We start from the raw sequence: 57,082 nt of genomic DNA, 5'->3' as shown, positions 1-57,082 counted from the left end.
GCCGGAGGAGGCCGAGGTCGTGACGCGCATCATGCGGCTCCCGGCGCAGATCGGCGGCGTGCTGCCGACGCTCAGCGACAACGCGATGCTCTGGTGCACGCGCGACAGCCACCAGTTCGTGATGACGCAGCCGACCGACGCGGAGACGAATCTGCTCGGCGGCGCGCGGCGCATGGACTGACGGAACGGTACGTACGGGCGCGGTACGCACAGCGCGTCACGTACGGCGCGGGCCTTCGCGGACACCTCTCGGGGGGGGCGCGGGCCCGCGCGGGTGCGGTCACGGGCGCGCCCACGGGTGCGCCGCCGGGTGCCAAGACGAGACGCCGTCGACTGCCGTTCGTGGCCGACTGTTGATTAGGCTGTGTCGTGAGCCGCAGGAGCACACCGACGGCTGCCGATACGGGGATGGAGACAGTTAGTGTTGGCGCTACCCGGGGTGGTGTGGTCCGACGTCCGCTACATCCGATCGATCCGCCTGTATCCGGTCCTGCCGTTCAGGTGCGTTGCAGTACACCAGGAGGCACAGTGAGGGAGCAGGAGGCTTTCCGTCCGGACGGGAACGATCCTGACGACGACCAGTCCGAGTTCGATCTGACGGGTGAATTCAAGATCGATTTTGCGGCTCCGGCCTGGTACGCCAGCAACGACACCAGCGGCGGCGGTACGGCCGCGGCCGCACCGGCCACACCTCCCGCCGCCACGTCCTCCACACCGCCCACCGGTGCGCCGCCGAGCGGGCCGGCCCAGCCGGGCCCCGGCCGGACCGGTCCGCAGGCCGCTCCCGCCCACGGTGCCCCGCAGAGCGAGGCGATGCCGCCTGCCGCCCCTCCCGGGTTCCCGACGCTCCGTCCCGACGCGGGCGCTCCCGACGCCGCTCCGGCGCCCGCGCCCACCGCGCCGCCGGTCGCACCGGCGCCCGTCGCCCCCGCCCCGGCCTCCGTCACGCCCGCGCCGCCCGCACCGGAGCCGACGGCTCCCGTGCCGCCTCCCGCGCCCGTGGCCGAGACCGCGCCGGAACCGCCCGCCGAGGCAGCGGAGTCCGACGCGACGGCAGCGGCGTCCGCGTCCGGGACCGTACGCGCCGGCAGCGGTGTCGACCCGTCGGCGTCCCTGTGGGGCGACGACCCGGAGCCCGAACCGGTCCCCGCGCCCGCCCCGGTGGAGGCCGAACCGGCCGCCGACGAGCAGCGGGCCGACGAAGCGGACCGGCCCGGCGACCCCGCCACGGCCGAGGCCCCCGCCCCCGCTCCCCCGGCGCAGCCCGCCCCGGAGGCCGAAGCGCCCGTCGCGGCGCCGCAACCGCCCGTGCAGCAGCAGCCGGAGGCAGTCCAGCAGGAAGCTCCGCAGCAGGCCACGGTGCAGGAAGCTCCGCAGCAGGGCGCTCCCCAGGAGTTGCCCCAGCAGCAGATTCCGCAGGAGCTGCCGCCTCAGCAGCAGGCAGCACCGCAGCAGATGCAGCAGCAGGTACCGCAGCAGCACGGCACTCCCCCGCAGGGCGCGCCTTGGGGCGCTGCCGCCGGGCAGCAGGCAGGTGCGCCTGCGAACCTCCCGCCGCTGCCTCCTGAGTACCAGCCTGCGGATCCGCAGACGGCCCAGGCGCAGGCGCAAGCTCAGGCTCAACAGCCGTACCAGCAGCAGGCGCAGCCCCAGGCTCAGCCCGATCAGCAGCCGCCGTACGCACAGCAGCAGCCGCAGCAGCAGCCGTACCCTCAGCAGTCCGGCTATCCGCAGCAGTACCCCCAGCAGGCTCAGCAGGCCCACCCCCAGCAGCCGGCTCCTCCGCAGGCCCAGCCGCAGGCCGCTTACGGCTACCCGCAGCCCGCTTACGGGTATCCGCACCAGCATCCCCAGCAGGGCGCCCCGACCCCGCAGCAGGCACCGGTCGACCCCAACGCCGCTGCGGCGCAGGGCGGTTACGGGTATCCGCAGCAGGCCCAGCCTCAGCAGCAGACGCCGCAGCAGGCCCAGCAGCAAGCGCAGCAACAGGCCGCTTACGGCTATCCGCAGCAGCAGGGTGGCTACGGCTACCCGCAGGCCCCCCAGGGCTACCCGCAGCAGGCCGCACCCGCGCAGCAACAGCAGCAGTACCCCGGGTACGGCCAGCAGCAGGTCCCGCCGCAGCCCCAGCTCCAGCAGCCGCAGCACCCGCAGGCTCAACAGCCCCCGCAGGCGCAGCCGCAGGCCCCGCAGCAGCCGCAGGCCCCCACCCCGGTCCAAGGCGCCGACCCGAACGCCGCCGCCAACTACGCGCAGTACTCGCAGCCGGGTCAGCAGCAGCAACAGCAGCGGGCCGCCCCCGGCGCGCCCCTGGGCTACAGCGCCGCCGTCGAGCTGACCTCCGACCGGCTGCTCCGCAACCAGCCCAAGAAGAAGAAGCCGGGCGCGAACGCGCAGCCCTCACGTTTCAAGCTGGGTGCGAAGAAGGAGGAGCAGGAGCGTCAGCGCAAGCTGGAGCTGATCCGTACGCCGGTGATGTCCTGCTACCGGATCGCGGTCATCAGCCTCAAGGGCGGCGTCGGCAAGACCACGACGACGACCGCGCTGGGTGCCACGCTCGCCTCCGAGCGGCAGGACAAGATCCTGGCGATCGACGCGAACCCGGACGCCGGCACGCTCGGCCGCCGGGTGCGCCGCGAGACCGGCGCCACCATCCGTGACCTGGTGCAGGCGATTCCGCAGCTGCACAGCTACATGGACATCCGCCGGTTCACCTCGCAGGCGCCGTCCGGTCTGGAGATCCTCGCCAACGACGTGGACCCGGCCGTCTCGACGACGTTCAACGACGACGACTACCGGCGCGCGATCGACGTGCTCGGCAAGCAGTACCCGATCATCCTCACCGACTCGGGCACGGGCCTGCTCTACAGCGCGATGCGCGGTGTGCTGGACCTCGCCGACCAGTTGATCATCATCTCCACGCCGTCGGTGGACGGTGCGTCCAGCGCCAGCACCACGCTGGACTGGCTGTCCGCGCACGGCTACGCCGACCTCGTGCAGCGCGGTATCACGGTGATCTCCGGGGTCCGCGAGACCGGCAAGATGATCAAGATCGACGACATCGTGTCGCACTTCGAGACGCGGTGCCGCGGTGTGGTCGTGGTCCCGTTCGACGAGCATCTGGCCGCCGGTGCCGAGGTCGACCTGGACATGATGCGGCCCAAGACCCGCGAGGCGTACTTCAACCTGTCCGCGCTGGTGGCCGAGGACTTCTCCCGGACCCAGCAGGCGCAGGGCGCTTGGCAGGACCCCGCCCAGCAGCAGATGCAGCCGGGCGACCCGAACGCCCAGCAGCAGTACGGGCAGCAGCAGTACGGCCAGCAGGCGTACCCGCAGCAGCCGGGCCAGGAGGCCCCGGGCCAGCAGCCCGCCGGGTACCCGCCGCAACAGGGCGGCTGGACCCAGCAGCCCCAGCAGCAGGGGCAGCCGCCCCAGGGCTGGCAGCAGCCCCCGGACGCCCCGCAGGCGCCCGGACAGCCCGGCCTCCAGCCGGGGTGGACGCAGCAGCCCCCGCCGCAGTAGCACCACGGCGCGCGCAGGAGCACCACGGCACACGACAGGGCCCGGCACTCGGAAGAGTGCCGGGCCCTGTCCCGTTGTCGCGGGGCCCGCGAGCGGGCCCTCGTGATCCGCCGTCAGCTCCCGGCCTGATCCTCGGCCTCGGCCGCCCCGATCAGCTCGCGTGTCTCCTTCACGTCGACCGCCATCCGCTCCAGCAGCCCGTCGAGCGTCTCGAACTTCTCCATGCCGCGCAGGTACGCGTAGAAGTCCACCGCGACGTGCAGGCCGTACAGTTCCAGGCCGACGCGGTCGATGGCGTGGGCCTCGACGGTCCGCGCGGTGCCGTCGAACTGCGGGTTGGTGCCGACCGAGATCGCCGCCGGCATCTTCTCGCCGTCCGCGTGCAGCCAGCCCGCGTACACCCCGTCCGCCGGGATGGCGGTGTGCGGCAGCGTCTCCACGTTCGCCGTCGGGAAGCCCAGCTCCCGGCCGCGCTGGGCGCCGCGCACCACGACGCCCTCGACCCGGTGCGGCCGCCCCAGGACCTCCCGCGCGCCCGCGACGTCTCCCTCGGCGACCAGCCGCCGGGTCAGGGTCGAGGAGAACGGCTCGCCGCCGCCCGCCGTCCCGCGCTCGAACAGGTCGACGACCTCGACCGCGTAGTCGTAGGTGCCGCCCAGCTCGGTGAGCGTCTCGACGGTGCCCGCGGCCTTGTGCCCGAAGCGGAAGTTCGGCCCCTCGACGACCAGCTGCGCGTGCAGCTTGTCGACCAGGACCTTGACCACGAAGTCGGCCGGGGCCAGCTTCGAGAACCCGGTGGTGAACGGCAGGATCAGCACGGCGTCCACACCGAGGCCCGCCATCAGCTCCGCGCGCCGCTCGTGCGGCGCCAGCAGCGGCGGGTGGGTGCCGGGCCGTACGACCTCGCTGGGATGCGGGTCGAAGGTGACCACCACGGCCGGTACACCCAGCTCCCGGGCGCGCGCCACCGTCTTCCCGATGATCAGCTGGTGCCCGCGGTGCACGCCGTCGTAGGAGCCGATGGTGACGACGCTGCGTCCCCAGCCCTCGGGGATGTCCTCCAAGCCACGCCAGCGCTGCACTGTGCCCGCTCCTCGCCAGAACTCTCGTCCGTCACTGCGCCGGGAAGAACCCGGTCGGATCCGGGCACCCTCGGCCTTACGCAGGTCTAAGACTGCCATGCCTCGCGCATCGCTTCGCGGGAAGGGTCACCTCGCTTCTGTGGAGTGCGGCACCCCCGGTTGTGTGTTCCGCCGTACCGGCCCGCGCGTGTCACCCGTACGCCGGAGCACGCCGCCGCCGTCCGCGCCCCGACGGCCGCCGGAGCCACAGGGCCGCCGGGCGCGGCGGGTACGTACGGCGACGGGCGGCGCCGTCAGCACGGCACCGCCCGTCCTCCTGCTCCGCAGCCCCGGGCCTCGGCCCCGAGCCGCGGACCGCGTCACTCCGCGAAGACCGCCAGGCTCTTCGCCCGGCCGCCCTGGTTCTCCAGCAGCGCCAGGAACGTCCCGTCCGGCGCGAACGCCGCCGCGGGCCGTGCCGGTCCGTCGCCCTCCTCGTCGAACCGCGGCATCGGGATGCGCACCCCGTTGGTGAGCAGCCGCGCCTGGTCGAGGGTGACGTCCCAGCGCGGGAAGGCCGCGGCCGCCGCCTCGCCGATCGGCATGACCGGCAGACCGCCGCCCGCCTCGTCGTCCACGGCCGTCTGGAGCTGCTCCAGCGTGCGGGCCCGGTCGAGCTTGTACGGGCCCACCCGGGTGCGCCGCAGCGCGGTCAGGTGACCGCCGACGCCGAGGGCCTCCCCCAGGTCGCGGGCGAGCGCCCGGATGTACGTACCGGAGGAGCACTCCACCGAGACCAGCAGGTCGGTGACGGGCGTGCCGTCCGCCGCCTCGGCCTCCTCGACGGAGTAGACGACGAAGGAGGAGACGGTCACCGGACGGGCCGGTATCTCCACGTCCTCGCCCTTGCGCACCCGTGCGTAGGACCGCTTGCCGTCGATCTTGATGGCGCTGACCTTGGACGGCACCTGCATGATCGCGCCGGTCAGCTCCGCCACGCCCGCGTCGATCGCCGCCCGGTCCAGGCCGTGCGCGGCCTTGGACGCGGTGATCTCGCCCTCCGCGTCGTCGGTGACCGACGTCTGGCCCAACCGGATCGTGCCGACGTACTCCTTCTCGGTCAGCGCGAGGTGCCCGAGCAGCTTCGTGGCGCGCTCGATGCCCAGCACGAGCACGCCCGTCGCCATCGGGTCCAGCGTGCCGGCGTGCCCGACGCGGCGGGTGCGGGCCATGCCGCGCATCTTGGCCACCACGTCGTGCGAGGTGAAGCCGGCCGGCTTGTCCACGATGACCAGGCCGTCCGGCGCCCCCTGCTTGGCGCGGGTGCGCTCGACACGCTTCGCGCCGGTGTTCTCGCGCTTCATTACTGCGGGGTGTCCTCGTCCTCGTCGCCCGGCTTGCGGTACGGGTCGGCCTCGCCCGCGTACGCGGCGCCCGAGGACGCCTCGCGCACCTTGGCGTCCGAGGCCCGTGCCTTGTCGAGCAGGTCCTCGATCGTCTTGGCGGTCTCCGGCAGCGCGTCCGCGACGAAGGTCAGGGTCGGCGTGAACTTCACGCCCGCCGCCTTGCCGACCTCGGAACGCAGGATGCCCTTGGCGCTCTCCAGCCCGGCGGCCGCGCCGGCCCGCTCCTCGTCGTCGCCGTAGACCGTGTAGAAGACCGTGGCCTCCCGCAGGTCGCCGGTGACCCGGGTGTCCGTGATGGTCACGTGGCTGCCGAGCCGCGGGTCCTTGATACCGCGCTGCAGCTTCTGGGCGACCACCTCCCGGATGAGGTCCGCCAGCTTCTTCGCCCGCGCATTGTCGGCCACTGGTCCGTCTCCTTCTGTGTCTTTCACCATGGTGCGTGTGGCGCCGACGACCCGCTCAGTCGTCATGGTCGCCGTGGACCCGCCGCCGTACCGACAGCAGCTCCACTTCGGGCCGTGCGGCGACCAGGCGCTCGCAGCGGTCCAGTACGTCTGTGAGGTGCCCCGTGTCCCCGGACACCACCGCGAGTCCGATGGTGGCTCTGCGGTGGAGATCCTGCTCGCCGACCTCCGCCACGCTGACCGCGTACTTGCGGTGCAGTTCGGCGACGATCGGGCGGACGACGGAGCGCTTCTCCTTCAGCGACCGTACGTCGCCGAGGAGGAGGTCGAAGGACAGCGTCCCTACGTACATGCGGTGCGGGTAAGGCCACCCGTGGGGCACTAGATGCCAGATGTACGAACTGTTCGAACCGTACAGGCAACGGCCGGGGCCGATCGACGGAATTTTCCTTCCGCCGACCGGCCCCGGGGGTGAGAACGCGATCAGCCGCGCGGCTTCTCCCGCATCTCGTACGTCGCGATGACGTCGTCGACCTTGATGTCGTTGAAGTTGCCGAGGTTGATACCGCCCTCGAAGCCTTCGCGGATCTCGGTGACGTCGTCCTTGAAGCGGCGCAGACCCTCGATGTTGAGGTTCTCCGCGATGACCTTGCCGTCGCGGACCAGGCGGGCCTTGGTGTTGCGCTTGACCTCGCCGGAACGGATGAGAACACCCGCGATGTTGCCCAGCTTGGACGACTTGAAGACCTCGCGGATCTCCGCCGTGCCGAGCTCGACCTCTTCGTACTCCGGCTTGAGCATGCCCTTGAGGGCCGCCTCGATCTCCTCGATCGCCTGGTAGATGACCGAGTAGTAGCGCACGTCCACGCCCTCGCGCTCGGCCATCTGCGTCGCGCGGCCTTCGGCGCGGACGTTGAAGCCGATCACGATCGCGTCGGAGCCGGACGCCAGGTTGATGTCGGACTCCGTGACCGCACCGACGCCGCGGTGCAGGACCCGGATGTCGACCTCTTCGCCGACGTCGAGCTGGAGCAGCGAGGACTCCAGGGCCTCGACCGAACCGGACGCGTCGCCCTTGATGATGAGGTTGAGCTGCTGGACCTCGCCGGCCTTGAGCACCTTGTCCAGGTCCTCCAGCGACACCCGGCGGGTGCGCTTGGCGAACGCGGCGTTGCGCTCACGGGCGGCGCGCTTCTCGGCGATCTGGCGGGCCGTGCGGTCCTCGTCGACGACCAGGAAGTTGTCGCCGGCACCCGGGACGTTGGTCAGACCCAGCACCAGGACGGGGGTCGAGGGACCCGCTTCCTGCACGTTCTGGCCCTTGTCGTCGAGCATCGCCCGGACCCGGCCGTACGCGTCGCCGGCCACCATCGTGTCACCGACGCGCAGCGTGCCGCGCTGGACCAGGACGGTCGCCACGGCGCCGCGGCCACGGTCGAGGTGGGCCTCGATCGCGATGCCCTGCGCGTCCTGCTCGGCGTTGGCCCGCAGGTCGAGCGAGGCGTCCGCGGTCAGGACCACGGCCTCCAGCAGCTCCTCGATGTTCAGGCCCTGGCGCGCGGAGATGTCGACGAACATCGTGTCGCCGCCGTACTCCTCTGCCACCAGGCCGTACTCGGTGAGCTGGCCGCGCACCTTGGTCGGGTCCGCGCCCTCGACGTCGATCTTGTTGACCGCGACCACGATCGGCACGTCGGCCGCCTTGGCGTGGTTCAGGGCCTCGATCGTCTGCGGCATCACACCGTCGTTGGCCGCCACCACGAGGATCGCGATGTCGGTCGACTTGGCACCACGGGCACGCATGGCGGTGAACGCCTCGTGACCCGGGGTGTCGATGAAGGTGATCCGACGCTCTTCGTCGTTGACCTCGGTCGCGACCTGGTAGGCACCGATGTGCTGGGTGATGCCGCCGGCCTCGCCCGCGATGACGTTCGTCTTGCGGATCGCGTCCAGCAGTCGCGTCTTACCGTGGTCGACGTGACCCATGACGGTCACCACCGGCGGACGCGCGACGAGCATCTCCTCGCCGCCCTCGTTCTCGCCGAAGTCGATGTCGAACGACTCCAGGAGCTCGCGGTCCTCCTCCTCCGGGGAGACGATCTCTACGACGTAGTTCATCTCCTCGCCGAGGAGGTGCAGCGTCTCGTCGGAGACGGACTGCGTCGCGGTGACCATCTCACCCAGGTTCAGCATGACCTGGACGAGCGACGCCGGGTTGGCGTTGATCTTCTCGGCGAAGTCGGTCAGCGAGGCACCGCGCGACAGGCGGACCGTCGCACCGTTGCCGCGGGGCAGCATGACGCCGCCCACCGACGGGGCCTGCATGGCCTCGTACTCCTGACGCCTCTGCCGCTTCGACTTGCGACCGCGGCGCGCGGGACCGCCGGGACGGCCGAAGGCGCCCTGCGTGCCACCACGGCCACCGGGACCGCCCGGACGTCCGCCGAAGCCGGGACGACCGCCGAAGCCGCCGCCGCCACCGGGGCCGCCGCCACCGGGACGACCGGCGAAACCGCCGCCGCCACCCGGACGACCGCCACCGCCGCCACCGGGACGGCCGGCGAAGCCGCCGCCACCGGGACGACCGCCGCCGCCGGGACGACCGGCGCCACCGGGACCGCGACCGCCGCCGCCACCGGGACCCGGACGCGGGCCGGCGGCCGGGCTCTTCGGCATCATGCCGGGGTTGGGACGGTTACCGCCGCCGGGACGCGGGCCGCCCTGGCCCGCACCCTGCGGACGGGGCATGCCGCCCGGGGTCGGACGGTTGCCGCCGGGAGCCTGCGGACGGGGACCGCCCTGGCCACCCTGGCCGCCGCCCTGCGGACGCGGGCCGCCGGGGGCACCCTGGCCGCCGGGGCGCGGCGCGCCACCGGGACGGGGGGCCTGCGGACGGGCCATGCCGGTGGAGCCACCGGACGTGAAGGGGTTGTTGCCCGGACGCGGGCCGGACGGACGGTTGCCGCCGGGACGCGGGGCGCCGCCCTGGCGGTCGCCGCCGGGACGGGGCGCGTTGCCGCGGCCCTGACCACCGTCACGACCACCCTGGCCGCCCTGCTGCGGGCGGGCCGGACGCGGGCCGGGGGTGGCGCCCGGCTTGGGAGCCGGAGCCGACGGCGGGGCCTGGAACTCGGGCTGCGCGGGGGCGGCCGGAGCGGGCTTGGGCGCCGGGGCCTTGGGGCCCGGCGTGGGACGCGGACCCGGGGCCGGGGCCGACTTCGGAGCCTCGGCGGGAGCCGCCGGGGCCTGGGACTGGGGTGCCTCGGGGGCGGCCGGCGCCTCGGGGGCGGCCGGCGCCGGAGCCGCGGGGCCCGGCTTGGGGGCGCCCGGCTTCGGGGCGGCAGGACGGCCCGCCTGCGCCGGGGACGGCGCGGACGGCTTTGCAGGCGCGCTCTTGCGCGGCGCCGCGGGCTTGCCGGCGGAACGGCCGTTGCCGTTGCCCGCCTGGAAAGCGTCGGTCAGCTTTCGAACAACCGGCGCCTCGATCGTCGAGGACGCCGAACGGACGAATTCACCAAGTTCTTGGAGCTTGGCCATGACGGCCTTGCTCTCAACGCCGAACTCCTTGGCGAGTTCGTATACCCGGACCTTAGCCACTTCGCTCCTTCTAGGTCCGGGTGTCGACCGGACCGTCGCTACTTCATGGGCGTACTCATCGCGTACTCATCGAGTGCTCATCGCAATCTCGACCTACTTCCGACTCGCGAGGTACCTGACCGCACGGTTTTCCGTGCGCTGTGCTTTCTTACGGTGTTGCCTGATCAACCGGTGTAGCTTGATCAACATGCGTCCGTTCGACGAACCGGCGCAAGGCCGTCACGTCGAACGGTCCCCGGCCCCGGAAGGCCCGGGGGAAGACCCGGCGGCGGACCGCCTGGTCGAGACAGACCCGGGTCCGGTGCAGGTAAGCACCCCGGCCGGGCAGCGTACCGCGAGGATCGGGGACACACTCACCCTCGATCGCCACGATCCGCAACAGATCGTCCTTGGCCGCTCGCTCCCGGCACCCCACACAGGTGCGCTCAGGGCATACGCGGGCATGCGTCCGGCCAGACACTGCTTAAGTCTACCTCCCCGCGCCGACCTCACCCCTACGGGGTAATGCCCGAACGGTCGCTCAAAATTCCGGTGGACCGCCACCGATTTTCCGGCTGCGGCCGCACCCCGGTCCGTCCCGGGCCGTCGCCGGGCGCGGGGAGGACCCGCGTCCGGCGGCGGCTCGGGATCATTCCTGGCCCGCGCCCTGGTCGGTGTCCGGGCGGATGTCGATGCGCCAGCCGGTGAGCCGGGCGGCGAGCCGGGCGTTCTGCCCTTCCTTGCCGATGGCCAGCGAGAGCTGGTAGTCGGGCACCGTCACCCGGGCGGAGCGGGCCGCGAGGTCGACGACCTCGACCTTGCTGACCCGGGCGGGCGACAGGGCGTGCGCCACCAGCTCGGCCGGGTCGTCCGACCAGTCGACGATGTCGATCTTCTCGCCGTGCAGCTCGGCCATGACCGCGCGCACCCGGCCGCCCATCGGGCCGATGCAGGCGCCCTTGGCGTTCAGCCCGGAGCGGGTGGACCGTACGGCGATCTTGGTGCGGTGCCCCGCCTCACGGGCGATGGCGGAGATCTCCACCGAACCGTCGGCGATCTCCGGCACCTCCATGGCGAAGAGCTTCTTCACCAGGTTGGGGTGGGTGCGCGAGAGCGTCACGGACGGGCCGCGCACCCCCTTGACCACCCGGACGACGTACGAGCGCAGCCGGGTGCCGTGCGCGTACTCCTCGCCGGGGACCTGCTCCTGCGCCGGCAGGATGGCCTCCAGCTTGCCGATGTCGACCAGGACGTTCTTCGGGTCCCGGCCCTGCTGGACGACGCCCATCACGACGTCGCCCTCCCGTCCGGCGTACTCGCCGAAGGTGATCTCCTCCTCGGCGTCCCGCAGCCGCTGGAGGATGACCTGCTTGGCGGTGGTCGCCGCGATCCGGCCGAAGCCGGACGGGGTGTCGTCGAACTCACGCGGCTCGGCGCCCTCTTCGAGGTCGGCCGGGTCCTCCTTGGCCCACACCGTCACATGTCCGGTGTTGCGGTCCAGCTCCACCCGCGCGTGGCGGCGGCTTCCCTCGGTGCGGTGGTACGCGATGAGGAGGGCCGACTCGATGGCCGCGACCAGCAGGTCGAACGAGATCTCCTTCTCCCGTACCAAACCCCGCAGGGCACTCATGTCGATGTCCACGGCTACGCCTCCTCCTGGCTCTCGTCGTTCTGCTCGGCGCGGTCCGCGCGCCCCTGGTCCTGCTTGCGGTTGAACTCGATCTCCACGCGCGCCTTGGCGATCTCGGCGAAGGCGACCCGGCGGGCGGTGGGCTTGCGCCCCTTCACACCCGGCACTTCCAGGTCCAGGCCCTCGTCGTCCATGGCGGTGATGCGCGCCACCAGTTCGCCGCCCTCGTGGAGTTGGGCCCGGACGAGGCGGCCGACGGCGCGGCGGTAGTGCCGCGGCTCGGTCAGCGGGCGGTCGGCTCCGGGGGAGGTGACCTCCAGCGTGTACGGGGCGCCGCCCATCACGTCGGAGTCGTCGAGCGCCTGCGACGCCTCGCGGCTCAGCTCGGCACACTCGTCGAGCTGCACGCCGTCGTCGGAGTCGACCACGATCCTCAGCACACGCCGCTTTCCGGCCGGTGTCACCTCGATCTCTTCCAGATCCAGGTCTCGCGCGGCGACGAGCGGTTCAAGCAGTCCGCGCAGCCTCTCGCTCTGGGTGGTGCTCATCCGGGTGACTCCTCGGCCGCGTGTGCTGTTGTGGGAAGGTCGCGTGTCGGGTCAAAGCCTAGCTGTTCCGGCGGGGTACTGACGATTCGGTGGCCGGTCACGGATACGCTCGCCTGCGGTGATCACTACGGCCGCCCCCACCGAAGACCCCGGGAAGTCACACGTGCACAACGTCGCGCTCACGCGCAGGAGGACCCTGCTGGCCGGTTCCGTGCTCGGCGGGACGGCCCTGCTGCTCACCGGCTGCTCGGACGGTTCCGGGCCTGGCGGCGGCCGGCAGGACGCGGACGCGGCGGCGGACGAGCGGCTGCGCGCGCAGGCCGCGCGGGACAGCTCCGCGCTGCTCGCCCGGTACGACGCGACGCTCGCCGCCCACCCCGGGCTCGGCGAACGGCTGCGGCCGCTGCGCGCCGAAGTGGCGCGGCACGCGGCGGCGTTCGGGGTCTCCCCCGCGCCCGGCGCGCCCGGCGCCCCGTCCGCCCGGCCCGGTACGGGCGCCTCGCCCGCCGCATCCTCCCCCGGGCCGTCCGCGCCCGCCGTCCCGCCCGACGAGAAGCAGGCGCGTACGGACCTCGCGGCGGCGGAGCGCCGTACCGCGGACGCCCGCGCCACGGCCCTGGTGAGCGCGGCGCCGGAGCTGGCCAGGCTGCTGGCGTCGGTCGCGGCGGCGGGCGCGGCGCACGCGTACCTGCTCACGCTCGCGGAGGACGGCGCGTGAGGAACGCCGCAGCGACGGCCGCACGCACGACGGGACAGCGGCCGGGCCGGGGCCCGGCCACGGAAGGGGCACAGCGATGCTGACATCCAGGGCGGCGCGTACGGACGCGGCGGAGGGCGACGCGCGCGGCGCCGAGCTGCGGGCACTCCAGGCCGCGCTGGCGGCCGAGCACGCGGCCGTCTACGGCTACGGCGTGGTCGGCGGCCGGATCGGCGACGACCGGCGCAAGGAGGCGCGCGAGGGCTACGACGCGCACCGCGCGCGCCGGGACGAGCTGCGGCGCGGCGTACGGGACCTGGGCGGCACCCCGCGGGCCGCCGCGGCCGCCTACGAGCTGCCGTTCCCGGTGCCGGACGCGGCGGCCGCCGTCCGGCTGGCCGCCGAGCTGGAGGACCGGGTCGCGGCCGTGTACGCGGATCTCGTACGGGACGGCGCCGGGCCGCGGCGCCGGGACGCGGCCGGGGCGCTGCGGGAGGCCGCGGTGCGTGCGGTGCGCTGGCGCGGCAGCGGCGTAGCCTTCCCTGGGCTCGCGGAACGGACCGGGAGCGCCGGCACCCCGTCCGGCGCGGCACCCGGCGCCGCCGCGGACCGGCACTGACGACCGCCCGCACCGGGAGGTCACCGAACGTCCACCGAAAGGGACAGCACAGGCATGGCTACGGCACCCATCGAACCGCCGCGACGGCTGGTGAGCGCGCTCGGCGGCGATCCGGACGGCCCGGCCGGTGCCTGGCTGGAGGCGCTGCCCGCCCTGGTGCGACAGCGCCTGGACGCCTGGGAGTTGACGCCGGAGCGGGTGCACGAGCCGGGTGGCCGCAGCAGCCTGCTCGTGTACGTGCGGCAGGCCGACGGCACCCCGGCCGCGCTGAAGTTCCCGGCCCCCGGCCGTGCGCCGGCGCACCAGGGCGCGGCGCTGGCGCAGTGGGACGGCTGGGGCGCGGCACAACTGCTGCGCGCCGATGCGGACACCGGTGCGCTGCTCCTGGAGCGTTTGCAGGGCGCGGTGTCCCTGCGCTCGCTGCCGGAGGCGAAGGCGCTGCTGGAGGCGGCCGGCACGGTACGGCGGCTGTGGGTGTCCCCGGCCGACGGCCACCCCTTCGCGTCCCTGGCGGGCCGTACGGAGGAGGCCGTCGCCGAGCTGCGCGCCCTCGGGGCGTCGACCCCGGCCGCGGGGCCGCTGCTGGACGAGAGCCTGGAGCTGCGCCGCGCGCTGCCGGCCGAGGCCCCCGAGAGCGTCCTGCTGCACGGCGCGTTCCGGCAGGGCAAGGTGCTGGCCGGGGAACGGGCGCCGTGGCTGGCGGTCGGCCCGTCGCCGGTGGTCGGCGAGCGGGCGTACGACCTGGCCTGGCTGGTGCTGGACCGCTTCGAGGACCTGGCGGCCGGCTCCGGGGCGGCCTCGGCGGCCCGGCGCCGGGTGGCCAAGCTGGCGGACTCCCTGGACGTGGACCGCGACCGGCTGCGCAGTTGGACGCTGTACCGGGCGGTGGACTCGGGAATCCGTGAGATGACGACGACGGGCGGCGACGTGCAGCGCGGTGAGCTGCTGCTGGAGTTCGCCACCTGGCTGTAGGGGCGGCACTGCTGTGGAGACGGGCCAGGGGCCGTGCGGAACCGGCTCCCCGGTCCCGCACGGCCCCTGGCGCCGCTCCGCGTCAGGCGCTCAGCCGGGCCACGGCCTCCTCGACCGTCAGCTCCTCGCGCTCGCCCGTACGGCGGTCCTTCAGCTCGACCACGCCCTCGCCGGCGCGGCGGCCCGCGACCAGGATCTTCGGGACACCCAGCAGCTCGGCGTCGGTGAACTTCACGCCCGGCGAGACGCCCGCCCGGTCGTCCACCAGGACGCGCAGGCCCGCGGCGCCCAGCTTGTCGCCGACCTCCAGGGCCAGCTCGGTCTGCTTGGCCTTGCCCGCGGCGACCACGTGCACGTCGGCCGGGGCGATCTCGCGCGGCCAGCACAGGCCGGACTCGTCGCAGGTCTGCTCGGCGAGGGCCGCGACGGCGCGCGAGACGCCGATGCCGTACGAGCCCATCGTGACGCGCGCGGGCTTGCCGTTCTGGCCGAGCACGTCCAGCTGGAAGGCGTCCGCGTACTTGCGGCCGAGCTGGAAGATGTGGCCGATCTCGATCGCGCGGTCGATGCGCAGGCCCGCGCCGCACTGGGGGCAGGGGTCGCCCGGCTCGACCACGACGACGTCCAGGTACCGGTCCACCTCGAAGTCACGGCCCGCGACGACGTTGCGGGCGTGCTTGCCGTCCTTGTTGGCGCCGGTGATCCAGGCGGTGCCGGGGGCGACCCGCGGGTCGGCGAGGTACGTGAAGGACTTCCCGGCCAGGCCCTGCGGGCCGACGTAGCCGCGCACCAGGTCCTCGCGGCCGGTGAAGTCCTCGGCGGTGACCAGCTCGACCGTGGCCGGGGCCAGGTGCTCGCCCAGCTTGCCGAGGTCGACCTCGCGGTCGCCGGGCACGCCCACCGCGACGATCTCGCCGTCCACCTTGACCAGCAGGTTCTTCAGCGTGGCGGAGGCCGGTACGCCCAGGTGCTCGGCCAGCGTCTCGATGGTCGGGGTGTCGGGGGTGTCCAGCTCCTCGACAGGGCCGTGCCCGGTGCCGTCCACCGCCGGGACGGTGACCGTGACGGCCTCGGTGTTGGCCGCGTAGTCGCAGGCCGGGCAGTCGACGAAGGTGTCCTCGCCGGCCGCGGCGGGGGCCAGGAACTCCTCGGAGGCGGAGCCGCCCATGGCGCCGGAGACGGCGGAGACGATGCGGTAGTCCAGGCCCAGCCGCTGGAAGATCTTCTGGTACGCCTCGCGGTGCAGGCGGTACGACTCCTCCAGGCCCTCGTCGGTGGTGTCGAAGCTGTACGAGTCCTTCATCTGGAACTCGCGGCCGCGCAGCACGCCGGAGCGCGGGCGGGCCTCGTCGCGGTACTTGGTCTGGATCTGGTACAGCATCACCGGCAGGTCCTTGTAGGACGTGCACTGGTCCTTGACCATGAGGGTGAAGATCTCCTCATGGGTCGGCCCGAGGAGGTAGTCGGCGCCCTTGCGGTCCTTGAGCCGGAACAGCTGGTCGCCGTACTCCTCCCAGCGGCCGGTGGCCTCGTACGGCTCCTTGGGCAGCAGGGCGGGCAGCAGCACCTCCTGCGCGCCGATCGCGTCCATCTCCTCGCGGATGACGCGCGACACGTTCTCCAGCACCTTCTTGCCCAGCGGCAGCCAGGTCCAGATGCCGGCGGCGGTGCGGCGGACGTAGCCGGCGCGCACGAGCAGCTTGTGGCTGGCGGTCTCGGCGTCGGCCGGGTCGTCGCGCAGCGTCTTGATCATCAACCGGGACATGCGCTGGACCTGGGCCATGGTGATTCTCCTGCGTAAGAAAGGTGACTTCCGCGAGGTTATCCGGAGGGACGCGCCCCACGGAAATGGGATCCGCCCCTCGCCCGGTCCCGTCCGGTCAGCGTTTGAGGGGCAGGGGCGCGCCCATCACCGCGTACGGCAGCGGGGCGCTCGGGAAGAGCACGCGGCGGGCCAGGTCGTGGTAGCCCAGGGAGCGGTACAGGCCGCGGGCGGGGCTGTCGGTGTCGATGGCGGACAGGATGCTGCGGGGTTCGGCCGCGTCGTCGGTGATGCGGGTGATCAGTTCGCGGCCGATGCGCCGGTTCTGGAAGGCGGGCAGCACATGCAGCTCGGTGATCACGAAGGAGTCGTCGAGCCAGTGGTCCCGGTCCTGGTGGCGCAGGTACGGCTCGACGACCGTGGACCACCAGTGCGTACGGCTGTTGGGCATCCCGTAGACGAAGCCGACCAGGCGCCCGGCGGGCGTGGTGGCGCCGAGGGCGCGGGCCCCGGGGCTGGTCAGGTGCCGCAGGACGATGTGGCGGCGGACGCCGATCTCGTCGTCGGTCAGTCCGAACGCCAGTGCCTGCACGGCGAGCGCGTCGTCCACACGGACGGCGAGATCCAGGGGGCCGACCGCGACGTCATCCATGGTCGGGAGCGTACAAGGCACCGGGCCGTAAGACGATCGGCCGACGGGCCCGGCGCGGGCGGCGGGACGCCGGTGGCTAGAACAGCACGCTCATGAAGGCGCCGGTCTCCTCGAAGCCCACCCGCCGGTACGCGGCCCGCGCCGCCGTGTTGAAGTCGTTCACGTACAGCGAGGCGATGGGCGCGATCTCGGTGAGCGCGTGGCGCAGCACGGCCGCCATGCCGGTCTCCGAGAGGCCCTTGCCGCGGTACTCGGGGGCGACCCAGACACCCTGGATCTGGCAGGCCCGCTGGGTGGCGGCGCCGATCTCGGCCTTGAAGACCACCTTGCCGTCGTCGACGCGGGCGAAGGACCGCCCGGCGCCGACCAGCTCGGCGACGCGCGCCTGGTAGAGCAGCCCGCCGTCGCCGGCCAGCGGCGAGATGCCGACCTCCTCGGTGAACATCGCCACGCACGCGGGCATGATCAGGTCCATCTCGTGCTTGCCGATGCGCCGTACGTACGGGTCGGGCTCGACCTCGGTGGCGAAGGCGGACGTGACCATCAGCGGCTGGTTCGCGCGGATCTCGCGGGCCGGGCCCCAGGCGGGCTCCAGCAGGGACCACAGCTCGGCGGTGGGCCCGGCCGGGCCGACGATGGAGGAGCAGCGCCGTCCCTGACGGCGGGCCCGCTCGGCGAAGCCGCGTACCGCTTCGGGGGTGGCGCAGACGGGGACGAGGTTGGCGCCCGCGTAGCACAGCGACTCCAGGCGGCCGTCCGCGTACCAGCCCCACATCTCGCCGCCGAGCCGCCAGGGGTCCAGCCCGGCGACCTGGACACGGGCCGCGACGAAGGCGTTGGCGACGGGGTCGCGGTCCAGTACCGCCAGTGCGGCGTCGAGCTCCCCGGGCTCCAGAACCTTGGTGGTCGTGGTCGTCAGCACGTGTCGGAAAGCCTCACCTTTACGGGCCTGGGAGGCCAGGCAACTGCAGGTCCTGGAACTTTACCTCCCCGGCGGCCGGGCAGCGGATCCGCTCCGGGTACCGCTCCTGGCGCGGTTCACGCCCGAGCCCCGCCACCGGTGTGGTCCGGCGGCGGGGCTCGGGCGCGCGCTGGGCGCCAAGGGCTGTACGGGAGCGCCAGGAGCGGTGGCGGCGCTCAGCCGGCGACGGCGATGGTGGGTTCGCCGGAGGCCACGCCGTCCTTCTCCATCTGCTCGGCGATCTTCATGGCCTCTTCGATGAGAGTCTCGACGATCTTCGACTCGGGCACCGTCTTGATGACCTCGCCCTTGACGAAGATCTGGCCCTTGCCGTTGCCGGACGCCACCCCGAGGTCGGCCTCGCGGGCCTCACCGGGACCGTTGACGACGCAGCCCATGACCGCGACGCGCAGCGGCACCTCCATGCCCTCCAGGCCCGCGGTGACCTCGTCGGCGAGCTTGTAGACGTCCACCTGGGCACGGCCGCAGGACGGGCAGGAGACGATCTCCAGACGGCGCGGGCGCAGGTTCAGCGACTCCAGGATCTGCAGACCGACCTTGACCTCCTCGGCCGGCGGCGCCGACAGGGAGACGCGGATCGTGTCGCCGATGCCCTCGCTCAGCAGCGCGCCGAAGGCCACCGCCGACTTGATGGTGCCCTGGAACGCCGGACCGGCCTCCGTCACCCCCAGGTGCAGCGGGTAGTCGCACTGCGCCGCCAGCAGCCGGTACGCGTTGACCATGACGACCGGGTCGTTGTGCTTCACCGAGATCTTGATGTCACGGAAACCGTGCTCCTCGAACAGCGAGCACTCCCACAGCGCCGACTCCACCAGCGCCTCGGGCGTCGCCTTCCCGTACTTCTGGAGCAGGCGGCGGTCGAGGGAGCCCGCGTTCACACCGATCCGGATCGGGGTGCCCGCGTCGGAGGCCGCCTTGGCGATCTCCTTGACCTTGTCGTCGAACTGCTTGATGTTGCCGGGGTTGACCCGGACCGCGGCGCAGCCGGCGTCGATCGCGGCGAACACGTACTTCGGCTGGAAGTGGATGTCGGCGATGACCGGGATCTGCGACTTGCGGGCGATGACCGGCAGCGCGTCGGCGTCGTCCTGGGTCGGGCAGGCGACCCGGACGATCTGGCAGCCGGACGCGGTCAGCTCGGCGATCTGCTGGAGCGTGGCGCCGATGTCGGAGGTGCGTGTGGTCGTCATCGACTGCACCGAGACCGGTGCGTCCCCGCCCACGGCGACCGGTCCGACCTGGATCTTGCGGCTGACCCGGCGGTCGGCCAGCTTGGTCGGTACGTCCGGCATTCCCAGTGAAATGGCAGTCATCTGGCGAGCAACCCCAAGGTGTGGATCTAGGTCCCGAGATCGGCGGGCTCCGGCCTTCGAGATTACGGCACGAGGGTTGCCGTGGGCACATCGATCCCCTCCTGCCCCCCGTTGGGGGGCGGAGGAGCACCCATGTGCGCGGTTTGGGCGCCCGGGGCGCGGGTCACCGGTATGTCGCCGGCCTGGCGTCCGCTCGCCCTCGATCGCCGGACGGGCTCCTTCTTGCCCGGTGCCCCCGCGGCGCCCAGGTACCTACGTCAGCTTCACCGGATTCACCACGTCCGCCACCAGCACCAGCAGCGTGAAGCAGATGAAGATCCCGGCGACCACGTAGGCCACCGGCATGAGCTTGGCCACGTCGAACGGGCCCGGGTCGGGGCGGCGGAAGACGCGGGCGAAGGCCCGGCGGACCGACTCCCACAGGGCGCCCGCGATGTGTCCGCCGTCCAGGGGCAGCAGCGGGAGCATGTTGAACAGGAAGAGCGACAGGTTGAATCCGGCGACCAGGAAGAGCATGGTCGCCACCCGCTGCTCCGGCGGGATGTCCAGCGAGAACACCTCGCCGCCGACCCGGGCCGCGCCGACCACGCCCATCGGGGAGTCCTGCTTGCGCTCACCGCCGTTGAAGGCGGCGTCCCACAGGTCGGGGACCTTGGCGGGCAGGTGGACCAGCGACTGGACGCCCTGTTCGACCATGCTGCCCATGCGGTCCACGGACTGGCCGAAGGACTGCGGGACGATGCCGGTGGCCGGGGTGAAGCCGAGGAAGCCCGCGGTGACGTACTCGCCCGGCACGTACGCGCCGTTGCCGTCGGTCTTGGCGACCTTGTTCTCGATCAGGTTCGCGTGCAGCTGCTGCCGCTTGCCGTCCCGCTCGACGGTGATGGTCGCCGGGCCCGTGGTGTCCCGGATGCTCTGCTGGAGGGTGGCCCAGTCCGGTACCGGCTTGCCGTCGAAGTCGACGATCTTGTCACCCGCGCGCAGGCCCGCGGCCTTGGCCGGGGAGTCCTTGGCGCCCGCGGTGCACTTGTCGGTCTTGGCGGAGGCCGCTATCACACAGTCCGAGACCGAGCCGACCTGGGTGGTCTGGGTGTTGATCCCGAAGCCCATCAGCACGCTCATGAAGATCACGACGGCGAGGATCAGGTTCATGAACGGCCCGGCGAACATCACGATGACGCGCTTCCAGGGCTTGCGCGTGTAGAACAGCCGCTTCTCGTCGCCCGGCTGCAGCTCCTCGAAGGCCGCCGACCTGGCGTCCTCGATCATGCCGCGCCAGGGCGAGGTGGACCGGGCGCTTATGGCGCCGTCCTCCCCCGGCGGGAACATCCCGATCATGCGGATGTAGCCGCCGAGCGGTATGGCCTTGATGCCGTACTCGGTGTCGCCCTTGCGGCGCGAGAAGAGCGTCGGCCCGAAGCCCACCATGTACTGCGGCACCCGGATGCCGAACATCTTGGCCGTGGACAGGTGTCCGAGCTCGTGCCAGGCGATCGAGAAGAGCAGGCCGACGACGAAGACGACTATGCCCAGAACGGTCATCCATGTCGTCATGCGCGAGCCTCCGATGTCGTACGGGCCGCTCGGGCGGCCAGCTCACGGGCGCGGGCGCGCGCCCAGGTTTCCGCCTGCAAGACGTCCGCGACCGTCAGGGAGGTTCCCCTGGCCGGCGTACCGTGCTCCGCGACCACCTCGGCGACCGTATCGACAATTCCTGTGAACGGCAGCCCGCCCTGCAAGAACGCGTCGACGCATTCCTCGTTGGCGGCGTTGAAGACGGCGGGCGCGGTGCCGCCCAGATCGCCGACGTGGCAGGCCAGCGGCACGGACGGGAAGGCCTCGGTGTCCAGCGGCAGGAAGTCCCACCGGTGGGCCCTGGTCCAGTCGATGCCGGGAGCGGCGTCCGGCACCCGGTCCGGCCAGCCGATGCCGAGCGCGATCGGCATCCGCATGTCGGGCGGGCTGGCCTGGGCCAGGGTGGAGCCGTCGGTGAACTCCACCATCGAGTGGATGTAGGACTGCGGATGGACGACGACCTCGATCCGGTCGAACGGCACGTCGTACAGCAGGTGCGCCTCGATGACCTCCAGCCCCTTGTTGACCAGGGTCGCGGAGTTGATCGTGATGACCGGGCCCATCGCCCAGGTGGGGTGGGCGAGCGCCTGCTCCGGCGTGACGGACGCCAGCTCCTGCTTCGTACGGCCCCGGAAGGGCCCGCCGGAGGCGGTGACGACCAGCTTGCGCACCTCCTTGCGGGGGCCGCCCAGCAGGCCCTGGAAGAGGGCGGAGTGCTCGGAGTCGACGGGCACGATCTGGCCGGGGCGCGCCGCGGCCTTGACCAGCGGGCCGCCGACGATCAGCGACTCCTTGTTGGCGAGCGCCAGCGCGCGGCCCGCCTCCAGGGCGGCAAGGGTGGGCGCGAGGCCGATGGAGCCGGTGATGCCGTTGAGCACGGTGTGGCAGGGGGACGCGGCCAGCTCGGTGGCCGCGTCGGGCCCGGCGACGATCTCCGGCAGCGGCTCCCCCGCCCCGTACCGCTCGGACAGCGCCTCGCGCAGGGCCGGCACCACGTCCTCGCGGGACACCGCCACCGTACGGACCCGCAGCAGATGCGCCTGCTCGGCCAGCAGCGCCACCCGGCCGCCGGCCGCGGACAACGCGGTCACCCGGAAGCGGTCGGGGTTGCGCAGCACCAGGTCGACGGCCTGGGTGCCGATCGAACCGGTCGAACCGAGGATCACGATGTCACGCGGCCCGTCGCCGCCGCCGGTGAGCGGGGCGGGGGTGAAGCGCAGATGCGGGTCAGCGAGGGTGTCCGTCATGGGGACCATTGTCGCCGGTCCGGGCGGTGCGGTGAGCCGCAGGGGACCGTCGGCGGCGCGTGCGACCGTACGGACACGGCACGGACGACGCCCCCGGCGGCGTACCGGCCACCGGACAGCGGCCCGCCGAGGCGGCGGAGCGCTGGGCGGCGCTGCTCCGTCCGGCGGTACGCCTGGCGCGGACGGGTCGTCGTGCGGACGGACGCGGCACGTGTCGACCTGGGCTTTCCCTGGGGGCCTGGGGGTTCCTGGGGTTTTCCCCACCCCGGACGGGCCACCTGGCCGAACCCCGGACAGGCCCGCTGACCGGATGGACCGGTTCCGCTCGACGGCGGAGGCTGAACAGGCCGCAAACGCTCGTCCGATCGGAGAACCAGTGTTCAGCCTGAAGTCCTCGCGCCGTACGGTGGCGCGCGCCACCGCGGTGGCCCTGACGGGCGCGGCGTGCGCCGCCATGCTGTCCGGCAGCGCCGAAGCCGTCGTCAACGGCAGGGACGCGACGCAGCGTTACCCGTTCATGGTGTCGGTCCCGGTGACGGGTGTGGACGACCCCACCTTCAAGGGTGTCTGCGGAGGGTCGTTGATCGACTCGAAGTGGGTGCTCACCGCGGCGCACTGCGTGGACCCGACGCTCGTCACCCTGGACGGCACCGTCCGGATCGGCAGTGGAGGGAAGAAGTCCGGGGGCACGGTCCGGTCCGTCGCGAAGACGGTGTCCCACCCGGGCTACGAGAACGGCGAGAACGTCGTCGCCAACCGCGACGACATCGCTCTGATCCGTCTGGACCGCCCGGTCTCCGAGAAGCCCGTCCGCATCGCCGGCAAGCCGGGGCGGCCCGGCACGCCGACCCGGATTCTGGGCTTCGGCACCGTCGACGACACCGCCTCCGACCCCGCCAAGGGCGTCTTCCCCGACCGGCTCCAGGAGCTCGACACGCGCAGGGGAGCCGTCTCCGAGTGCGCACCGGGCTACGCGGGCAGCACCCGCCTGTGCACGATCAGCCGGCTGCCGAAGGCCATGGCGTGCCACGGCGACTCGGGCGGCCCCCAGCTCCGGCGGGACCGGAAGGGACGCTGGGAACTCATCGGTGTCACCTCGGGCCCGGGCGCCCCGGGCGTGCGGTGCAGCGAGGGCCCGGGGCTCTACACCAGCGCGCCCGCCTACGCGGGCTGGATCCGCCAGGCGATGCACCGCAACGGCTGACCGCGGCCCACGTCCCGCCCCGGGATCGGCCGCGCGGAACGTCGCGGCGGCGCGCTTCACCTGGAGGTTCCTCCCGTTCCTCCGGGAGCCCGGGTGAAGCGCGCCCCGCCCGGGTCAGCGGATCGGCCGGTGCACGTTCTCCTTCGTCGTCGGTCCGGGGGTCGCGTCGGCGATCCACGGGCCGTCGCCGCTCGGGTCCACGACGCCTTCCTCCAGCCAGGCGTAGGTGCCGGTCAGTACGCCGGAGACGACCTTGCGGTCCAGGTCGTCGGTGTTGGTCCACAGCCGGCCGAAGAGTTCGTCGACGCGGATGCGGGCCTGCCGGCAGAACGCGTCGGCGAGCTGGCGCGCCTCGCGGCCGTGGTCGTCGGTGGCGCGCAGGTGCTCGGCCCGTACGACGGCGGCGCTCATGGCGAAGAGTTCGGCGCCGATGTCGACGATCCGCCCGAGGAAGCCCTGCTTGGTCTCCATCCGGCCCTGCCAGCGGGACATGGCGTAGAAGGTGGACCTGGCCAGCTTGCGGGAGGCGCGTTCCACGTACCGCAGATGCCCGGCGAGGTCGCCGAACTCGGCGTAGGTACGCGGCAGTTGGCCGGGGCCCGCGACCAGCTTGGGCAGCCAGCGGGCGTAGAACGTGCCGGCCTTGGCCGCGGCCCTGCCCTTGTCGCCCAGGGACTTGTCGGGGTCGATGAGGTCACCGGCCACGGACAGGTGCGCGTCCACCGCCTCGCGCGCGATCAGCAGGTGCATGATCTCGGTGGAGCCCTCGAAGATCCGGTTGATGCGCAGATCGCGCAGGATCTGCTCGGCGGGCACGGCGCGCTCCCCGCGGGCGGCGAGCGAGGCGGCGGTCTCGAAGCCGCGGCCGCCGCGGATCTGGACGAGTTCGTCGGCCATCAGACAGCCCATCTCGGAGCCGTACAGCTTGGCCAGCGCGGCCTCGATGCGGATGTCGTTGCGGTCCTCGTCGGCCATCTGGGAGGCGAGGTCGACGACGGCCTCCAGGGCGAAGGTGGTGGCCGCGATGAAGGAGATCTTGGAGCCGACCGCTTCGTGCCTCGCGATCGGCTTGCCCCACTGCTCGCGGGCGGCCGACCACTCGCGGGCGATCTTCAGACACCACTTGCCGGCGCCCACGCACATGGCGGGCAGCGAGAGGCGGCCGGTGTTGAGCGTGGTCAGCGCGATCTTCAGGCCGGCGCCCTCGGGCCCTATGCGGTTCGCGGCGGGCACCCGTACGCGGTGGAAGCGGGTGACGCCGTTCTCGATGCCGCGCAGACCCATGAAGGCGTTGCGGTGCTCGACCGTGACGCCCTCGGCGGCGGCCTCGACGACGAAGGCGGTGATGCCGCCCTTGTGGCCCTCGCTCTTCGGGACGCGCGCCATGACGACCAGGAGGTCGGCGACGACGCCGTTGGTGGTCCACAGCTTCACGCCGTCCAGGACGTAGTCTCCCCCCTCGTCCGGCACGGCGGTGGTCGCCAGCCGGGCCGGGTCGGAGCCCACGTCCGGCTCGGTGAGCAGGAACGCCGTGATGTCCGTACGGGCGCAGCGCGGCAGGAAGACATCCTTCTGCTCCTGGGTGCCGAACTGTTTCAGCGGCTGCGGTACGCCGATCGACTGGTGCGCGGAGAGCAGCGCGCCGATGGCCGGGCTGGCGGAGCCGACGAGGGCGAGCGCCTTGTTGTAGTAGACCTGGGTGAGGCCCAGGCCGCCGTACTTCGTGTCGATCTTCATGCCGAGCGCGCCGATCTCCTTGAGACCGTCGATGGTCTCGTCCGGGATCTGCGCCTCGCGTTCGATCCGGGCGCCGTCGATCTTCGTCTCGCAGAAGTCGCGGAGCTTGGCGAGGAACTCCTCACCGCGCTGGGCGTCCTCGTCGGCGGGGGTGGGGTGCGGATGGATGAGGTCGAGCCGGAAGCGGCCCAGGAACAGTTCCTTGGCGAAGCTGGGCTTGCGCCAGTCCTGCTCCCGGGCGGCCTCGGCGACCTGCCGGGCCTCGCGCTCGGACACATTGCGGGTGGATGGAGCGGTCATGAGGGGCTCACCTCGCCGCGGAGTCGGGTCTCGGAGTGGGTCGGCGGTCCGCCGGGGACCGTGCGGTCGGCCGGCACGGAATCCGGCGTTCCGTACGGTGCCGCGCCGTGCGGGCAGGCGTACGGTGTCCCGCGGCCGTCCGGCTACCGGTCAGTGCTACTTGTGAGTCTGTACCCGTTCCGTTCGACTTGCACCAGGGTTCGCGGCACCGACGGGGGCGGACGGGTGAGCGCCGCCGTCCGGATTGCGCCCCTCCGGGGGCAGGCGGGGCGGGAGAGGGCCGGTGTCCGCGGTGTCCGCGGTGTCCCGGTCTTCAGCGGGTGCCCGGCGTGACCAGCCCCGTCTCGTACGCCAGCACCACCGCCTGGGCCCGGCTGCAGAGCCCCAGCTTGGCCATCGTCCGGTTCAGATGGGTCTTCACGGTGGCCTCGCTGATCACCAGCCGGGCCGCGATCTCCGGGTTGGACAGGCCCTTGGCGGTGTGCCGCAGCACCTCCCGTTCACGGGCGGTGAGCGCCTGGAGGGACTCCGGCCCGTCGGCGGCCTCCGGGGTGGGCTCGTCCAGCCGCTGGGCGTACGCCTCGACCAGCCTGCGGGTCACGCTCGGCGCGAAGAGCATGTCGCCGCCCGCGACGGTGGCGATGGCCGAGAGCAGCCGCTGCGGCGGCGTGTCCTTGAGGAGGAAGCCGCTGGCTCCGGCGCGCAGCGCGGCGTAGACGTACTCGTCCAGGTCGAAGGTGGTGAGCACCACGACGCGCGGGGCCGGCCCGCCGGACTCGGCCGCGGCCCGCAGGATGCGTTCGGTGGCCGTGATGCCGCTGACCCCGGGCATCCGGATGTCCATGAGGATCACGTCGGGACGGTGGTCGGCGGCCAGCCGGACCGCCTCCTCGCCGTCCGACGCCTCGCCGACCACCTCGACGTCGGGCGCGGCCCGCAGCAGGGCGGCGACACCGGCCCGGATGAGGACCTGGTCATCGGCCACCAGCACCCTGATCATGCTCTGTCGTCCCTTTCCGCGGCGGCGCCGGGCCCGCCGCGGGATGGACGGGCAGGGTGAGCAGCACCTGGAAGCCGCCGCCCGGAACAGGACCGGCGCGCAGACTGCCGCCGTAAATCCTGGCCCGCTCGCGCATCCCTATCAACCCGTGCCCGGTGGAGAGATGGCCGGATGCCGACGGTGCCGGTGGTGGGGCCGCGGCTCCGCTCGGCGGGACGTGCGGCACAGGAGAGCCGGAAGCGCCGGGTGTGCTGCCGTCGTCGCGCACCTCGACCGTGAGGCGGTCGGCACCGTGGTCGATCCGCACGTCGACACGGGCGGCCCCGGCGTGCTTGAGGGCGTTGGTCAGAGCCTCCTGGACGACGCGGTAGGCGCACTGTTCCAGCCCCGGCGGGTACGGCCGCCGCTCCCCCGTCGTGCGCAGGGCGACCGGCAGTCCGGCGGCCCGCACCCGGGCGACGACCGCGCCGATCCGGTCGAGGCCGGGCGCCGGTTCGTAGGCGTCGGCCGGCTCGCCTCCGCCCGTCTCCCGGCGGTCCGCGGCGGCCGGCCCGCCCGCCATCTCCCGCGGGTCCACCCGGAGTACGGCGAGCAGCCGCCGCATCTCCTCCAGGGCCTCGCCGCTCGTCCCGGCGATGGTGCCCAGGGCGCGGCGGGCGGTGTCCGGGTCGGAGGTGAAGACGTACCCGGCCAGTCCGGCCTGCACGGAGATCACGGACATGTGGTGGGCGACCACGTCGTGCAGTTCGCGGGCGATGCGCACCCGTTCCTCGGCGACCGCGCGCCGGGCGTTCTCCTCCTGCTCGCGGCGGAGCTGTCCGGCCATCTCGGCGAGGCGGACGTTGCGTTCGGCGGAGGTGCGGGCGACGTTGCCGAACCAGCACAGGATCACCGGGTACAGGACGCTCTGGCCGAGCGTGGTGGCCCACGAGCTCTCCTCGCCCGTCAGGCCGGCGAAGTTCCAGAGCACGGCCAGCAGGACCGAGCAGCCGGCCGCGACGCGCGGCGGGCGGTGGGCGGCGACGGTGTAGAGGGCCATCAGGCCGGCGAGGCTGTTGACGACCGGCCAGTAGTCCAGCGCGATGTAGCCGGCCCACAGCAGGAAGACGGTCAGGCACACGGTGGCGGGGGCCTGCCTGCGGGCCACGACCAGCAGGTTGATCAGGCAGGTCAGCGCGGAGCCGAGGCCGTCCAGGCGCTCCCAGCCGGCGGGCACGTTGTCGTGGCCGAGCAGCAGCGAGACGGTCGCGAAGCCCGCCGCGATGCCCGCGTCGAGGGTCAGCGGCGGCACCCTCCGTACCCGCCGTCGCACCTCCCCGGCCACCCCGCGCATGCGCACGCCCGCAGCGTAACCCGGCGTGTACGGCGCGTCGTCGGCCCGGAGGAGGCCGTGCGGGTACCGCGGAAGTCGTACGTCCGGGCCGCCGGTACCGCGGAAGTCACATCCGGTTTTCCACCTGTGACGGGACGCCCCGGCGCGCGGCGGGCGCGTACGGTCGCCGTACCACCACAAGAGTGCGGGGGCACGGGGGAAGAACAGCACCGCCGCACGGGGGAACGGGGGAGGCAACGCGCTCCGGGACAGGATGCCGGAGCGCGTTGCTCGTCGGTCCGGCCGGTACGTCCGTACCGGCGGCCGGGTCCTACAGGTCCAGACCGGTCAGCACGAGCACCCGCTCGTAGGTGTAGTCCTCCATCGCGAAGCGCACGCCCTCGCGGCCCACACCGGACTGCTTGGCGCCGCCGTACGGCATCTGGTCCGCGCGGTAGGACGGCACGTCGCCGACGATCACACCGCCGACCTCCAGCGCCCGGTGCGCCCGGAACGCGGTCTGCACGTCGTGTGTGAACACACCCGCCTGGAGGCCGTACTTGGAGTTGTTGACGGCAGCGAACGCCGCCTCCTCGCCGTCCACCTTCGTCAGGCTCAGGACCGGGCCGAAGACCTCCTCGCAGGCGAGGGTCGCGCCGGCGGGCACGTCCTCCAGCACGGTCGGCGCGTACGAGGCGCCGTCCCGCTTGCCGCCCGCGAGCAGCTTCGCGCCCGCGCCGACGGCCTCGTCCACCCACGCCTCGACGCGCTTGGCGGCGTCCTCGCTGACCAGCGGGCCGACCTCGGTCGCGTCGTCCGAGGGGTCGCCGGTGACCTGTGCGTTGACCGCGGCGACGATCTTCGGGACCAGCCGGTCGTAGACCGACGCGTCGGCGATCACCCGCTGCACGGAGATGCAGGACTGGCCGCCCTGGTAGTTGGAGAAGGTCGCGATGCGCTGCGCCGCCCAGTCCAGGTCCGCCTCGGAGGCGTAGTCCGCCAGCACCACGGCCGCGCCGTTGCCGCCCAGTTCGAGGGTGCAGTGCTTGCGCGGCACCGAGTCCATGATCGCGTAGCCGACCTGCTCGGAACCGGTGAAGGAGATCACCGGCAGCCGCTCGTCCCGCACCAGCGCCGGCATCCGGTCGTTGGTCACCGGCAGGATCGACCAGGAGCCGGCCGGCAGGTCGGTCTCGGCCAGCAGCTCGCCGAGGATCAGGCCGGACAGCGGGGTGGCCGGGGCCGGCTTGAGGATGATCGGCACGCCCGCCGCGATCGCCGGGGCGATCTTGTGGGCGCAGAGGTTGAGCGGGAAGTTGAAGGGCGCGATGCCCAGCACCGTGCCGCGCGGGAAGCGGCGGGTCAGGGCGAGCCGGCCGGCGCCGCCCGCGTCGGTGTCCAGACGCTGCGCCTCGCCACCGTTGAAGCGGCGGGCCTCCTCGGCCGCGAACCGGAAGACCGACACGGCGCGGCCCAGTTCGCCGCGGGCCCACTTCATGGGCTTGCCGTTCTCGGCGGAGATCAGCCGGGCGATCTCCTCGGTGCGCTCCACCAGACGCCGCTGTACGTGGTCCAGTGCCGCGGCCCGCACATGGGCGGGGGTGGCGGCGAACGCTTCCTGCACGGCGACGGAGGCCGCGACGGCCTCCTCGGTCTGGGCCTCGGTGGGAACGCTCACCGTGCCGACGAGACGGCCGTCCCAGGGGGAGGTGACGTCGAAGGTGTCCTCGCCGGTGGCCTGGCGACCGGCGAGCCAAAAGGCGGTGGGAGAAGTCACAGGGGTCCCGGCCCTTCCGAAGTGGGGGTGGTACGGACGGCCCTCTCGGGCCTGGGTCCACCGTAGGGGCGGGGTGCGTCCGCGGCGTTTGTCCGGCGCGGAGTAGTCGTACGGCGCGGCCCGCCGCATTGGCGTACGCGGGCGGGGCGCGGGCCACCGCGACCGGTCCGCCGCCTCGGTATACGGGAGCGGGGCGCGGCCCGCCACGACCGGACCGCCTCTTCTCCCCGGCCCGCTACGCCTGCCGCTCCCCGGAGCCGCCCCCGTACGGGTCCGCGACCGCCGCCGTCGCCTTCAGCGCCAGCCACAGCTCCATCCGTACGTCCGGGTCGTCCAGCGAGCGGCCGAGGATCTCCTCCACCCGCCGCATCCGGTAGCGCAGGGTGTGCCGGTGCACGCCCAGGTCGGCGGCGGCCGCGTCCCACTGGCCGTGCCGGGACAGCCAGGCGTGCAGGGAGGCGACGAGGTCCCCGCGGCCGGTGGCGTCGTGCTCGCGCAGGGCGCGCAACAGGCCGTCGGCGAAGGCCCGTACGGCGTCGTCGGCCAGCAGCGGAAGCACCGAACCGGCCGCCACGTCCTCGTGCTCGACGAGCACCCGGCCGCGGCGGCGGGCGACCGACAGGGCCTGTCCGGCCTGGCGGTAGGCGTGCGCGGCGTCCCGCGGACCGGACGGCGCGGACAGGCCGACGGCCAGTTGCGCCCCGGACCGCCCCGCCTCCGCCCGTGCCGTGCGGCCGCGCGGCAGCGGCTGCCCGCCGTACCGGGCCTCGGTCGCGACCGCGTGCTCCGCGCACGCCTCGACGGCGGCCCCTCCGTCGGCGGCCAGCACGACCAGCCGGGCACCCTCCGGTACGGCCAGCACCGCCTCGCCGGTACGGGCGGCCGCCGACTCCATGGCGTCGGCGAGCGCGTCCAGGGCGGACGGCGCGTCGCCGGACTCCGCGCCGTCGGCGGCGACCGGCTCCGCGACCACCACCCGGAAGGGCGCGTCCAGGAGCCCGCCGTAGAGCCGGCCCGCGACCGCCCGCGCGTGGTCCGGCTCGCCGGCCAGCAGCATCCGCAGCACCGCCGCGCCGAGCCGCTGCTCGGCCTCCTGGAGGGCGCGGGAGCGCTCGGTGGTCAGGGTCAGGAGGGCGACGGCGGAGTGCACGGCGAAGCGTTCGGCGGTGCCCAGCGGCGCGCCCGTGCCGACCGCGAGGACGCCGCGGGCGCGGCGGCCGGTGCCCAGGGACTGGAGCTCGACGCGGTCGTCGCCCTCGGCGTCGCTGACGACGGAGCTGGCGGGGGCCGGGCGCTCGCGCAGCCGCCCCGCGTCGCCGCCGAGGCGGGCGGCGCGGCGGGCGGCCCAGTCGGGGGCCGCGGCGACCACCGAGCCGGACGCGTCGTACAGCGCGGCCCAGCCCTTGAGGTGCGCGGCGAGCCGGGCCAGCAGCTCGGCCGGGCCCTCGGTGCCGAGGGCCGCCCGGGTCAGCTCGCGCTGCGCCTCGAAGCCCTCGGTCACGGCGCGGTACTGGTCGGCGGCGACCGCGGCGGAGACGGCCTTGCTGATGGCGATGAACGGGGTGCTGCGGGGCACGCCCAGCAGCGGCAGCTCCGCCTCGGCGGCGGCGGTGACCAGCGCCTGCGGCACGTCCGCGTAGTTGACGCCGACCGCGAAGCCGAGCCCGACGACACCGGCGCCCGCGACGCGCCGCACGTACCGGCGGGTCTCCTCCGGGTCCTCGGCGTCCAGCTTGAGGGCGGTGATGAGCAGCAGCTCGCCGCCTTCCATGTACGGCACCGGGTCGATCAGCTCACTGGCGTGCGCCCAGCGCACCGGGGTGTCCAGCCGGTCCTCGCCCGCGAGCACCGTCAGCTTGAGCGCGGAGTGGTGGGCCAGGGAGGCGAGGGTGTGCGGCATGGGACCTTCGGGGCGTCGGTGGGCGTGCTGGCGGCGGTCTGGTTCTTCGCCGTCCCGTATGAACGGTCGCTGCCGATTCTGCCTCAGTGGTGGGGTGCGGGGGTGTGAGCGTCCGGAGATGCAGCCGTACGGGTGGGGCGGCCCGGGGCGGGGCGCGACCGCCCGGGCCGGGCCGGACCCGGGAATAACCGGTGGACGCGCCCGGCCCTGCCGTGAGCTCATCGGCACCGACCGATACGGCACCGCAGACGCTGCCCCGGAGGAGCCCGATGGCCCGCTTCACGACCGTGCCCGCTCTGTTCCCGCCCCCGCACTACTCGCACGCCGCCGTCGTCGAGGCGGGTGAGCGCCTGGTCTTCAGCGCGGGCGCCGTCCCGCTGGACGCGGACGGCAACCTCGTGGGCCCGGGCGATCCCGCCGCCCAGACCCGCCAGGTCCTCGCCAACCTCGCCACCCAGTTGGAGGCGGCGGGCAGCGGCCTGGACCAGGTGATCGCCAGCACCGTGTACGTCACCGCCACCACCACCGAGGCGCTCTCCCTCGCCTGGGAGGAGGTCCGCGCCTCGGCCCTCTCCACGGGCCCGCACACGTCCACGCTCGTGGGCGTCACGGTCCTCGGCTATCCGGGCCAACTGGTGGAGATCACGGCGACGGGGGTGGTACCGGATTCCTCCGGCGATGCCCCGTCGCGTACGGCCGATCGGCGGGCGGAGCGGGAAGCCGCCTCGACGCGGCTCGGCGAGATGGCCGACCGCGGGGACTTCGAGGGGTTCACCGGCGACAAGTAGGCGATCCGCCCCGGGACTGCGGCGGGTCACTCCTCATCCGGCGCGTCCACCGGTTGACTCTCACCGGACACCGGTCCCCGGGGCCCTCCTCACCTCCGAAGATCCACCAACACCGGCGGCGCATGCTCCCCTCGCACCGACGTCACCGACAGCACCCCGTGCCCCGGGGGGACGGAGTTGGCCAGGTCGGAGGCGGACCAGCGTTCGCGTTCGACGGTGCGGACGGTGACGGCCTTGGCGGTGACGGCCTTGCCGGTGACCAGGTGGCGGAAGAGGTGGAACGCCTTCATCGCGGCGCCCTCGGCGATGATCTGGCGATCGGTCACGTCCCGCGTCTCCACCCACTCCTTGCCCCACACCTCGGCGAACCGCGCCCCGTCCCAGGTCGTCACGCCCGCGAACGCCATCCGGCAGCCCACCGCGCCCAGCAGCGCGCTGCGCAGCGTCTCGGGGACGTCGTCGAGGGAGCGCAGGGTCATCAGGACGCCCGCGTTGGCGGCGCGCAGCCGTTGCAGGCCGCGCAGGGATTCGGCGGTGACGGTGTGCGCCGCGTCGTCCAGGACCAGGCAGGCGAAGAGCGAGCGGTCGCCGCGGGCGGCCGCGCACTCGGTGAACTGGGCCAGCACCAGCCGGGCCAGGATGCGCGACGCCTCAGCGTGGCCGCGTTCGGGCAGGTCGACGCGGACGCGCAGCGGACGGTCCAGGGCACGAAGGGAGAGTTGCCGGTCGCCGCCCTCGGGGCGGAAGTACGGCGCGAAGGCGGGGCGGTCGAGGAGGGCGACGCGGTCGGCGAGGAGGTCGCCGATGTCGCCGGGGCGCCCGGACTGCCGTGCGCGGGCGTCGAGTTCGCGCAGTTGCGGGTGCGACTCGGTGGTCTTCAGGGCGGTCCGCAGTGCGGCGAGCGCCGTGTCCGAGCCGTCGAGGAGTTCGCGGAGTTCGGGGACGGACGGGAAGCGGCCGTGTGCGGCGCGGAACGGGCCGAGCAACTGGCCGAGCGCGGTGGCGGCGCGCCGGCTGTCGCCACCGGGCTGAGTGGCGGCGAGGTCGCCGACGAGCGCTTCGGCGAGGATGCCGGCCGCTTCGTCGGGGTCGGTGGTGCCGCCGTACAGGTCGAGGTCGCAGTCCGGCTCGGGGGCGCCGATCCGGACGATCACGTCGAACGCGTCGTCCGGGCCGAGGGCGGAGCCGGCCGCGCCGACGGCGACCACCGCGCTCCGTCCGGCCAGCGCCTGGAGGCACATGGCCTCCACGACCGGCCGCACCACGCGGGTGGTCTTGCCGCAGCCGGGCGGGCCGACGGCCAGCAGTGAGGTGCCCAGCAGCGCCGGGTCGAGGGCGAAGCCCGTACCGCGGTGCTGGTGGGGGTTGCGCGGGTGGTCGGTGGCGGTGCCGATGCGCACCTGGTGGGCGAGCAGGTCGTGGTGGGCCGTCCGGGCGGGCAGGTCGCGCCGTCCCGAGGGGTGGGGGCAGGCGGCGGCGCCGTGGCGCAGGACGGCGTCGGTGAAGGAGGCGAGGGAGTTGTTGCCGGAGCGCACCGAGTGCCAGGCGCGTTCGATGCGCGCCACGTCGACGTCGTTCATGCGTCCTGCGAGGGCCTCGGCGGCGAGCTTGTCGGCGGCGTCGGGCGCGCCGCCGGCGCGCAGTGCGGGCCACTGGGCGCGGTCCTCCTGCGGCTCCGGTACGGCGTCGGGGCGGCGTTCCCGGGCGCGGCGCAGTACGGGCCCGAGGCAACGCCGTCCCAGTTCGGCCCAGCGTCCGAGGCGCCCGAAGACGAGGACGAGGAGGGCGAGGCAGAGCGCGTAGTAGAGGTACGTGGCCCAGACGAAGACCATCTTGTCGCCGCCGGCCGAGCGCCAGGAGTCGGGCGTCAGGAGCAGCAGCGGGTAGAGCCAGTACGGGCCTAGGTAGCCGTTCCAGAGCAGCGACCAGAGCAGCCAGCCGCACAGGAACGAGATCAGCGCACCGGTGACGAGCTGCCGGGTGGGCACCCGGTCGGGGCTCTCCTCGGGCCGGGGCACGTGCCCGTACGTCCAGATGCCGGGCGCGGCGGCCCGGCGGGGGGCGCGCAGCCAGCGCAGGAACGCGCCGTCCCCGGGGGCGGTGGGCGGAGCCGGCGGCACCGGCGGGATTCTCGGGGCCGGCGGTGCGGACGGGACCGGTGGTGCCGTGGGGCGGGGTACGGGGTGGTCGGTGCGGGTGTGCGGTGCGTCGTGCTGCGTGCCCTCGGTGTCCATCCGGTGCCCCTCGTCCCCCTTGAGACGTCCGGACGCCGGACGGAAACGGTTCCGCCCGTGCGCCCTGCTGTTCCCGCGCATTGCCGCCGTTCAATCTACTGGCCGCGGGACGCCGCTATGTCCGGTGCGGACAACGCAACACGCGCACTTCTCCCGAACGGAACATGCCGACGCCCCGTTCCTCCCCCTAGCCTGCGAGCACAACCCCTTCAGTACGTCTTCAGTACGTCCCGTTCCACCCCCAGGAGACTGCCATGACCGAACTGTCCGGAGGCCCCGCCCTCCCCCAGGAGCGTCGCGTCGTCACCGCGATCCCCGGCCCGAAGTCCCAGGAGCTGTGGGCCCGCAAGCAGGCCACCGTGGCCGGCGGTGTAGGGGCGGTGCTGCCCGTCTTCGCCAAGCGCGCGGGCGGCGGCATCCTGGAGGACGTGGACGGCAACTCCTTCATCGACTTCGGCTCCGGCATCGCCGTGACCTCGGTCGGCAACAGCGCGGAGGCCGTGGTGCGCCGCGCCACCGCGCAGCTCGCGGACTTCACCCACACCTGTGTGATGGTCACGCCGTACGAGCCGTACGTGGAGGTCTGCGAGCAGCTCGCCGAGCTGACGCCGGGCGACCACGCGAAGAAGTCGGCGCTGTTCAACTCCGGCGCGGAGGCCGTGGAGAACGCCGTCAAGATCGCCCGCGCGTACACCAAACGCCAGGCGGTCGTCGTCTTCGACCACGGCTACCACGGCCGGACGAACCTGACGATGGCGCTGACCGCGAAGAACATGCCGTACAAGCACGGTTTCGGCCCGTTCGCGCCCGAGGTCTACCGGGTGCCGCTGGCCTACCCCTACCGCTGGCTGACCGGCCCGGAGAACTGCGCCAAGGAGGCCGCCGACCAGGCCATCTCGCAGATCACCAAGCAGATCGGCGCGGAGAACGTGGCCGCGGTCATCATCGAGCCGGTGCTCGGCGAGGGCGGCTTCATCGAGCCGGCCAAGGGCTTCCTGCCCGCCATCGCGGAGTTCGCGAAGGAGAACGGCATCGTCTTCGTCGCGGACGAGATCCAGTCCGGCTTCTGCCGTACCGGCCAGTGGTTCGCGTGCGAGGACGAGAACATCGTCCCGGACCTGATCACGACCGCCAAGGGCATCGCGGGCGGCCTGCCGCTGGCCGCCGTCACCGGCCGCGCCGAGATGATGGACGCGGCGCACGCGGGCGGTCTGGGCGGCACCTACGGCGGCAACCCGGTGGCCTGCGCGGCGGCGCTCGGCTCCATCGAGACCATGCGCGAGCTGGACCTGAACGCCAAGGCCCGGCGGATCGGCGAGATCATGAAGCCGCGCCTGGCGGCGATGGCGGAGAAGCACGACATCATCGGTGAGGTCCGCGGCCGGGGCGCGATGATCGCCATCGAGCTGGTGGAGTCCGGTTCCAAGGAGCCGAACCCGAAGGCGACCGCGGCGCTGGCGGCCGCCTGCCACCAGGAGGGCCTGCTGGTGCTGACCACCGGCACGTACGGCAACGTGCTGCGCTTCCTGCCGCCGCTGGTCATCGGCGAGGACCTGCTGAACGAGGGCCTGGACATCATCGAGGGTGCGCTCGGGACGGTGTGACCCGAAGTAACTGAGCGTTTGGTCGTGAAGAATGTGTGCGGGGCCCATGGCGGGCAGGTGATCCGGCTGTCCGGCCCCGGCTCACTGCCGTACGGTTTCTGCAGATGAGAGAGACACCCCGCCCGCAGGGGACTGTGGGTGACGCCCGGCCGACGCTTCCCCGGCTCCGGCCAGGCCGTGCCTTCGCGCACGGGTCCGGGGCCCCGCGCCCCGGGAATCCTCACCGACCGGACGGCCGCCCGCCCCAGACCCCCCGGGGCGCGCGGCGATCCGGTCAGCACGGCCGCCTCGGAACCACCCCCCCTGTTCCGAGGCGGCCGACCGCCTTCCTCCGCTCCCTCCTGTGGGTGGGTGTGCTGTGCGCCGCGCTCTTCGCGGCCCTCACCTGGCAAGTGGCTTCCGGCGGTCCGCTGCGCGCGCTGGACGAACGATTCGGCCGCGCCGTCGTGCACAGCCCGGTGCCGTCCACCCTGGCGGAGTTCTTCGCCGACCTCGGCAACGCGGCCGCCGCGCTACCGGTGCTGGCGCTCGCCGCGCTGTACGCGGCCTGGCGCGGACGGCGGGCGGCCGCCGCGCGCTGGTGGCTGCCGCCGGTGGCCGCCCTGGTGACGATGGCCCTGGTGCCCGCGCTGGTGGTGCCGGTGAAGACGTGGCTGGCCCGGCCGGGCCCGCCGGAGATGGCGGGCGGCGCGCACGCCGGTTTCTTCCCGTCCGGCCACGGGGCGACGGCAGCCGTCGCGTACGGGGCGGTGGCCCTGTTGCTCGCCGCGCCGTGGGCCGCATGCCCGGGACGGTCGTACGGACCCGCACCGGCGGCCGCCGTGGGGCTGCTCGACCTCGCGGTCGGCGTGGGCCTGGTGCGCCGCGCCTATCACTGGCCACTGGACGTACTGGCCAGTTGGTGCCTGGCCGGGGTGCTGCTCGCGGCCTGCGCGGCGGTGTGCGGGCGGTGGGCGGACCGCCCGCACCGGGAGCAGGACGGTCAGCTCGCCACGCCGAACAGCTCCGACGCGATGTAGTGGCTCGGGCGCCAGCTCGGGCCCGCCGGGATACCCACCCGCTCCGCCTCGTGCCGCTTCATCAGCCGGAAGCGGTCGGTGCCGGTCTGCACGACGACGGCGTGCCAGGGCGTGAGCCAGTTGTCCGCCGCCTCCAGCAGCGCGATACCGAACTTCGCCGAGCCGCAGGTCTGCGGATGGATGGAGAGCCGTACGGTCTGCCGGTAGTGGTGGGCTATCAGCTCGCCCCACGCCCGGCTGCGCCGCAGCACGCCGTACGCGCGGCTGCGGCACTCGCGCTGCAACTGGGCCTTGGAGCCGGTCCAGTCCGCGGTGTCCTCGACCAGGAACCGGATGGTGCCGCGGTAGTGGCTGAGCGCCGGTCCGCCGGCCCGTACCTCGGCCCGCAGTTCTTCCACGCTCTGGGCGTAGTCCTTCTCCAGCAGCGCGCGCTTCTCGTCGTAGGTGCGGCCGTCGTAGACGTGGTCGAGGCCGAAGGTGTCGATGTGCCGCAGGCCGTTGGCGTCGATCATGTCGCGCAGCGCCTTGCCGTACGCGTCGATGTGCGCGTCCGGCACCCGTATGAGGTCGCCGAAGACATGGCCGTCCGAGCAGATCAGCAGCCGGGCGCCGGGCGGGTAGACCGCGCCGATCGCGGCGCACAGGTCGTCCAGGAAGCGCAGGGAGAGCAGTTCGCCGAGGTCGGGGAGGTGGCCGACGACCTTGGCGGGGTTGGGCGACTTGCAGGGGAACGCCGGCAGGGTCAGCAGCACCGGCTCGCGGCGGGCGACGAAGCCGCGGATCTGGGTGAGCTGTTCGGCGAAGCACTGTCCGGGCAGGTGGCTGTCGTGGCCGCGGCTGTCGGCGCTGCCGGCACCGTCTCCCCCGTCGGCCCGGGTGTCCGCCGGCACGCCGGCGGGCCTGCGGTGCGGCAGCAGCAGTTCCAGGACGCGGGCGGTGTACTGCTCCGTGCGGGCCGCGTACGCGGCGTCGCCCTCGTCCTCCCCCTGCTCCCCGCGCTCGGCGTGCTGCTCGTACGTCACGGTCATGCGGTCCCTCGCTGGGTGTCGGCCCCGGTGGCGCCTCGGCGGTCGTGGATGTGGCTGGGCAGCGGGGGATCGCCCAGGACGTGGACGCGGCGCAGGTGGCGCGGCAGTCCGCGGCGGTAGGGCACGCGGGTGTGCAGCAGGGTGTAGTTGTCGGCGATGACGATGTCGTCCTGCTGCCAGGCGTGCACGTACACGTGCCGGGGGTCGTACGCGGCGGCGCGGATGGCGGCCAGTTCGGCGGCGGCCGCCTCGCCCTCCAGCCCGTCGACGCTCACGTCGGGCTGGTTGATGATGTGCTCACCGTCCGGCACCGGTTCGAGGAACCGCATGACCGGGAAGCCGGCGTCGGGGTGCGGCTCGATCAGGGGTGAGACGACGAGGCCGCCGTAGTGGGAGACCTTGGCGTTGCGGTAGCGCAGGGTCAGGCCGCGCCAGCGTTCGAGGATCTCGGCGTCCGCGTCGGCGAGGACGCGGGTGGTGTCGCAGAAGAGCGTGCCGCCGCCTTCGGCCGCGCCGGGGGCCGCGACGCAGTGGAAGACCTGGAACTCGGGCACGAAGTCGACGTACATGCCGTCCCAGTGCAGCGGCATGAAGCCGGTGTCGAAGACATGGTCCTCGGGGTCCTGGTGGGCGCGTACGTCGAAGACCGTGCCGAACGGCCACTCCATCACCTCGCCCCAGGTGCGCGCGTAGGCGTCGAGTTCCGTGGCGTCGGCCGGGGCGGTGAACCCTCGCAGCGCGACGATGTGGTGACGGCGGGTCAGGTCGCGCAACCACGGTACGGGTACGGCGTCGACCGGGGTACCGGGCCGGTCCGCGGTGATCAGCACGCCGAAGGAGCCGGCCGCGGCCGTCGTCCAGGGCCGGGTGTCGTCAGGTGCGTCGGCGGCGGTCGGGCCGGACGAGTGGACGGCTTGGGACGTCATGGTTCCTCTCCGGATGGCGGCGCGCCGGACCGGTCGGCCCGGGCGCGGTGACAGCGACACAATACTTGAGGGTTCAAGAACTTTCTACGTCGTGGACGACATCTCGCTGACATCCACGACTTTCCAGCCACCGCCCCACGCGGGAAAGGCCCTCCGCGTGGCCCGAACCGGCCGTGGCCCGAACCGGCCGTGGCCCGTTCGGGCCCGCGTCCCCCGCTTCTGCGCCCCCGCGGCCCGCACGGGACTCACCGGCGAGGCGCGCCGCCCAACCCGCCACCCGAGCCGCCGCGTTCGGTGCCCGCGAGGCCGCGCTGCCCGCGCCCGGCTGCACGGCCGTCGCCGACCGAGCCGTACACCTCGTCGGCGGAATGCGCACCCGTCGGGAGACGTCGGCGCGCAGGCAGGTGCCGAAGAGCGGCTTTCCGCTTCACGCGGTGCGCTGTGCCTGGGGCGACGACGCCGGCAGATAGCCGAGCTGCGCGGCGAGCACCCCGGCCTGGAACCGGCTGCGCGCCTTCATCCCCGTCATCGCTTCGGTGGCGATCCGGCGCGCCGTCCGGGCCGAGACGCCCAGCCGCCGGGCGACCGTGGCGTCCGTGTGGCCCTCGGCGAGCAGGTGCAGCGCGGCGAGGTGCTGCCGGGTGAAGCCGTCCGCCGCGCGCCGGGACGGCGGTGGGCCCAGCCGTTCCGCCGCCGCCCACACGGCGTCGAACAGCGTGCTCAGCGCGGCCACGACGCCCGGCACCCGTACGGAGACGGCGGCCTCCGTGGCGCCCTCGCCGGCCGTGAAGACGAGCGCGGAGCGGCGGTCGGCGACGACCATGCGGGTGGGGAGCACGGCGGCGGTACGGACCTCCGCGCCGGCCGCCGCCAGCCGTTCGGCGTGTGCCACGGCGTCCGGATCGTTGCGGGCGCTGTCGAGGCAGACGGTGCGTATCCGGATTCCGCGGGCGAGCGGGTCCTCGTGCAGGCGCGGGGACGCGGACGCGTCGGACGACGGGTACGGCTGCCCGGCGGCGAACACCTGCAATTCCTCCTCGGCGAGAGCGCCGATCTCCCGCACCTGGTCGCCGATCCGGTCGGCTCCCGTGATCCGGATCACCCCGTGGTCGGCGACGGAACGCTGGTGCGTGGCGAATGCGGAGACGAGCCGGGCGGCAGCGGCCCGGCTCTCCTCCACCCGCTGTCGCTGCGCGGCGAGTTCGGCCTGCTGCCGGGCGAGCAGCATGTCCACGCCCAGGCGCGGGCTCACCGCGTGAAGCCGCCCGGGGCGCTCCGTGGAAGGGTGCGCCAGGGCGAGGCCGGCCAGCCGGCCGAGGGCCCGCTCGGCCTCCTGCTCGGTCATTCCCGTACGGGCTGCCAATTCCGCCGCCGAGGCGTGCGGTTGCGCCAGCAGGGCGCGGTAGACCGATTCCGTCGCCGGTTCGACGCCCAGCCGCCCGAGAACGTACTCCGATGTGCGCATGATTCCCCCTGAGATGCACCTGACCACGGCGGCGGGCGCCCCACACGCCCGGCCGGCCGGGGAGCCCTGTCGGGCGTCCCACCCGGGACCACGGATGCGGGGGCCGAAACACTCAACGCCGCGCCGGGGGGAAGCGCGACTGTGTCCTGTTTCACGGTGCTGTCGCGCCGGTTTCCTCACCGGTCCCCGGCGAGCCGGGCGGCGGCCTCGTGCATCGCCAGTTCGAGCACGGCCGGTTCGGTGAGCCGGCCGGTGCCGTCCGGGACGACCAGCCAGCGCACCCCGCCGGTCGCCCGCCCCGGGTACGGCACCACGATCCAGCTACCGTCGCCCGCGCCGCGCACGCCCGTGCCGAGCCAGCGTGCCGCGGTGCCCGGCGGCACGAAGAACCCCGTACGGGTGTCCCCGAAGTCGGCGAGGACCGGGCCCGGCAGGTCCAGTACGCGGGTCAGTACGTCCAGGGTCGGGCGTCCCAGGGCGCCGGGCACGATCAGCACGTCCCAGAGCCGGCCGGCCGGGAGCAGGGCGACCCCGAGGGGGTTGCGCTCCCATTCCCACCGGCAGGTGTCCGGGTCCGCTGCCGCCGTCACCAGCCACTCCACTGCGTTCTTCGCCCCCGCGGCGTCCATGTCTCCTCGCTTCCGCGGCCCCCTCGGACCGCTGTCCGTCCGGTGAGAGGCGACGGAGGCGGCATCCTTACACGGGTTTGCCGGGGTTTTTCGCGGAAGACAGGAGCAGGCGGGGGCGCGGAGTGGTGTACCGGCGCGCACGAGGGGCGGGCGGCGGGTCCCGGACACCGACCGGGTACGGAACGCGCCCACCGGGGGCCCGTCAGCGCCTCAGCTGTCGAAGCCGAGCCCCGCCTTGTCCATCGCGCGCAGCCACAGGTTGCGTCGCCCACCGTGGGTGTCGGCCCGCGTCATCGACCACTGCGTCAGCCCGATCCCGGCCCAGCGCAGCGGCTCCGGCGGGAACGGCAGCGGCTTCCTGCGGACCATCTCCAGCTCGGTGCGCTCGGTCCGCTCCCCCGCCAGGAGGTCGAGCATCACCTCGGCCCCGAAGCGGGTGGCGCCCACGCCCAGGCCCGTGTAGCCGGCCGCGTAGGCGACCCGCCCGGCGTGCGCGGTGCCGAAGAAGGCGGAGAAGCGCGAGCAGGTGTCGATGGCGCCGCCCCAGGCATGGGTGAAGCGCAGCCCCTCCAGTTGGGGGAAGCACTGGAAGAAGTGCCGGGCCAGCTTCTCGTACGTGGCGGGCCGGTGGTCGTACTCCGCCCGGACCGACGCGTTGAAGCGGTAGACGGCGTCGTAGCCGCCCCACAGGATGCGGTGGTCGGCGGTGCGGCGGAAATAGTGGAAGTGGTGGTTGCTGTCGGACAGGCCCTGGCGGCCCTGCCAGCCGATCGCCGCCTGCTGCTCGGCGGACAGCGGCTCGGTCATCAGCGCGTGGTCGTAGACGGGGACGACGTACGGGCGGACGCGGCGCACCAGGGACGGGAAGACGTTGGTGCCGAGGGCGATCCGGCGGGCGAAGACCCGGCCGTACGGAGTGCGGGCGGCCATGCCCACGCCGTCGGCGGCGAGCGCGGTGGCGGGCGTGTGCTCGTAGATCCGTACACCGAGGTCCAGGCAGGCCCGCTTCAGGCCCCAGGCGAGGCGGGCGGGGTTGAGCATGGCGACGCCCGTACGGTTCCAGAGCCCGGCCAGGAAGGTCGGGGAGTCGACCTGGGCGCGCACCGCGTCGCGGTCCAGGAACTCCACGCCGGGCAGGCCCAGCCGCGCGGCCAGCTCGGCGCCCTCCTTCAGCTCGGCGACCTGGTGCGGTTCGGTGGCGACGTCGATCTCGCCGGTGCGCTCGAAGGCGCAGTCGATGCCGTGCCGGGCGACGGTGTCCTCGATGGCGTCGAGGTTGCGGGCGCCGAGTTCTTCGAGTTTCGCCAGCTCGTCCGGCCAGCGGTCCAGGCCGTTGCCGAGGCCGTGGGTCAGAGAGGCCGCGCAGAAGCCGCCGTTGCGGCCGGACGCGGCCCAGCCGACCTCCTGGCCCTCCACGAGGACGACGTCGCGTCCGGGGTCGCGTTCCTTGGCGAGCAGCGCGGTCCACAGTCCGGAGTAGCCGCCGCCGACGACGAGCAGGTCGGTGCGTTCGTCGCCGACGAGGGCGGGCAGGGCGGCGGGACGGTCCTCGTCGTCCAGCCAGAAGGAGACCGGTGCGGCGTCCGCGAGGGCGTGGGCGGGGGTGGTCATGGCAGCTCGTGCCATGGTTCTCAGCTCCTCTTCCGGCGTCCGGAGAGCAGTTGCCCTCCCAGGACGCAGAGCACGGCGATGAGGAACATCGCCGTTCCGATGACATTGATCTGCACGGGTGTGCCACGCTGCGCCGATCCCCAGACGAACATGGGGAACGTCACGGTGGAGCCGGCGTTGAAGTTGGTGATGATGAAGTCGTCGAAGGACAGCGCGAAGGAGAGCAGCGCGCCCGCCGCGATGCCGGGCGCGGCGATCGGCAACGTCACCCGCAGGAACGTTTGCGTGGGGGACGCGTAGAGGTCCTGGGCCGCCTGTTCAAGGCGCGGGTCCATGCTCATCACGCGGGCCTTGACCGCCGTGACGACGAAGCTCAGGCAGAACATGATGTGCGCGATCAGGATCGTCCAGAACCCGAACCGGATGCCCATGTTGAGGAAGAGGGTGGCCAGTGAGGCGGCCATCACCACCTCGGGCATCGCCATCGGCAGGAAGATCAGGGTGTTGACGGCGGGCCGGGCCCGGAAGCGGTAGCGGGCCAGCGCGAAGGCGATCATGGTGCCCAGTACGGTCGCGCCGACCGTCGCCCAGAGCGCGATCCGCAGGCTCAGGCCCAGCGACCCGCACAGGTCGGCGACGCCGCACGGGTCGGTCCAGGCGTCCGCGGAGAAGCGCTGCCACTCGTAGTTGAAGCGGCCGTTGGGCTTGTTGAACGAGAAGACCAGGACGACCAGGTTGGGCAGGATCAGGTACCCGAGCGTGCCGAGGCCCGCGAGTACGACGAGGTGGCGGCGCAGCCACCGGAGCACGGCCATCAGACCAGGTCCTCCGTCCCGGACTTGCGGATGTAGAACGTGACCATGGCGAGGATGGCCGCCATGAGGATGAAGGAGAGCGCGGCGGCGGTCGGGTAGTCCAGGACGCGCAGGAACTGCGACTGGATGACGTTGCCGATCATCTTCTGGTCGGTGGAGCCGAGCAGTTCGGCGTTGATGTAGTCGCCCGCCGCGGGGATGAAGGTCAGCAGGGTGCCGGCCACCACGCCCGGCATGGACAGCGGGAACGTCACCCGGCGGAAGGTGGTGACCGGGCGGGCGTACAGGTCGCCGGCGGCCTCGTGCAGCCGCGGGTCGATGCGCTCCAGCGAGGTGTACAGCGGCAGCACCATGAACGGCAGGAAGTTGTACGTCAGACCGCAGACCACCGCCAGCGGCGTCGCCAGCACCCGCTGCCCCTCGGTCAGCCCGAGCCAGCCGGTCACGTCCAGGACGTGCAGCGAGTTCAGTACGCCGACCACCGGGCCACCGTCCGCCAGGATCGTCTTCCAGGCCAGCGTGCGGATCAGGAAGCTGGTGAAGAACGGGGCGATGACCAGGATCATCACGACGTTGCGCCAGCGGCCCGCCTTGAAGGCGATGAGGTACGCGAGCGGATAGCCCAGGACCAGGCAGAGCACGGTCGCGGTGGCCGCGTAGCCGACGGACCGCAGGAACTGCGGCCAGTACGCGCCGAGGGCGTCCCAGTAGGCGGCGAAGTGCCAGGTGACCTTGAAGCCCTCTTCGAGGGAGCCGGTCTGCACCGACGTGGACGCCTGGTAGACGAGGGGCGCGGCGAAGAAGACGACCAGCCACAGGATGCCGGGGAGCAGCAGCCAGTACGGGACGAGGCGCTTGCGGGTGGCGCGCGCCCGGACCTCCGGCACGCCTTCGGAGGCGGGCGGCGGCGCCTCGGTGGTCGTCGTCATGCCGTCTCCTCGCCGGTGTCCGCGCCGGCCCCGATGTCCTGGGAGGCGTCCAGGCCGAAGGTGTGCGCGGGATTCCAGTGCAGGACGACCTCGGCGCCGGGCGCCAGGCGCGCGTCGCGCTCGACGTTCTGCTCGTAGACGGCGAGGCGTCCGGCGCCCGGGGTCTCGACGACGTACTGCGTGCTGACGCCGAGGAACCCGGCGTGGGCGATGCGGCCGGTCAGCCGGTTGCGGCCGTCGGCGATCGTGCCGGCGTCGCCGGCGTGCGCGAGGCTGATCTTCTCCGGCCGTACACCCGCCAGGACCGTGCCGCCGGTACGGGCCGCGGTGCGGCATCGCCCGGCGGGCAGCCGCAGCTTGCTGCCGCCCGCGGTGAGCAGCAGGTCGTCGCCGCCGACCGTCACCACCTCGGCCTCGATGAGGTTGGAGGTGCCCAGGAAGTTGGCGACGAAGGTGGTGCCGGGGTTCTCGTACAGGTCGGCGGGGGCACCGAGCTGCTCGACCCGGCCGCCGTTCATCACCGCGACCGTGTCGGCCATGGTCATGGCCTCCTCCTGGTCGTGGGTGACGTGCACGAAGGTGATGCCGACCTCGGTCTGGATGCGCTTGAGTTCGAGCTGCATCTGGCGGCGCAGCTTGAGGTCGAGGGCGCCGAGCGGCTCGTCCAGGAGGAGCACCTGCGGATGGTTGATCAGGGCGCGGGCCACCGCGACGCGCTGCTGCTGGCCGCCGGAGAGCTGCTGGGGTTTACGGCGCGCCATCGGACCGAGTTCGACCAGGTCGAGCATCTCTTCGACCTGTTTCTTCACGGATTTGATGCCACGGCGACGCAGACCGAACGCGATGTTCTCGAAGATGTCCAGGTGCGGGAAGAGCGCATAGTTCTGGAAGACCGTGTTGACCGGGCGCTTGTACGGGGGCAGCGTGGTGACGTCCCTGCCGTCCAGCGCGACGGTGCCGGTGGACGGGTCCTCCAGGCCCGCGATCATGCGCAGGGTGGTGGTCTTGCCGCAGCCGGAGGCGCCCAGCAGCGCGAAGAAGGAGCCCGCCGGGACCGTCAGGTCGAGCGGGTGGACGGCGGTGAAGGAGCCGAAGGACTTGCTGATCCCGGAGAGGCGGACATCGCCGCCGGAGGTCTGTGTCATGGGTGGTCCCGTGGGTCGGAGGGCGGGGCGGGGGCGATCCCGAGAGGGTGGCCCCGGACGGGCCGGTCCGGGGCCTGCTCAGGCGCCGGACCGGCCCGGGGCCTGCTCGGGAACCGGGAAGGCCCCGGGGCCTTTTCAGGCTCCCGTCAGATCGGCGAATTTCTGGGCGAATTCCTTGCTCTCCCCGGCGCTGAGGGCCCGGAAGGAATGCGACCTGGCGGCCGTCTCCGGGTCCGGGAGGATCAGCGGATTGTCCGCCAGGTCACGGTCGATCTTCGCCAGTTCCTCGCGTACACCGTCGACCGGACTCACGTAATTGATGTACGCCGCGATCCGCGCCGCCACCTTCGGTTCGTAGCAGTAGTCGATGAGGCGCTCGGCGTTCTTCTTGTGCCGGGCCCGGTTCGGCACCATCAGGTTGTCCGTCGACGTCATGTACCCGGCCTTCGGCACGGCGTACTTGATGTCCGGGTTGTCCTGCTGCAACTGGACGACGTCCCCGGCCCAGGCCACGCACGCGGCGAGATCGCCCTTGCTGAGGTCGTTGATGTAGTCGTTGCCGGTGAACCGGCGGATCTGCCGGCCGTCCACGCCTTTCTGCAACCGGGCGACGGCCGCGTCGAAATCGTCGCCCGTACAGTCCTCGGGGCGCTTTCCCATGTCCAGGAGCGTCAGCCCGACGCTGTCCCGCATCTCCGACAGGAATCCGACCCGCCCCTTCAGCCGCGGATCGTCGAGCAATTGGCTGACGGAATCGACCGTGCGTCCCTCGGTGGCCTTCGCGTTGTACGCGATGACCGCCGGAATGCCGGTCCAGGGATAGGAATGGACACGCCCGGGGTCCCAGTCCGGGGCGCGGAACTGCGGCGCGAGACGCTCGGACGCGTGCGGAAGGTTCCCCGTGTCCAGCCGCTGGATCCAGCCCAGCGAAATCATCCGCGCACACATCCAGTCCGTCAGCACGATCAGGTCCCGGCCGGTCTCCTGGCCGACCGCGAGCTGCGCCTGGATCTTGCCGAAGAACTCGTCGTTGTCGTTGATGTCCTCGGTGTACTTGACCGTGATCCCGGTACGGCGGGTGAAGGCGTCCAGGGTCGGCCGGCGTTTGCCGTCGTCGCCGACGTCCAGGTACTCCGTCCAGTTGGAGAAGACGACACGTTTCTCCTGCGCCGAGTGGTCCACGGACCGTCCGGCGTCCGTACGGCCCGCGGGCGGGATGCCGCAGGCCGCCAGTGCGCCGGGACCGCCGAGCGCCAGCGCCCCCGCCCCGGCCGCGCGCAGCAGCGACCGCCGGGTCATGGCCATCCGGCCGTCGGTGAGGCTGCGCCGTACGGCGGCGCGTTCGGGCGGCGACAGGCTCCCGGGCTGCTGACTGTCCTCCATGCGCGGTGCCCTTCCTGATGAGCCCGGTGGTCAGCGGGCGACGACGGCCGTTCCGGGTCAGGCGCGGTCCCCGAAGACGGTCCGGTGCCAGTCCTTCCTGACGACCCCGGTGTTGTCGTACATGACGTGCTTGACCTGCGTGTACTCCTCGAAGGAGTACGACGACATGTCCTTGCCGAAGCCGCTGGCCCGGTAGCCGCCGTGCGGCATCTCGCTCAGGATCGGGATGTGGTCGTTGACCCAGACGCAGCCCGCCTTGATCTCGCGGGTGGCGCGGCCGGTGCGGTACACGTCCCGGCTCCAGGCGGAGGCCGCCAGGCCGTACGGGGTGTCGTTGGCGAGCGCGATGCCCTCGTCGTCGCTGTCGAAGGGCAGCACGACCAGCACCGGGCCGAAGATCTCGTGCTGTACGGCCTCGCTGTCCTGCGGGGCGCCCGTGATGAGCGTGGGCCGGTAGTACGCGCCCTTCGCCAGGTCGCCCTGGGGCGCCTCGCCGCCGGTGACGACGGTGGCGTACGACCGGGCGCGCTCGACGAAACCGGCGACCCGGTCGCGCTGGGCGTGCGAGACGAGCGGCCCGAGATCGGTGGCGGGGTCGAACGGGTCGCCGAGCCGTACGGTCGCCATCAGGTCGGCGACGCCGCCGACGAACGCGTCGTAGAGCGGGCGCTGCACGTAGGCGCGGGTGGCGGCGGTGCAGTCCTGCCCGGAGTTGATCAGGGCACCGGCCACCGCGCCGTGCACCGCCGCCTCCAGGTCGGCGTCGTCGAAGACCACGAAGGGTGCCTTGCCGCCGAGTTCGAGGTGCAGCCGTTTGACGGTGCTCGTGGCGATCTCGGCGACCCGCTTGCCGACGGCCGTGGAACCGGTGAAGGAGGTCATGGCGACGTCGGGGTGGGCGACCAGGTGCTCGCCGGCCTCCCGGCCCGCGCCGGAGACGATGTTCAGCACACCGTCCGGGATGCCCGCCTCGGTGGCCGCCTGCGCGAACATCACCGAGGTCAGCGGCGTGATCTCGGCGGGCTTCAGGACGACCGTGTTGCCCGCGGCGATGGCCGGCAGCACCTTCCAGGCCGCCATCTGCAACGGGTAGTTCCACGGCGCGATCGAGCCGACGACGCCGATGGGCTCGCGGCGGATCACGGAAGTGTGGTCGGGGCTGTACTCCCCCGCCGACCTGCCCTCCAGGTGCCGCGCGGCGCCCGCGAAGAAGGACGCGTTGTCGACCGACCCCGGTACGTCGAACCCCTCGCTGAGCTTGACCGGCTTGCCGCACTGCGCCGACTCGGCGTACGCCAGCTCACCGGCCCGCTCGCCGAGGACGGCGGCGAAGCGGTGCAGGGCGTCCGAGCGCTCGCCCGGGGTCGCGCCCGCCCACCCGGGGAAGGCGTCAGCGGCGGCCCGTACGGCCGTGTCCACGTCCGCCGTCGAGGCCAGCCGGTAGCTGTACACCTGCTCGCCGGTGGCCGGATCGACCACCTGCTGGGTGTGGCCGGAACTGCCGTCCCGCAGCTCGCCGGCGAGGAACTGCGCGCCCTCGGCGAAACGTTCGTGCACGTCGAATCGCTGAACCATGGTGCTCTCCTCCGCCGGGCGCCGGGGCCGCTCGGCGGCACACCCAGGCGTAGCTCTTTCCGGAATCGATGGCTGATCTTGACAGAGGTGCAGGGTCTCAACAAGTGATTCCGTTGTTGCCTTTTGGTTACGCGACGGATTCTGCGATTTCCGTCGGGGGGCACCCCGACACGTTGTCAGTGCCCGCTGACAGAATCCCGGCATGATGCACAACAGCACGGGGGGTACGGGGATGAACGAGCAACGGAGCGAGCCGCGGTCGGTGGCGGAACTGATCGCCGCGGCGGCCGGTGAGCGGTTCGAGTACATCTTTTTCTGGGGCCATGCGCCGCGGCGCGACGGACAGCTCGGCGCGAGCTGCTTCAGCCAGTGGTGGCCCGCTCCGTTCACGGTCGACGGCGTGCGGTACGCCACCGCGGAGCACTGGATGATGGCCTGCAAGGCGCGGCTGTTCGGCGACGCGGAGGCCGAGCGGCGGGCCGTCTCCGCCACCCACCCGAAGCAGGCGAAGGATGCCGGCCGCTCGGTGCGCGGCTTCGACGGCGCCGAGTGGGAGCGGCACCGCTTCGAGTACGTCGTCGAGGGCAACGTCCACAAATTCGGCCAGGACCCGGCCCTGCGCGACTACCTGCTCGGCACCGGCTCCCACGTACTCGTCGAGGCCAGCCCGATGGACCGGATATGGGGCATCGGACTGACCGCCGACGACGAGCGCGCCCAGGACCCGGCCCGCTGGCGCGGCCTCAACCTGCTCGGCTTCGCCTTGATGGAGGCGCGGCAGCGGCTGGCCACGGGAGCGGAGCGGGAACCGGGGACGGGAACAGGGACGGAGACGGGGGTGGGTTCCGCGGAGGACTAGCCGGAGAGGGCTAGGCCGAGACGACGAGCCGGCCGCGGGAGGGCGCCGACAGGACGGGGACCGCGGCCGGGTCGGCGGACACGGCCTCGTACGGGCGCGGGCCAGGGGCAGGCGCGGCCTGGTACGTGTCCGGACCGTCGTCGTCGGAACCGGAGCCGCCGGAGGAGGAGCCGCCGGACGACGAGCCGCCGGAGTCTCCGCCGTCGTAGTAGCCGGGGTACCACGGGTCGTCGCCGCCCTCGTCGGTGGCGGACGCCATCACGACCCAGCAGAGCATGAACGCGCTCAGCAGCAGGGCCACACCGCCCAGCACCACCCCGGCCAGCGCGCTCCCGCCGTTGTCCGCCTCGCCCCTGGCCGCCTTCGCGCGCCCGAGAATGCCGAAAACGATCGCGAGCACGCCGAGGAGGAAGCCGATCACCATCGTGAAGCAGAGGGTGGCGCCGACGATCCCGAGGACGAGCGCGGCCGTGCCGTAGCCGTTGTTCGGCCCGGCAGGCGCCCAGTAGGGCTGATAGCCCGGCGGCAGCTCCTGCCCCGGGCCGCCGCCCGGGCCGGCGGGGCCGTACGGGGGCTGCGGGGAGCCGTAGGGAGGCCGGGGCGCGCCGTACGGGGCTTCGGGATGCTGCCCGTCCGCCCCGGCGCCGGGTATGGGCGGCACTCCGGAACCGGGGGCACCAGGAGGTGCGTACGTCTCCGCCGTACCCGGCGCGGGTGGCGGCGGCGGAACGTCGTACCGTCCGCCCGGAGTCACCGGCTTGCTCAGCAGGTCGGAACCGTTCGTCCCGCCGGGGACAGCGGGCCCGCCCACGGTGTCCGAACCGCTCGCGCGACCGGCCCCGCCTGCGGTGTCCGAACCGCTCGCGCGACCGGCCCCGTCCGGGGCACCCGAGGCACTCGCACCACCAGCCCTGCCCGTAGTGCTCTGAGCACTCGCCCCGTCCGAACCCTCCGAAGCGCTCCCCCCGTCCGTCACGGGCGCAGCCACCGCAACACTGCCCTCCGCAACCCCGCCTTCCGCAAGCTCGTTCCCCGCGGACGCAGCCTTCACCGGGCCAGTCGACCGCGGCCCGGACGTCACCGTCGCACCCCCGGCCGTCGCACCGGCCGCCTCGCCCGCAGCCGCACCGGCCGTCGGCGCGCTCGCCGGCGGCGCGGGCCGCCGGCTCCGGTCCTCCGGCGGCGCCCACGGGTCGCGCGGCTCGGGCTGCTGACTGTCGGACATCGACATCCCCACATTCCCCCCACGTTCACGGTCCGCCTCATGCTAAGACCTGCACCGTTTCGCCAAGACCTGCACCGTTCGGGCCGCCGGGGGCCCGCATACGATGGCCACCGTCCACCGCACGCCCAGCTCGCCCCTCGACCAGGAGGAACCGTTGTCCGATCTCGACGCCTTCATCGCCGGACTGCCCAAGGCGGAGCTGCACGTCCACCACGTCGGATCGGCCTCCCCCCGCATCGTCGCCGAGCTGGCCGCCCGCCACCCGGACTCCGCGGTCCCCACCGACCCCGAGGCGCTCACCGACTACTTCACCTTCCGCGACTTCGCCCACTTCATCCAGGTCTATCTCTCCGTCGTGGACCTCATCCGCGACGCCACCGACGTCCGGCTGCTGACGTACGAGGTCGCCCGCGACATGGCGCGGCAGAACATCCGCTACGCCGAGCTGACCGTCACCCCGTACAGCTCCACCCGCCGCGGTATCCCCGACGAGGCGTTCGTCGAGGCCATCGAGGACGCGCGCCGGGCGGCGGAGACCGAGCTGGGCGTGGTGCTGCGCTGGTGCTTCGACATTCCCGGCGAGGCCGGGCTGGACGCGGCCGAGGAGACCACGCGGATCGCCTGTGACCTGCGGCCGGAGGGCCTGGTCTCGTTCGGGCTCGGCGGCCCGGAGATCGGTGTGCCGCGCCCGCAGTTCAAGCCGTACTTCGACCGCGCCATCGCCGCGGGCCTGCACTCGGTCCCGCACGCCGGCGAGACCACCGGCCCGCAGACCGTCTGGGACGCGCTCACCGACCTGCGGGCCGAGCGGATCGGTCACGGCACCAGTTCCGTCCAGGACCCGAAGCTGCTGGCCCACCTCGCCGAGCACCGCATCCCGCTGGAGGTCTGCCCGACCTCGAACATCGCCACCCGCGCCGTGCGCACCCTCGACGAGCACCCGCTGAAGGAGATGGTGGACGCGGGGGTGCTGGTGACGATCAACAGTGACGACCCGCCGATGTTCGGCACGGACCTGTGCCTGGAGTACGGCGTCGCCGCGCGCCTGCTGGACCTCGATGCCGCCGGGGTCGCCGCCCTGGCCAAGAACGCCGTCGAGGCGTCGTTCATGGACGTCTCCGCCAAGGCGGCGCTGGCCGCGGAGATCGACGACTACACCGCGACGTGGCCGCGGTGAGGGCCGCGCGCCACGCCCCGGCCCCGGCGCCGCCGCGGGAGCCGTCGGCCCGCCCGGCCGCACCGGCACCCGCCACCGGCCGCATCGCGGTCATCGGTCACCGCGGCGCTCCGTACGACCACCGCGAGAACACCCTCGCCTCGCTCCGCGCCGCGCTCGAAGCGGGCGCCGACGCGGTCGAGATCGACGTACGGCTGACCGCCGACCGGATACCGGTCCTGCTGCACGACCCGACGCTGGAACGCCTGTGGGACCACGACCGCCTGCTCTCCTCGCTGACGTACGCCCAGGTGGACGAGGTCACGGCGGGCGGTGTGCCCACGCTGCGCGACGCCCTCGCCCTCACGGCCGAGTACCCGTCCGCCCGTGCCCTGATCGACCTCCCGGACCCGGCGGCCGCGAAGTCCGCCGTCGGCGAGGTCCACGAGTCCGGTGCCGCCGACCGCGCGTACTACTGCGGCGGCGGGCTGTCCATGCTGGCCGTCCGCGCTGCCGACCCGGCCGCCGAACTGGCCCTGTCCTGGTGCCGCACGGCCCCGCCCCGCCCCGAGCTGCTGGCCCGCGTCCGACCCCGCTGGCTGAACTACCACTTCGGCCTGGTCACCGAGGACCTGGTCGAACGGGCGCACGGCGACGGCTACCTGTTCGCCGCCTGGACCACCGACACGCCCCGCGCCGCGCGCCGCCTCAAGCGCGCGGGCGTGGACGCCGTCACGACCAACCGGGTGGCCGCCGTACGCGCCGCGCTCTGACGCGCGTACCCGGCCCCCGGCCAGGCCACGGCCCTGGCCCCGCCCCCGGCTCAGCGCCTGACCAGCCGCCGCGCCACGAAGTGGGACAGGGCCGTGGCCGCTCCGGCCATGGCCGTCCCGCTCACCGCCCCGCGCGCGTCCGTGGGCCTGAGGCGCCCCGCGCGCCGCAGCCTGCGGCGCGCCCACACCGCGTACGGGATGACGATCAGCGGTGAGGTGACCGAGCCGGGGGTGTAGCCGCGTACGGCTGCGGCCTGCGCCAGGTGCACCAGGCCGTGCAGCCCGAACCCGTCCACCGCACCCTGGAAGAAGGCCGACCGGCCTCCGGTGCGGTGCCCGCGCACCGAGGCGGCGGCCACGATCACCGCCATGGCGCCCACCGCGACCGTGAACTCCCGCTGATCGACGCCCTCCAGCGCCGTCCAGAGCCGTTCCGGCACCCCGGGACACCGTTTCCGCAGCTCCGGCAGGTGATCCCGGATCCACCGCGGCCCGAGGACCACCTCCTCCGCGTCGTGCAGCGCCCAGGCAGCGAGCAGTCCGAACGTGACAGCGGGGCTCAAATCCTGCGTGATCTCCGACATGACCGCCGAGTCTGCCACGGGCTCAATTCCCGCTCACACCCGGCCATTTACGAACGCACTTGACCTTGTCACGGTGTCAAGCAGTGCACTGAGGGACGTACCCGCCCATCCCCGCTTCCCTCACCGAGGACCCCATGCTCACCTACACCGGATCCGGCCCGTACTGCTACAGCAACTCCCTCGCGATGGTGCTCGGCCCCGCCGCCCCGTCGACCGCCGTCATCGAGACCCTCACCGGCTCCCCGTTCGGCTTCGAGCTCATCGGCGGCACCATGCCCCTGTTCGACCCGTACGGCTGGCACCCGGAGCTGGGCCTGCAAGCCGCCGTCTCGGCACTCGGCCTGAGCTGCGTCCGTGGTGCGGGCGGCACCGAGGACGAGGCCCTGGCCCGCCTGCGCGCCGCCTGCGCGGAAGGCCCTGTCCTGGCCGGCCCGCTGGAGATGGGCCTGCTCCTGTACCAGCACGGCTCCGGCACCGCGATCGGCGCCGACCACTACCTGGTCGTCCTGGCGGTCGAGAACGACACCGTCCTCCTCCACGATCCGCACGCCCACCCGTACGCCACCCTGCCCGCCCCCGCGTTCGCCGCCGCCTGGCGCGCGGAGACGGTGGCGTACACCGAAGACACGTACGTGATGCGCTCCGCCTTCACCCGAGAGCGAGCCGTGGACCCGGCGGACGCCCTGTGGCAGTCCCTGCCCGGCGCCGTACGGTGGCTGGCCGGCCGCGACGACCTGCCGGTCCCGCCGGGAACGCTGGGCGGAGCCGCCGCGGTCGAAGCACTGGCAGACCAGGTCGCCAAGGGCGCCCTGTCCTCCGAGACCCGCGCCCTGCTCGGAGACTTCGCCGTCCAGGTAGGCGCCCACCGCCTCAACGACGCAGCGGCATGCCTGGCCTCACTGGGCCTCAGCACCCCGGCCGCCCTCCTGGCCGAACAGTCCCGCGTCCTCGGCAGTTTGCAGTACCCCGTCGTCTCCGGTGACGACCAAGCGCTGGAAGCGGGGCTGCGGCAGCTCGCTCCCACGTACGAGCGACTCCGTACGGCCCTGGAGGAAGCCGTCACGCAGGGCGTACGCCGCTGAACAGCGCGATGCCCCGGCCCGCTCAGAGCCCCACGATCCCGTTCCACTCCTTGGCGAACGCCGGGCGTTCCTTGGACGTGATGTCGCGGGCGATGGCCAGTCGGTCGCGCATCGCGCCGTCCGGGAAGACCAGGGGGTCCTCGGCCAGCGTGGCGCGGTTCTCGTCCTTGGAGGAGGCGAGGATGTCCCGCGCGGCCGGGACCGGGCAGACGTAGTTGACCCAGGCGGCCAGTTCGGCGGCGATCTCCGGCCGGTAGTAGAAGTCGATCAGTTGTTCCGCGTTGTGTTTGTGCTCCGCGCGGCCGGGGATCATCAGGCTCTCCGCCCACAGTTCGGCCCCCTCCTGCGGCACCACGAACTCGATGTCCGGGTTGTCCTCCTTGAGCTGGATGACGTCGCCCGAGTACGCCTGCGCCGCGAGCACGTCCCCCGAGGCCAGGTCCTTGATGTAGTCGTTGCCGGTGAAGCGCCGGATGTGCTTCCTGTCCACGAGGCGGCGGATGCGTCCCGTCATCCGGTAGAAGTCGGTCTCCGTCCAGCGCGTGATGTCGACGCCGTCGCCCTGCATGAGCATCGCGAAGGACTCGTCCAGCCCGGACAGCAGCGTCACCCGGCCGCGCAGGTCGTCCTTCCACAGGTCGGCGGTGTGCCGGATCTCCCGGCCGAGCTTCTTGCGGTGGTACGCGATGCCGGTGATGCCCGACTGCCAGGGGACGCTGTGCTTGCGGCCGGGGTCGAAGTGCGGGGTGCGCAGCAGCGGGTCGAGGTGGCGCGCGACGTTGGGCTGCCGGGACCGGTCCATCTCCTGCACCCAGCCGAGGCGTACGAAGCGGCCGCACATCCAGTCGCTGACGACGATCAGGTCGCGGCCGGTCGGCTGGCGGTTCATCAGGGCTGGGCTGATCTTGCCGAAGAACTCGTCGTTGTCGTTGATCTCCTCGGTGTACGTCACCGAGATGCCGGTGTGCTGCTCGAACGCCTCCAGCGTCGGCCGCCGCTGCTGGTCGCGTTCGTCCACGTCGATGTAGAGCGGCCAGTTGGCGAAGGTCAGGCGCCGGTCACGGGCCGAGCGGTCGGGGACCGCGCGGTCGGCGGGGGCGACGTACGCGGCGGGCACTCCGCATCCGGCCGCCAGTGCGGCCAGCGCCCCGGCCGTCCCCGTACCGACCGTGCCCCGTAGCAGCGAACGCCGCGAAAGTTCAGCCATGGCGAGCACTCTCACGCGCGGTGGGCAGCGGCGGCAAGCGACAGAACGTCGCCTGCCGGGGCGCTGCCCACGACGGTGTGCCGAGCGGCGGGGCGGAGGGCGGGACGAGGCGGCGCGGGGCGGGCGAGCAGCCGGACGGGAGCCGGAGGCCCCTGGCCCGCCCGCGGTCGCGGACTCAGCCGTCCAGCGACGTCATCACGTGCTTGATGCGCGTGTAGTCCTCGAAGCCGTAGCCCGAGAGGTCCTTGCCGTAACCGGACTTCTTGAACCCGCCGTGCGGCATCTCGGCGACCAGCGGAATGTGCGTGTTGATCCACACGCAGCCGAAGTCCAGCTTCTTCGACATCCGCATGGCCCGGGCGTGGTCCTTGGTCCATACCGAGGACGCCAGCGCGTACTCCACCCCGTTCGCCCACTCGACGGCCTGGTCCTCGTCCCGGAAGGACTGGACGGTGATGACCGGGCCGAAGACCTCCTGCTGGACGATCTCGTCGTCCTGCTTCAGGCCGGAGACGACGGTCGGGGCGTAGAAGTAGCCCTTCTCGCCGACCTGGTGGCCGCCCGCCTCGATCTTGGCGTGCGCGGGCAGGCCGTCGATGAAGCGCTTGACCTGTGCCAGTTGGTTGGCGTTGTTCAGCGGCCCGTAGAACACGTCCTCGTCGTCCACCGCGCCGGTCTTGGTGTCGGCGGCGGCCTTGGCGAGCGCGGTCACGAACTCGTCGTGGACGGACTCGTGGACGAGCACCCGGGTCGCGGCCGTACAGTCCTGGCCCGCGTTGAAGTAGCCCGCCTCCGAGATGCCCTCGACCGCCTTGGCGATGTCGGTGTCCTCGAAGACCACGACCGGCGCCTTGCCGCCCAGCTCCAGGTGGACCCGCTTGAGGTCCTTGGACGCGGACTCGGCGACCTGCATACCGGCCCGTACGGAGCCGGTGATCGAGGCCATCGCCGGGGTCTGGTGCTCGACCATCAGACGGCCGGTGTCACGGTCGCCGCAGATGACGTTGAAGACGCCGCGGGGGTGGCCCAGCTCGTCCAGCACACCGCCGATGATCTCGGCGATCAGCACGGTGGAGGCGGGCGTGGTGTCGGAGGGCTTGAGGACGACGGTGTTGCCCGCGGCCAGCGCCGGGGCGAACTTCCACACCGCCATCATCATGGGGTAGTTCCACGGCGCGACCTGCGCGCAGACGCCGACCGGCTCACGGCGGACGATGGACGTCAGACCGTCCATGTACTCGCCGGCCGCGCGGCCCTCCAGCATCCGGGCGGCGCCCGCGAAGAACCGGATCTGGTCCACCATCGGAGGGATCTCCTCCGAGCGGACGAGCGCGACGGGCTTGCCGCAGTTCTCCGACTCGGCGGCGATCAGCTCCTCGGCCCGCTCCTCGAAGCGGTCGGCGATCTTCAGCAGGACCTTCTGGCGCTCGGCCGGCACCAGGTCGCGCCAGGCGGGGAACGCGGCCTCGGCGGCGGCCATCGCGGCGTCCACGTCCGCGGCGGCGGACAGCGGAGCGGTGGCGTACGCCTCGCCCGTGGACGGGTTGACCACCTCCGTGGTCCGCCCGTCGGCGGCGTCCCGGAACTCCCCGTCGATGTAGTTGCGCAGCCGACGCAGTTCGGTGGTCACGAGCGACCCCTCCTAGTCAGGTGTCCAGTGCTTGAGATGCCCACCCTAGCCAGGAAGTCAACGTTTTCGACATACCCGTAAAGGATGAACAACGAAATCAGTGGCACCGAGATCTGTAGACAACTGATTTCATCGAATCGGGGTTGCGGGACCGACGAGGCTCGTGCACAGTGAGGGATGTGGCCACTCGTGACAGAAACGGCACCCAGTCGATCGACT

48 protein-coding genes (2 of these 48 cut by a window edge) are annotated in these 57,082 nt (G+C 72.8%); 14 read left to right on the top strand and 34 right to left on the bottom strand.

All coding sequences use genetic code 11. The features are described 5' to 3' along the window. Together ACZ4QV_RS03985 and ACZ4QV_RS03980 are read left to right on the top strand one after the other, a co-directional pair. A protein-coding gene (locus ACZ4QV_RS03985) for a hypothetical protein (RefSeq protein WP_361145442.1) crosses the window boundary here: on the top strand, positions 1–181 show its end. The gene continues 668 nt to the left of window position 1, outside the view; only the last 181 of its 849 coding nucleotides appear in the window; its start codon lies beyond the left edge, outside the window; the stop codon is at positions 179–181. Between the two features lie 347 nt (positions 182–528). Continuing rightward, positions 529–3,522, top strand: coding sequence for an SCO5717 family growth-regulating ATPase (locus ACZ4QV_RS03980; RefSeq protein WP_467762535.1), 2,994 nt, complete (start codon positions 529–531; stop codon positions 3,520–3,522). Positions 3,523–3,635: 113 nt separating this feature from the next. Here ACZ4QV_RS03980 and ACZ4QV_RS03975 read toward each other — a convergent pair whose 3' ends face one another. The 8 genes from ACZ4QV_RS03975 to rimP form a co-directional block, all read right to left on the bottom strand. Further along, a complete protein-coding gene (locus tag ACZ4QV_RS03975; RefSeq protein ID WP_361145448.1) occupies positions 3,636–4,604 on the bottom strand; it encodes a bifunctional riboflavin kinase/FAD synthetase in 969 nt (322 codons plus the stop codon). Between the two features lie 359 nt (positions 4,605–4,963). After that, positions 4,964–5,947, bottom strand: a complete 984-nt coding sequence (truB, locus tag ACZ4QV_RS03970) for a tRNA pseudouridine(55) synthase TruB (RefSeq protein WP_361145452.1) — start codon at positions 5,945–5,947, stop codon at positions 4,964–4,966. After that, complete coding sequence (gene rbfA, locus ACZ4QV_RS03965; RefSeq protein ID WP_030024332.1) at positions 5,947–6,393, bottom strand: 30S ribosome-binding factor RbfA; 447 nt, start codon at positions 6,391–6,393, stop codon at positions 5,947–5,949. Before rbfA ends, truB begins: the two co-directional genes overlap by 1 nt. 55 nt (positions 6,394–6,448) lie before the next feature. Then, positions 6,449–6,745, bottom strand: coding sequence for a DUF503 domain-containing protein (locus ACZ4QV_RS03960; protein ID WP_031009515.1), 297 nt, complete (start codon positions 6,743–6,745; stop codon positions 6,449–6,451). A 131-nt stretch (positions 6,746–6,876) separates the two neighbouring features. Next, positions 6,877–9,990: a translation initiation factor IF-2 gene (gene infB / locus ACZ4QV_RS03955; RefSeq protein WP_361145456.1), complete on the bottom strand. Its 3,114-nt coding sequence runs from the start codon at positions 9,988–9,990 to the stop codon at positions 6,877–6,879. Positions 9,991–10,138: 148 nt separating this feature from the next. Beyond that, positions 10,139–10,450, bottom strand: coding sequence for a YlxR family protein (locus ACZ4QV_RS03950; protein WP_361145459.1), 312 nt, complete (start codon positions 10,448–10,450; stop codon positions 10,139–10,141). Between the two features lie 168 nt (positions 10,451–10,618). Beyond that, positions 10,619–11,611: a transcription termination factor NusA gene (nusA, locus tag ACZ4QV_RS03945; RefSeq protein ID WP_031009511.1), complete on the bottom strand. Its 993-nt coding sequence runs from the start codon at positions 11,609–11,611 to the stop codon at positions 10,619–10,621. A 2-nt stretch (positions 11,612–11,613) separates the two neighbouring features. After that, entirely contained in the window at positions 11,614–12,147 is a 534-nt protein-coding gene (rimP, locus tag ACZ4QV_RS03940; RefSeq protein ID WP_361145462.1) for a ribosome maturation factor RimP, read from the bottom strand. A gap of 121 nt (positions 12,148–12,268) precedes the next feature. Here rimP and ACZ4QV_RS03935 point away from each other — a divergent pair, with 121 nt between their 5' ends. The 3 genes from ACZ4QV_RS03935 (at position 12,269) to ACZ4QV_RS03925 (ending at position 14,435) form a co-directional block, all read left to right on the top strand. Then, positions 12,269–12,865 carry a hypothetical protein gene (locus ACZ4QV_RS03935; protein ID WP_467762556.1) on the top strand — a complete coding sequence of 199 codons (597 nt, stop codon included), beginning with the start codon at positions 12,269–12,271 and terminating at the stop codon, positions 12,863–12,865. A 76-nt stretch (positions 12,866–12,941) separates the two neighbouring features. Further along, positions 12,942–13,463 carry a ferritin-like domain-containing protein gene (locus tag ACZ4QV_RS03930; RefSeq protein ID WP_361145468.1) on the top strand — a complete coding sequence of 174 codons (522 nt, stop codon included), beginning with the start codon at positions 12,942–12,944 and terminating at the stop codon, positions 13,461–13,463. 54 nt (positions 13,464–13,517) lie between these two features. Beyond that, a complete protein-coding gene (locus ACZ4QV_RS03925) occupies positions 13,518–14,435 on the top strand; it encodes an aminoglycoside phosphotransferase family protein (protein WP_361145471.1) in 918 nt (305 codons plus the stop codon). Positions 14,436–14,517: 82 nt separating this feature from the next. Here ACZ4QV_RS03925 and ACZ4QV_RS03920 read toward each other — a convergent pair whose 3' ends face one another. From ACZ4QV_RS03920 to dxr, 6 genes are all read right to left on the bottom strand, one after another. Continuing rightward, positions 14,518–16,218, bottom strand: a complete 1,701-nt coding sequence (locus ACZ4QV_RS03920) for a proline--tRNA ligase (protein WP_361145474.1) — start codon at positions 16,216–16,218, stop codon at positions 14,518–14,520. A gap of 97 nt (positions 16,219–16,315) precedes the next feature. Then, complete coding sequence (locus ACZ4QV_RS03915) at positions 16,316–16,849, bottom strand: GNAT family N-acetyltransferase (protein WP_467762534.1); 534 nt, start codon at positions 16,847–16,849, stop codon at positions 16,316–16,318. 76 nt (positions 16,850–16,925) lie between these two features. Beyond that, on the bottom strand, positions 16,926–17,771 hold the full coding sequence (locus tag ACZ4QV_RS03910; protein ID WP_361145480.1) for a GNAT family N-acetyltransferase: 846 nt from the start codon (positions 17,769–17,771) through the stop codon (positions 16,926–16,928). 215 nt (positions 17,772–17,986) lie between these two features. Then, the gene (gene ispG / locus ACZ4QV_RS03905; RefSeq protein ID WP_361145483.1) at positions 17,987–19,144 is read right to left on the bottom strand and encodes a flavodoxin-dependent (E)-4-hydroxy-3-methylbut-2-enyl-diphosphate synthase; all 1,158 of its coding nucleotides are present in this window, start codon (positions 19,142–19,144) and stop codon (positions 17,987–17,989) included. 252 nt (positions 19,145–19,396) lie between these two features. After that, positions 19,397–20,698 carry a M50 family metallopeptidase gene (locus ACZ4QV_RS03900; protein WP_361145486.1) on the bottom strand — a complete coding sequence of 434 codons (1,302 nt, stop codon included), beginning with the start codon at positions 20,696–20,698 and terminating at the stop codon, positions 19,397–19,399. Then, a complete protein-coding gene (dxr, locus tag ACZ4QV_RS03895; protein ID WP_361583757.1) occupies positions 20,695–21,966 on the bottom strand; it encodes a 1-deoxy-D-xylulose-5-phosphate reductoisomerase in 1,272 nt (423 codons plus the stop codon). The genes ACZ4QV_RS03900 and dxr overlap by 4 nt, the downstream gene beginning before the upstream one ends. A gap of 376 nt (positions 21,967–22,342) precedes the next feature. Here dxr and ACZ4QV_RS03890 point away from each other — a divergent pair, with 376 nt between their 5' ends. Further along, positions 22,343–23,170 carry a S1 family peptidase gene (locus tag ACZ4QV_RS03890; protein WP_467762533.1) on the top strand — a complete coding sequence of 276 codons (828 nt, stop codon included), beginning with the start codon at positions 22,343–22,345 and terminating at the stop codon, positions 23,168–23,170. 114 nt (positions 23,171–23,284) lie between these two features. On the opposite strand, the gene ACZ4QV_RS03885 is transcribed toward ACZ4QV_RS03890, so the two are convergent. The 5 genes from ACZ4QV_RS03885 to ACZ4QV_RS03865 all read right to left on the bottom strand — a co-directional run bounded on the left by ACZ4QV_RS03885 (position 23,285) and on the right by ACZ4QV_RS03865 (position 31,196). Continuing rightward, positions 23,285–25,207 (bottom strand): acyl-CoA dehydrogenase family protein, encoded by a 1,923-nt coding sequence (locus tag ACZ4QV_RS03885; RefSeq protein ID WP_361640288.1) that lies wholly within the window; start codon positions 25,205–25,207, stop codon positions 23,285–23,287. A gap of 313 nt (positions 25,208–25,520) precedes the next feature. Beyond that, on the bottom strand, positions 25,521–26,207 hold the full coding sequence (locus ACZ4QV_RS03880) for a response regulator transcription factor (RefSeq protein ID WP_361145497.1): 687 nt from the start codon (positions 26,205–26,207) through the stop codon (positions 25,521–25,523). After that, positions 26,182–27,540, bottom strand: a complete 1,359-nt coding sequence (locus tag ACZ4QV_RS03875; protein WP_361147288.1) for a sensor histidine kinase — start codon at positions 27,538–27,540, stop codon at positions 26,182–26,184. Before ACZ4QV_RS03875 ends, ACZ4QV_RS03880 begins: the two co-directional genes overlap by 26 nt. 310 nt (positions 27,541–27,850) lie before the next feature. Next, positions 27,851–29,296 carry an aldehyde dehydrogenase family protein gene (locus tag ACZ4QV_RS03870; protein WP_361583766.1) on the bottom strand — a complete coding sequence of 482 codons (1,446 nt, stop codon included), beginning with the start codon at positions 29,294–29,296 and terminating at the stop codon, positions 27,851–27,853. 235 nt (positions 29,297–29,531) lie between these two features. After that, positions 29,532–31,196 (bottom strand): PucR family transcriptional regulator, encoded by a 1,665-nt coding sequence (locus ACZ4QV_RS03865; RefSeq protein WP_361145502.1) that lies wholly within the window; start codon positions 31,194–31,196, stop codon positions 29,532–29,534. 269 nt (positions 31,197–31,465) lie between these two features. Here ACZ4QV_RS03865 and ACZ4QV_RS03860 point away from each other — a divergent pair, with 269 nt between their 5' ends. After that, positions 31,466–31,984: a RidA family protein gene (locus ACZ4QV_RS03860; RefSeq protein WP_361145504.1), complete on the top strand. Its 519-nt coding sequence runs from the start codon at positions 31,466–31,468 to the stop codon at positions 31,982–31,984. An 89-nt stretch (positions 31,985–32,073) separates the two neighbouring features. Here the strand turns inward: ACZ4QV_RS03860 and ACZ4QV_RS03855 are convergent, their stop codons facing one another. Beyond that, complete coding sequence (locus ACZ4QV_RS03855; RefSeq protein ID WP_361583770.1) at positions 32,074–34,218, bottom strand: ATP-binding protein; 2,145 nt, start codon at positions 34,216–34,218, stop codon at positions 32,074–32,076. A gap of 254 nt (positions 34,219–34,472) precedes the next feature. Between ACZ4QV_RS03855 and gabT the strand changes: the two genes are divergently transcribed. Together gabT and ACZ4QV_RS03845 are read left to right on the top strand one after the other, a co-directional pair. After that, a complete protein-coding gene (gene gabT / locus ACZ4QV_RS03850) occupies positions 34,473–35,822 on the top strand; it encodes a 4-aminobutyrate--2-oxoglutarate transaminase (RefSeq protein ID WP_361145510.1) in 1,350 nt (449 codons plus the stop codon). Between the two features lie 347 nt (positions 35,823–36,169). Continuing rightward, positions 36,170–36,841 carry a phosphatase PAP2 family protein gene (locus tag ACZ4QV_RS03845; protein WP_361583774.1) on the top strand — a complete coding sequence of 224 codons (672 nt, stop codon included), beginning with the start codon at positions 36,170–36,172 and terminating at the stop codon, positions 36,839–36,841. Here ACZ4QV_RS03845 and ACZ4QV_RS03840 read toward each other — a convergent pair. The 10 genes from ACZ4QV_RS03840 to ACZ4QV_RS03795 all read right to left on the bottom strand — a co-directional run bounded on the left by ACZ4QV_RS03840 (position 36,805) and on the right by ACZ4QV_RS03795 (position 48,347). Continuing rightward, positions 36,805–37,869, bottom strand: a complete 1,065-nt coding sequence (locus ACZ4QV_RS03840; protein WP_361145516.1) for an isocyanide synthase family protein — start codon at positions 37,867–37,869, stop codon at positions 36,805–36,807. The two genes, ACZ4QV_RS03845 and ACZ4QV_RS03840, sit on opposite strands and share 37 nt — an antisense overlap. Further along, positions 37,866–38,795, bottom strand: a complete 930-nt coding sequence (locus ACZ4QV_RS03835) for a TauD/TfdA dioxygenase family protein (protein ID WP_467762532.1) — start codon at positions 38,793–38,795, stop codon at positions 37,866–37,868. The genes ACZ4QV_RS03840 and ACZ4QV_RS03835 overlap by 4 nt, the downstream gene beginning before the upstream one ends. Positions 38,796–39,222: 427 nt before the next feature. Continuing rightward, the gene (locus ACZ4QV_RS03830; protein ID WP_467762531.1) at positions 39,223–40,260 is read right to left on the bottom strand and encodes a helix-turn-helix domain-containing protein; all 1,038 of its coding nucleotides are present in this window, start codon (positions 40,258–40,260) and stop codon (positions 39,223–39,225) included. Positions 40,261–40,436: 176 nt separating this feature from the next. Beyond that, positions 40,437–40,889 carry a bifunctional DNA primase/polymerase gene (locus ACZ4QV_RS03825; protein WP_361145525.1) on the bottom strand — a complete coding sequence of 151 codons (453 nt, stop codon included), beginning with the start codon at positions 40,887–40,889 and terminating at the stop codon, positions 40,437–40,439. A gap of 210 nt (positions 40,890–41,099) precedes the next feature. Continuing rightward, the gene (locus ACZ4QV_RS03820; protein WP_361583785.1) at positions 41,100–42,515 is read right to left on the bottom strand and encodes an NAD(P)/FAD-dependent oxidoreductase; all 1,416 of its coding nucleotides are present in this window, start codon (positions 42,513–42,515) and stop codon (positions 41,100–41,102) included. A 5-nt stretch (positions 42,516–42,520) separates the two neighbouring features. Next, complete coding sequence (locus ACZ4QV_RS03815) at positions 42,521–43,315, bottom strand: ABC transporter permease (protein WP_361145531.1); 795 nt, start codon at positions 43,313–43,315, stop codon at positions 42,521–42,523. Continuing rightward, positions 43,315–44,244, bottom strand: a complete 930-nt coding sequence (locus ACZ4QV_RS03810) for an ABC transporter permease (RefSeq protein ID WP_361145534.1) — start codon at positions 44,242–44,244, stop codon at positions 43,315–43,317. Before ACZ4QV_RS03810 ends, ACZ4QV_RS03815 begins: the two co-directional genes overlap by 1 nt. After that, positions 44,241–45,389 (bottom strand): ABC transporter ATP-binding protein, encoded by a 1,149-nt coding sequence (locus tag ACZ4QV_RS03805; RefSeq protein ID WP_361583790.1) that lies wholly within the window; start codon positions 45,387–45,389, stop codon positions 44,241–44,243. The genes ACZ4QV_RS03810 and ACZ4QV_RS03805 overlap by 4 nt, the downstream gene beginning before the upstream one ends. Before the next feature lie 135 nt (positions 45,390–45,524). After that, a complete protein-coding gene (locus tag ACZ4QV_RS03800; protein ID WP_361583793.1) occupies positions 45,525–46,772 on the bottom strand; it encodes a polyamine ABC transporter substrate-binding protein in 1,248 nt (415 codons plus the stop codon). A 57-nt stretch (positions 46,773–46,829) separates the two neighbouring features. Further along, positions 46,830–48,347 (bottom strand): gamma-aminobutyraldehyde dehydrogenase, encoded by a 1,518-nt coding sequence (locus tag ACZ4QV_RS03795; RefSeq protein ID WP_361583796.1) that lies wholly within the window; start codon positions 48,345–48,347, stop codon positions 46,830–46,832. A 202-nt stretch (positions 48,348–48,549) separates the two neighbouring features. Between ACZ4QV_RS03795 and ACZ4QV_RS03790 the strand changes: the two genes are divergently transcribed. Beyond that, on the top strand, positions 48,550–49,206 hold the full coding sequence (locus ACZ4QV_RS03790) for an NADAR family protein (RefSeq protein WP_361615795.1): 657 nt from the start codon (positions 48,550–48,552) through the stop codon (positions 49,204–49,206). Positions 49,207–49,216: 10 nt separating this feature from the next. Here the strand turns inward: ACZ4QV_RS03790 and ACZ4QV_RS03785 are convergent, their stop codons facing one another. Further along, entirely contained in the window at positions 49,217–49,867 is a 651-nt protein-coding gene (locus tag ACZ4QV_RS03785; RefSeq protein WP_361583801.1) for a DUF4190 domain-containing protein, read from the bottom strand. Positions 49,868–50,585: 718 nt separating this feature from the next. Between ACZ4QV_RS03785 and ACZ4QV_RS03780 the strand changes: the two genes are divergently transcribed. Both ACZ4QV_RS03780 and ACZ4QV_RS03775 read left to right on the top strand, forming a co-directional pair. Beyond that, the gene (locus tag ACZ4QV_RS03780; RefSeq protein WP_361145552.1) at positions 50,586–51,608 is read left to right on the top strand and encodes an adenosine deaminase; all 1,023 of its coding nucleotides are present in this window, start codon (positions 50,586–50,588) and stop codon (positions 51,606–51,608) included. After that, complete coding sequence (locus ACZ4QV_RS03775) at positions 51,596–52,360, top strand: glycerophosphodiester phosphodiesterase (protein WP_467762530.1); 765 nt, start codon at positions 51,596–51,598, stop codon at positions 52,358–52,360. The genes ACZ4QV_RS03780 and ACZ4QV_RS03775 overlap by 13 nt, the downstream gene beginning before the upstream one ends. Before the next feature lie 50 nt (positions 52,361–52,410). On the opposite strand, the gene ACZ4QV_RS03770 is transcribed toward ACZ4QV_RS03775, so the two are convergent. Continuing rightward, on the bottom strand, positions 52,411–52,944 hold the full coding sequence (locus tag ACZ4QV_RS03770) for an HXXEE domain-containing protein (protein WP_361145555.1): 534 nt from the start codon (positions 52,942–52,944) through the stop codon (positions 52,411–52,413). Positions 52,945–53,078: 134 nt separating this feature from the next. On the opposite strand from ACZ4QV_RS03770, the gene ACZ4QV_RS03765 reads away from it, so the two are divergent. Next, positions 53,079–54,026, top strand: coding sequence for a hypothetical protein (locus ACZ4QV_RS03765; protein ID WP_361145558.1), 948 nt, complete (start codon positions 53,079–53,081; stop codon positions 54,024–54,026). Positions 54,027–54,048: 22 nt separating this feature from the next. On the opposite strand, the gene ACZ4QV_RS03760 is transcribed toward ACZ4QV_RS03765, so the two are convergent. Together ACZ4QV_RS03760 and ACZ4QV_RS03755 are read right to left on the bottom strand one after the other, a co-directional pair. Beyond that, positions 54,049–55,233, bottom strand: coding sequence for a polyamine ABC transporter substrate-binding protein (locus ACZ4QV_RS03760; protein WP_361145560.1), 1,185 nt, complete (start codon positions 55,231–55,233; stop codon positions 54,049–54,051). 175 nt (positions 55,234–55,408) lie between these two features. Further along, on the bottom strand, positions 55,409–56,863 hold the full coding sequence (locus tag ACZ4QV_RS03755) for a gamma-aminobutyraldehyde dehydrogenase (protein ID WP_361145563.1): 1,455 nt from the start codon (positions 56,861–56,863) through the stop codon (positions 55,409–55,411). A 179-nt stretch (positions 56,864–57,042) separates the two neighbouring features. Between ACZ4QV_RS03755 and ACZ4QV_RS03750 the strand changes: the two genes are divergently transcribed. Then, on the top strand, positions 57,043–57,082 hold the 5' end (the start) of the coding sequence (locus ACZ4QV_RS03750) for an Lrp/AsnC family transcriptional regulator (RefSeq protein ID WP_003980199.1). 434 nt of this gene lie beyond the right edge of the window; the window shows 40 of its 474 coding nt (coding positions 1–40); its start codon is at positions 57,043–57,045; the stop codon falls past the right edge of the window.

It is taken from the genome of Streptomyces sp. NPDC026394 (assembly GCF_055567735.1).
The sequence above is the reverse complement of the archived record's forward strand: the minus strand, read 5'-3'. Positions and strand labels throughout refer to the sequence as shown.

Excerpts from the sequence above, each read along its gene's own strand:
- ACZ4QV_RS03960 (WP_031009515.1), bottom strand. The coding sequence starts at position 6,745 with ATGTACGTAGGGACGCTGTCCTTCGACCTCCTCCTCGGCGACGTACGG.
- ACZ4QV_RS03855 (WP_361583770.1), bottom strand. The coding sequence starts at position 34,218 with ATGGACACCGAGGGCACGCAGCACGACGCACCGCACACCCGCACCGAC.
- ACZ4QV_RS03805 (WP_361583790.1), bottom strand. The coding sequence starts at position 45,389 with ATGACACAGACCTCCGGCGGCGATGTCCGCCTCTCCGGGATCAGCAAG.
- ACZ4QV_RS03930 (WP_361145468.1), top strand. The coding sequence starts at position 12,942 with ATGCTGACATCCAGGGCGGCGCGTACGGACGCGGCGGAGGGCGACGCG.
- ACZ4QV_RS03915 (WP_467762534.1), bottom strand. The coding sequence starts at position 16,849 with ATGGATGACGTCGCGGTCGGCCCCCTGGATCTCGCCGTCCGTGTGGAC.
- ACZ4QV_RS03860 (WP_361145504.1), top strand. The coding sequence starts at position 31,466 with ATGGCCCGCTTCACGACCGTGCCCGCTCTGTTCCCGCCCCCGCACTAC.
- rimP (WP_361145462.1), bottom strand. The coding sequence starts at position 12,147 with ATGAGCACCACCCAGAGCGAGAGGCTGCGCGGACTGCTTGAACCGCTC.
- dxr (WP_361583757.1), bottom strand. The coding sequence starts at position 21,966 with ATGACGGACACCCTCGCTGACCCGCATCTGCGCTTCACCCCCGCCCCG.
- ACZ4QV_RS03810 (WP_361145534.1), bottom strand. The coding sequence starts at position 44,244 with ATGACGACGACCACCGAGGCGCCGCCGCCCGCCTCCGAAGGCGTGCCG.
- ACZ4QV_RS03885 (WP_361640288.1), bottom strand. The coding sequence starts at position 25,207 with ATGACCGCTCCATCCACCCGCAATGTGTCCGAGCGCGAGGCCCGGCAG.
- ispG (WP_361145483.1), bottom strand. The coding sequence starts at position 19,144 with ATGACTGCCATTTCACTGGGAATGCCGGACGTACCGACCAAGCTGGCC.
- ACZ4QV_RS03830 (WP_467762531.1), bottom strand. The coding sequence starts at position 40,260 with ATGCGCACATCGGAGTACGTTCTCGGGCGGCTGGGCGTCGAACCGGCG.
- ACZ4QV_RS03925 (WP_361145471.1), top strand. The coding sequence starts at position 13,518 with ATGGCTACGGCACCCATCGAACCGCCGCGACGGCTGGTGAGCGCGCTC.
- ACZ4QV_RS03920 (WP_361145474.1), bottom strand. The coding sequence starts at position 16,218 with ATGGCCCAGGTCCAGCGCATGTCCCGGTTGATGATCAAGACGCTGCGC.
- ACZ4QV_RS03900 (WP_361145486.1), bottom strand. The coding sequence starts at position 20,698 with ATGACGACATGGATGACCGTTCTGGGCATAGTCGTCTTCGTCGTCGGC.
- ACZ4QV_RS03790 (WP_361615795.1), top strand. The coding sequence starts at position 48,550 with ATGATGCACAACAGCACGGGGGGTACGGGGATGAACGAGCAACGGAGC.
- ACZ4QV_RS03815 (WP_361145531.1), bottom strand. The coding sequence starts at position 43,315 with ATGGCCGTGCTCCGGTGGCTGCGCCGCCACCTCGTCGTACTCGCGGGC.
- ACZ4QV_RS03820 (WP_361583785.1), bottom strand. The coding sequence starts at position 42,515 with ATGGCACGAGCTGCCATGACCACCCCCGCCCACGCCCTCGCGGACGCC.
- ACZ4QV_RS03765 (WP_361145558.1), top strand. The coding sequence starts at position 53,079 with ATGCTCACCTACACCGGATCCGGCCCGTACTGCTACAGCAACTCCCTC.
- ACZ4QV_RS03875 (WP_361147288.1), bottom strand. The coding sequence starts at position 27,540 with ATGCGCGGGGTGGCCGGGGAGGTGCGACGGCGGGTACGGAGGGTGCCG.
- ACZ4QV_RS03865 (WP_361145502.1), bottom strand. The coding sequence starts at position 31,196 with ATGCCGCACACCCTCGCCTCCCTGGCCCACCACTCCGCGCTCAAGCTG.
- gabT (WP_361145510.1), top strand. The coding sequence starts at position 34,473 with ATGACCGAACTGTCCGGAGGCCCCGCCCTCCCCCAGGAGCGTCGCGTC.
- truB (WP_361145452.1), bottom strand. The coding sequence starts at position 5,947 with ATGAAGCGCGAGAACACCGGCGCGAAGCGTGTCGAGCGCACCCGCGCC.
- ACZ4QV_RS03825 (WP_361145525.1), bottom strand. The coding sequence starts at position 40,889 with ATGGACGCCGCGGGGGCGAAGAACGCAGTGGAGTGGCTGGTGACGGCG.
- ACZ4QV_RS03770 (WP_361145555.1), bottom strand. The coding sequence starts at position 52,944 with ATGTCGGAGATCACGCAGGATTTGAGCCCCGCTGTCACGTTCGGACTG.
- ACZ4QV_RS03800 (WP_361583793.1), bottom strand. The coding sequence starts at position 46,772 with ATGGAGGACAGTCAGCAGCCCGGGAGCCTGTCGCCGCCCGAACGCGCC.
- ACZ4QV_RS03840 (WP_361145516.1), bottom strand. The coding sequence starts at position 37,869 with ATGACCGTGACGTACGAGCAGCACGCCGAGCGCGGGGAGCAGGGGGAG.
- ACZ4QV_RS03835 (WP_467762532.1), bottom strand. The coding sequence starts at position 38,795 with ATGACGTCCCAAGCCGTCCACTCGTCCGGCCCGACCGCCGCCGACGCA.
- ACZ4QV_RS03795 (WP_361583796.1), bottom strand. The coding sequence starts at position 48,347 with ATGGTTCAGCGATTCGACGTGCACGAACGTTTCGCCGAGGGCGCGCAG.
- ACZ4QV_RS03880 (WP_361145497.1), bottom strand. The coding sequence starts at position 26,207 with ATGATCAGGGTGCTGGTGGCCGATGACCAGGTCCTCATCCGGGCCGGT.
- ACZ4QV_RS03760 (WP_361145560.1), bottom strand. The coding sequence starts at position 55,233 with ATGGCTGAACTTTCGCGGCGTTCGCTGCTACGGGGCACGGTCGGTACG.